Origin of the sequence: Iodobacter sp. (assembly GCF_025352645.1) — a bacterium.
Taxonomy (GTDB): domain Bacteria; phylum Pseudomonadota; class Gammaproteobacteria; order Burkholderiales; family Chitinibacteraceae; genus Iodobacter.
The window spans coordinates 1-57,671 of the sequence record NZ_JANXSO010000037.1 but is presented as its reverse complement, the minus strand read 5'-3'; the positions used below and the strand labels follow the sequence as shown (position 1 = coordinate 57,671).

General features: G+C 47.2%; 32 protein-coding genes and 1 pseudogene (1 of these 33 running past the window's edge). 9 read left to right on the top strand and 24 right to left on the bottom strand.

Features of this window, described 5'->3' with window-relative positions:
• The 6 genes from Q0R17_RS04870 to Q0R17_RS04845 form a co-directional block, all read right to left on the bottom strand.
• Window positions 1-1,166: the 5' portion of a M28 family metallopeptidase gene (locus Q0R17_RS04870; protein WP_293932654.1), read on the bottom strand. 373 nt of this gene lie to the left of the window's left edge; 1,166 of the gene's 1,539 nt are visible here — the first part of the coding sequence; it begins with the start codon at window positions 1,164-1,166; its stop codon lies beyond the left edge, outside the window.
• Between the two features lie 77 nt (window positions 1,167-1,243).
• Window positions 1,244-3,055, bottom strand: coding sequence for a M4 family metallopeptidase (locus tag Q0R17_RS04865; protein ID WP_293932652.1), 1,812 nt, complete (start codon window positions 3,053-3,055; stop codon window positions 1,244-1,246).
• A 534-nt stretch (window positions 3,056-3,589) separates the two neighbouring features.
• Entirely contained in the window at window positions 3,590-4,816 is a 1,227-nt protein-coding gene (locus Q0R17_RS04860; RefSeq protein ID WP_293932650.1) for a glycoside hydrolase family 18 protein, read from the bottom strand.
• Between the two features lie 81 nt (window positions 4,817-4,897).
• Window positions 4,898-5,377: a tRNA adenosine(34) deaminase TadA gene (tadA, locus tag Q0R17_RS04855; RefSeq protein WP_293932648.1), complete on the bottom strand. Its 480-nt coding sequence runs from the start codon at window positions 5,375-5,377 to the stop codon at window positions 4,898-4,900.
• A 180-nt stretch (window positions 5,378-5,557) separates the two neighbouring features.
• Window positions 5,558-7,219 (bottom strand): DNA repair protein RecN, encoded by a 1,662-nt coding sequence (gene recN, locus Q0R17_RS04850; protein WP_293932646.1) that lies wholly within the window; start codon window positions 7,217-7,219, stop codon window positions 5,558-5,560.
• Window positions 7,220-7,506: 287 nt separating this feature from the next.
• The gene (locus Q0R17_RS04845) at window positions 7,507-8,382 is read right to left on the bottom strand and encodes an NAD kinase (protein WP_293932644.1); all 876 of its coding nucleotides are present in this window, start codon (window positions 8,380-8,382) and stop codon (window positions 7,507-7,509) included.
• A 147-nt stretch (window positions 8,383-8,529) separates the two neighbouring features.
• Here Q0R17_RS04845 and hrcA point away from each other — a divergent pair, with 147 nt between their 5' ends.
• The 4 genes from hrcA (at window position 8,530) to Q0R17_RS04825 (ending at window position 16,513) form a co-directional block, all read left to right on the top strand.
• On the top strand, window positions 8,530-9,543 hold the full coding sequence (gene hrcA / locus Q0R17_RS04840) for a heat-inducible transcriptional repressor HrcA (protein WP_293932642.1): 1,014 nt from the start codon (window positions 8,530-8,532) through the stop codon (window positions 9,541-9,543).
• Window positions 9,544-9,589: 46 nt separating this feature from the next.
• The gene (mltB, locus tag Q0R17_RS04835) at window positions 9,590-10,633 is read left to right on the top strand and encodes a lytic murein transglycosylase B (RefSeq protein WP_293932640.1); all 1,044 of its coding nucleotides are present in this window, start codon (window positions 9,590-9,592) and stop codon (window positions 10,631-10,633) included.
• A 556-nt stretch (window positions 10,634-11,189) separates the two neighbouring features.
• Window positions 11,190-14,954: a DUF2339 domain-containing protein gene (locus Q0R17_RS04830; protein WP_293932637.1), complete on the top strand. Its 3,765-nt coding sequence runs from the start codon at window positions 11,190-11,192 to the stop codon at window positions 14,952-14,954.
• Between the two features lie 260 nt (window positions 14,955-15,214).
• Entirely contained in the window at window positions 15,215-16,513 is a 1,299-nt protein-coding gene (locus Q0R17_RS04825; RefSeq protein WP_293932635.1) for a DUF3999 domain-containing protein, read from the top strand.
• Window positions 16,514-16,737: 224 nt separating this feature from the next.
• Here Q0R17_RS04825 and Q0R17_RS04820 read toward each other — a convergent pair whose 3' ends face one another.
• The gene (locus tag Q0R17_RS04820) at window positions 16,738-16,980 is read right to left on the bottom strand and encodes a hypothetical protein (RefSeq protein WP_293932634.1); all 243 of its coding nucleotides are present in this window, start codon (window positions 16,978-16,980) and stop codon (window positions 16,738-16,740) included.
• Between the two features lie 198 nt (window positions 16,981-17,178).
• Between Q0R17_RS04820 and Q0R17_RS04815 the strand changes: the two genes are divergently transcribed.
• Window positions 17,179-17,910, top strand: coding sequence for a class I SAM-dependent methyltransferase (locus Q0R17_RS04815; RefSeq protein ID WP_293932632.1), 732 nt, complete (start codon window positions 17,179-17,181; stop codon window positions 17,908-17,910).
• Window positions 17,911-18,059: 149 nt separating this feature from the next.
• On the opposite strand, the gene rlmB is transcribed toward Q0R17_RS04815, so the two are convergent.
• Window positions 18,060-18,800, bottom strand: a complete 741-nt coding sequence (gene rlmB, locus Q0R17_RS04810) for a 23S rRNA (guanosine(2251)-2'-O)-methyltransferase RlmB (protein WP_293932631.1) — start codon at window positions 18,798-18,800, stop codon at window positions 18,060-18,062.
• A 64-nt stretch (window positions 18,801-18,864) separates the two neighbouring features.
• Window positions 18,865-21,381, bottom strand: a complete 2,517-nt coding sequence (locus tag Q0R17_RS04805; protein WP_293932629.1) for an EAL domain-containing protein — start codon at window positions 21,379-21,381, stop codon at window positions 18,865-18,867.
• A gap of 346 nt (window positions 21,382-21,727) precedes the next feature.
• Between Q0R17_RS04805 and mfd the strand changes: the two genes are divergently transcribed.
• The 4 genes from mfd (at window position 21,728) to serB (ending at window position 31,609) form a co-directional block, all read left to right on the top strand.
• Window positions 21,728-25,126: a transcription-repair coupling factor gene (mfd, locus tag Q0R17_RS04800; RefSeq protein ID WP_293932627.1), complete on the top strand. Its 3,399-nt coding sequence runs from the start codon at window positions 21,728-21,730 to the stop codon at window positions 25,124-25,126.
• A gap of 145 nt (window positions 25,127-25,271) precedes the next feature.
• Window positions 25,272-29,330 carry a DEAD/DEAH box helicase gene (locus tag Q0R17_RS04795; RefSeq protein ID WP_293932625.1) on the top strand — a complete coding sequence of 1,353 codons (4,059 nt, stop codon included), beginning with the start codon at window positions 25,272-25,274 and terminating at the stop codon, window positions 29,328-29,330.
• A gap of 243 nt (window positions 29,331-29,573) precedes the next feature.
• Window positions 29,574-30,269 carry a UPF0149 family protein gene (locus Q0R17_RS04790; RefSeq protein ID WP_293932624.1) on the top strand — a complete coding sequence of 232 codons (696 nt, stop codon included), beginning with the start codon at window positions 29,574-29,576 and terminating at the stop codon, window positions 30,267-30,269.
• 500 nt (window positions 30,270-30,769) lie between these two features.
• On the top strand, window positions 30,770-31,609 hold the full coding sequence (serB, locus tag Q0R17_RS04785; RefSeq protein WP_293932622.1) for a phosphoserine phosphatase SerB: 840 nt from the start codon (window positions 30,770-30,772) through the stop codon (window positions 31,607-31,609).
• 67 nt (window positions 31,610-31,676) lie between these two features.
• Here serB and Q0R17_RS04780 read toward each other — a convergent pair whose 3' ends face one another.
• From Q0R17_RS04780 to Q0R17_RS04710, 15 genes and pseudogenes are all read right to left on the bottom strand, one after another.
• Window positions 31,677-35,003, bottom strand: a complete 3,327-nt coding sequence (locus tag Q0R17_RS04780; RefSeq protein ID WP_293932621.1) for a pilus assembly protein — start codon at window positions 35,001-35,003, stop codon at window positions 31,677-31,679.
• A 194-nt stretch (window positions 35,004-35,197) separates the two neighbouring features.
• Window positions 35,198-35,809, bottom strand: a complete 612-nt coding sequence (locus tag Q0R17_RS04775) for a hypothetical protein (protein ID WP_293932619.1) — start codon at window positions 35,807-35,809, stop codon at window positions 35,198-35,200.
• Window positions 35,810-36,005: 196 nt separating this feature from the next.
• Window positions 36,006-37,208 carry a PilW family protein gene (locus tag Q0R17_RS04770; RefSeq protein ID WP_293932617.1) on the bottom strand — a complete coding sequence of 401 codons (1,203 nt, stop codon included), beginning with the start codon at window positions 37,206-37,208 and terminating at the stop codon, window positions 36,006-36,008.
• Window positions 37,177-37,686: a hypothetical protein gene (locus Q0R17_RS04765; protein ID WP_293932615.1), complete on the bottom strand. Its 510-nt coding sequence runs from the start codon at window positions 37,684-37,686 to the stop codon at window positions 37,177-37,179. Before Q0R17_RS04765 ends, Q0R17_RS04770 begins: the two co-directional genes overlap by 32 nt.
• 3 nt (window positions 37,687-37,689) lie before the next feature.
• Window positions 37,690-38,358, bottom strand: a complete 669-nt coding sequence (locus Q0R17_RS04760) for a GspH/FimT family pseudopilin (protein WP_293932613.1) — start codon at window positions 38,356-38,358, stop codon at window positions 37,690-37,692.
• Window positions 38,358-38,768 carry a type IV pilin protein gene (locus Q0R17_RS04755; protein WP_293932611.1) on the bottom strand — a complete coding sequence of 137 codons (411 nt, stop codon included), beginning with the start codon at window positions 38,766-38,768 and terminating at the stop codon, window positions 38,358-38,360. The genes Q0R17_RS04760 and Q0R17_RS04755 overlap by 1 nt, the downstream gene beginning before the upstream one ends.
• A 481-nt stretch (window positions 38,769-39,249) precedes the next feature.
• Complete coding sequence (locus Q0R17_RS04750) at window positions 39,250-39,723, bottom strand: hypothetical protein (RefSeq protein ID WP_293932609.1); 474 nt, start codon at window positions 39,721-39,723, stop codon at window positions 39,250-39,252.
• A gap of 73 nt (window positions 39,724-39,796) precedes the next feature.
• Entirely contained in the window at window positions 39,797-41,605 is a 1,809-nt protein-coding gene (locus Q0R17_RS04745) for a hypothetical protein (protein WP_293932608.1), read from the bottom strand.
• 196 nt (window positions 41,606-41,801) lie between these two features.
• Window positions 41,802-43,955 carry a type I secretion system permease/ATPase gene (locus tag Q0R17_RS04740; RefSeq protein WP_293932606.1) on the bottom strand — a complete coding sequence of 718 codons (2,154 nt, stop codon included), beginning with the start codon at window positions 43,953-43,955 and terminating at the stop codon, window positions 41,802-41,804.
• Window positions 43,956-44,028: 73 nt separating this feature from the next.
• The gene (locus Q0R17_RS04735; protein ID WP_293932604.1) at window positions 44,029-54,114 is read right to left on the bottom strand and encodes a calcium-binding protein; all 10,086 of its coding nucleotides are present in this window, start codon (window positions 54,112-54,114) and stop codon (window positions 44,029-44,031) included.
• A gap of 12 nt (window positions 54,115-54,126) precedes the next feature.
• Entirely contained in the window at window positions 54,127-54,912 is a 786-nt protein-coding gene (locus Q0R17_RS04730) for a hypothetical protein (RefSeq protein ID WP_293932602.1), read from the bottom strand.
• A 188-nt stretch (window positions 54,913-55,100) separates the two neighbouring features.
• A complete protein-coding gene (locus Q0R17_RS04725) occupies window positions 55,101-55,505 on the bottom strand; it encodes a hypothetical protein (RefSeq protein WP_293932601.1) in 405 nt (134 codons plus the stop codon).
• Window positions 55,506-55,543: 38 nt separating this feature from the next.
• Window positions 55,544-55,876: a hypothetical protein gene (locus Q0R17_RS04720; RefSeq protein WP_293932599.1), complete on the bottom strand. Its 333-nt coding sequence runs from the start codon at window positions 55,874-55,876 to the stop codon at window positions 55,544-55,546.
• A gap of 72 nt (window positions 55,877-55,948) precedes the next feature.
• Complete coding sequence (locus Q0R17_RS04715; RefSeq protein WP_293932597.1) at window positions 55,949-57,364, bottom strand: HlyD family type I secretion periplasmic adaptor subunit; 1,416 nt, start codon at window positions 57,362-57,364, stop codon at window positions 55,949-55,951.
• A gap of 173 nt (window positions 57,365-57,537) precedes the next feature.
• A pseudogene (locus Q0R17_RS04710) lies at window positions 57,538-57,671 on the bottom strand (IS1595 family transposase); the annotation flags it as partial.

Sequence of the window (57,671 nt, the reverse complement as noted above, 5' to 3'; positions counted from 1 at the left end):
GCGTGCTGCGCCTGATTGCCGCTATTGGCATAGGTATCGTTGGCGGTATGAATATAGGGATTATCTTGGGTAAATGAGGATTCAAAAGGCATTGACGCAAAATAACCTTGCCCACTCCATGAAGCATGATCTGAGCAAGCATAGCCGCATTTATCGTAGCCAATTTGCACGCTTGGCAGATAAGTAGTCAGCAAATTAGCCACAAACTGATTCTGGGCATTGTCGGTGTAATCGGTATACAGATAGATATCTTTATCTGAGCCTTTGTAATTGGTCATGTCCAGCTGCATCACCCCAACCACATTCACATTGGCGGCTTTAAAGCTTTTGGCAATCTCTTGCGAGCCACGTAAACCCACCTCTTCTGCCGCGTAGCCCATTATCTTAATGGTGCGACGGGGTTTATAGCCACTCGCCACAATCACCCGCAGCGCCTCGCTTAAGCTGGCAATGCCCGATGCATCATCATCCGCCCCAGGCGCACGGGTGTTTTCTGTGGTGCCTTGGCCATTGATAGAATCCAGATGGCCGCCCAGCACCACTACTTCACTGGCATTATCCGTGCCTTTAATCGTCAGAATCACCGACTTTTGCGGCCAGCCTGCATGACTAAATTGCTCCACGCTGATATCACTGCGCCCTGCACTCATTTGCTGCCAGCGCGTTTTGAGCCAGTTAGAGGCATTCACACCGTTATTGGTGGTGTAGTAGCGATTAGCAAAGGCCGACATATCAACAATGGTTTGCGCGATATTACTGTCTTGCATTTGGGGTAGCAGTGCATTTACCACCGACTGGTTATCCAGCACATAAGAAGGCCGAAGAGTCGCGAGCAAAGTAACTGGGGCCTGCAAAGCCTGCCGCCCTGCCGCCTCGCTACTGTGAAACATAAAACCACCGCAGCGATGCAGCTCATGGTGTACCGCCGCCGATAAACCCAGCAGCTGCTGCTCATCCACCTCCACCAGATGCACGCGCTCTGCAGCGATTAAGCCCTCATTAGCCAGCAGCGCCTTGCTTTCTTTGGCAATGGTGGCAGGGGCTAACTTTTGCAGCTGTAAGAAGGCCGCATCACCTAGCGTAATCCAGACTTTTTTTGGTGCCGCTTCAGCGGTAGAGGCGGCAAATAAGCCGCACAGCATTAATGCTAATAGCTTCCGGTTCATCACAGTTCCTTATTAAACGGGGATCAAATCCAAAAAAAAGCCCCACTCTGCAAAGAGCGGGGCTGTTATCGGCTTAATTACTGATAGTTTGCGACCAGCGATACACCCGTTACAGAGGAGTAGCCATTAAGCAGTAGGTAGTAAGTGCCTGCTTTTGGCGCTGCAACTGTGATGGTTTCTGTATTAGTGCCACCATCAGATTTAGCATCAAAAGTGGTGGTTGAAGCTGCTGCACCAAATTTGGCGTAAATATCTGCATCCCCTGTACCGCCAGATGTTTTGAAGGTCAGGTTTTTAGCACCTGCAGGGATCGCGATGGTGTAAGTGATACTGGCATTGGTTGCCAAATTAATGCCAGTTACAGGTACAGCTTTAACCAATACTTTAGTCACCGGTGGTGTGGTCAAGCAGCTCACCCCAACCCCACTAAAGGCAGAAGTCACATCAGCCACCACATAACCACGGCTAGCCGCAGCTTTTTCCACGCCGCAAGCGCCCTGATTAAAGGTGCTGTTGGCTGTCCAATACAGATGGTTTGCGTCGGCCATCACTTCAAAAGCCTTGCGAGTGTTCCAACCTGGCTTGGTCGATAGCAGATAAAACGCTTTGTTGTACACCCCACTACTTAAGTGCACATCGAGGCTATCGTTGTATTGGCTAGCATGGCCGATCGAGCGGCCGTCTTTGGTTGGATCATCCATATAGCGTAGTGCACCGTTGGCTTTAAAAATTTCTGCGCCAACTTGGAAGTCGTTTGTGCCTTTCATATACAGCTCAGCAGCTTCACCGGCCATATCCGAAAACGCTTCGTTCATACCCCCTGATTGCTTGGAATACACCAAGCCTGAGTTTTGCTCTGTAAAGCCATGGCTAATTTCATGCCCTGAAACATCGATCGAAACCAGAGGATAGAAAGTATTGGCACCATCACCATAATTCATGGCAGAGCCATCCCAGAAAGCATTTTCGTAGCTAGTACCGTAATGGACTTTCATCGTTAGGATTTGGCTAATGGGACGTAGATTGAGCCAGTCTTTATACATATTGAAAACCACATTACCAAAATAATGGGCATCATTCAGCGGTGAAAAAGCGCCATTCACAGCAATGCCAGGGTTATTTGGGCAAGTAAACTGATAAGGCGTAGAGCCTGTTGTTCCATGATTTAAATTAACCGTGATCACATTAGTGCTCACCATTTTGCAATCATCGCTGACCACTAAAGGGCCATAGTTTGTACCATAGAGATACTTGCCGGTTTTGGTATTACCGCCTGGGCCGGTGGCGTCTTTATGGGTAATTCCTTCCCAGCGATCCAGCACCACGCCAGTATTAGCATCAATAATAAAGTGTGGGCGGCTTGGCTTATTAGCGCTGCCATTGATAAATGACACCACATAAATCAGTTGTGCCACATTATTTGCACCCAACTTGACATACAGCTTGGCTTGTTCGTTTTCAGTTTTAATTGCCCGTGCCTGTGTTTTGGCAAGGCTTAGAATTTGCGCTTGCGAGTACAGTGGCTTAGCGCTTGGAATATCATTTTTTAGATTACGCAGCATGGCGCCAGACAAAGCGGGCTGAGCTAGGCCAGCAGCACGGTTTTCAACCACGCCCTCCCCCCAAACTGGCACGCCTTGGTGAAATTGTTGATAGCGAGTGACCACTTTACCATCAGGATAAGTTTGACTACGCGCGGCTTTTAATTCATCAGCTTGTAAGCCCAGTAAGCTGTGTACGCCATCATCAGCTAAGCCACGAGCTGTAATTCCAGCAGGGGCCACAAACCCCTCCAAATCGACGCGTTCAGCAGCCATGGCATTGAATGCTCCACCTAATAAAACAGACAGCAGTAGAGGACGAGCTACGCGATTTAATGCTTTCTTCATTATTAGCAACCCTTTAAAATTAAACGGGGATTTACCCCTAGGAGAATGACTAAATAAAAACAAACAAGCACAGGCAATCCTCAATATAAATATTGAGCACAAGCCATTTGGATTAAGTCAACGCTAGATAAATGCGCCCCATGGTATCGACATTACTTGCCACTTATATTTATGCGGCATTGTTTTACAATCATTAGCTAAAACTTGACCAACATCAAGGATTTATTTTAATTTGGTATGTTTTTTAAAAACCCGTATTTATTAGTGAATAACGGCGCAACAAAATGCCAACAATGATGATCAAGAAATTTTTAAGCAGACAAAATACTAGGGATTACTCCAATGGCATTGCCTGCATTTTTACAGCGATTAAGCAATTCAACTCATTTAAAACAAAGCGTAATGAGGTATATCACTTTTTTAATGTTTACTAATCGATTCATTAGCAACTTAGTTGCAAATTAATCGGCTATTTTTCTTAAAATAACAATAAAAAGAGGCTACTCGAAAGTAGCCTCTTTTTATTAGGATAGGTTACATCAATGATTCATTAATCACTTTGGGCAGCTCGCTATCCATATCATGGCCATACTCCCAAACCATGATTCCACCAAGGTGCTTGCTTTTAATATACTGCGCTTTGTACTTCAAGCTTTCTTGATCTTCGTAGGTAATCATTAAATTACCATCGTACAACCAAGGCGCTTTAGCCACAGGATCCCAATAGCGCGTTGCACCCTTTGCCTTCAACGCTTTGATGTCTTGCCAAGTGATGCCATCATCAAAGGCCCCTTTCTTGAAGGCGTTATATAGGCCATTATTATTAGCGGCAACACCTTGCCAAGCGCGGCCATAAAAGGCACTACCTAATAATAATTTGCTTGGCGAAACACCCGCGTCAATATACAAATTCATCGCTTGATCGGCACTCCAGCCGCCACCATCAGGATCTAATTTATTTTGATATAGATTAGTATGGTGACTGGTATTTTTACTCCAAGATCCGGCAAAGTCATAAGCCATCACTTTCATAAAATCAACAGATTTAGCCACACGCACCACATCAATATTTTTTAGAAACCATGCGGCAGCGGGTACAGCCACCGACAATTGATAGCTCTTGCCCATTTTAGCGCCATATTCATTTAAAGCGCTGCGGGTTTCTTCTAAAAGCTTAGGGTAGTTTTCTTTATCGCTTGGGTCTTTTGCAATAGGCAGCCAATCTGGGCCAACGGGGTATTCCCAATCGTAGTCAATCCCTGCTAATTTGTGTTCATCAATTAATTTAATCACATTAGCAATAAATTTAGCCCGCGACTCTGGTGTTCTAGATAATTGAGAAAAACCATCCGCTCCCCAGCCACCAATAGAGACGTTTACTTTTAAATGGGGATATTTAGTTTGTAGCTTTGCCACCTCATCCCACATATTGGCAAATGGGGCAATGGTAGCGGTTTTATCTGAATTAAGCTGTGGCTCTAGGTCTTTAATATATACATCAGTTTCATTACGAATCAAGCCAAAGCTTAAATTTAAAGTGGTGAGTTGATCACCTTGAATATCCTTAGCACTCCAGCGGCGGCCCTTATCCATATCAAGCGGTGTAGAGCCAATAGGCCAAGTGCGGATATAAGCCACCACTTGTTTATTATGTGATTTAACCGAAGGAATGGCGGTTGGCACTGCCGCCAGTGGTGCGGGCGGAGTCGCGCATCCACCAAGTAAAGCTGCCATTGCAACAGCGAGTAATAATTTTTTCATCCCCACATCCCCATTAAGAGTGAAGATGTAGTTTACGGCCACTACCAAGTCAAGTGTAAATATTAAACAATGTAGTGAAATTTATACGACAGTTTTCTTGCGATCTTTTTCAGCTTGCCGACGCTCACGAAAAAACGCCCTGAGTAAGTCAGCAGACTCCTGCGCCATCACCCCATCCACCACTTGCGTTTGATGATTTAATCGGCAATCGGCAAAAGGATTAATCACACTGCCCGCCGCCCCCGTTTTAGGATCGGTTGCCGCATATACAACACGGGCAATCCGTGAATGCAAGATCGCGCCAGCGCACATAATGCATGGCTCTAAAGTCACAAATAACTCGCACTCTGGCAGGCGATAATTGCCCAGATGGCGTGCTGCTTGGCGAATCGCCATCATCTCTGCGTGTGCGCTTGGATCATGGCGCAAGATAGGTTGGTTGCAGCCACGACCGATAATCTGGCCCTGATGCACCACAATCGCTCCTACCGGCACCTCGCCCAACTCTTTGGCGCGCTGCGCCTCTTGCAGGGCCTCATTCATAAAATCTAAATCATTCATAAAAACCCAAAATAACAAAAACATTAAACCCAAATCTTAAACCACGGAGTTAAAGAGAACACGGAGGGCCACGGAAAAAACCTTTAAAAAACCATTATCCAACCACGAGCCTTAAATGATGGTGTTCTCTGTGTACTCCGTGGTCCAGGACTTGGGTTTATATTTGAAATACAACTGCAACTAAACCGCGGCCACACCCAACATTTCTGCTGCGTGCTGGCGGGTGGTGCCGGTGATTTCTACTCCGCCTAGCATGCGGGCTATTTCTTCGATGCGCTCTTCAATGCTCAGCATGCGGATGGTGCTGAGTACGCCAGTTGCGGATTGGGTTTTGCTCACTTGTAGCTGCTGAAATCCACACGCTGCAACTTGAGGTAAATGGGTAATACACAGCACTTGTCGCGCCGCGCCTAAATCGGCCAACATGCGGCCAACAATCTCGGCCACGCGCCCGCCAATCCCCACATCCACCTCATCAAAAATCAAAGTAGGCACATTAGCAACTTGGCTGGTAATCACTTGCAAGGCCAAGCTAATCCGAGACAACTCACCACCGGAAGCCACTTTTGCCATCGCTCTGGCTGGGGTGGTTGGGTGATTGGCCACCATAAATTCAATAGTTTCTAAGCCAAAACTGGCTGGGGCTTCGTGAGCATGTAGGGCAATTTCAAAACGGCTGCCCACCAAGGCCAACAGTTGTAATTCTGCAGTAACCAATTTACCTAGCTTAGCTGCCGCTGCTTTGCGTTTATTTGACAGCGTTGCAGCTTGCTTGCGGTATTCGGCTTCTAATTTTTGTGCTCGGCGGCGTACGGCTTCTAGGCCTTGCGCTCCGCCTAATTCGGCCAAGCGCTCTTGCCAGCTGGCGAGTTTTTCTGGTAAATCCGCAGGTTCAACACGGTATTTACGCGCCATACGAAAGATAGCGTCTAGGCGGCCCTCGACATCGGCAAGGCGCGCCGGATCTAGCTCGAGATGATCGGCGTAACGGCGTAGCGCGTACACCGACTCGGTCATCTGCGCTTCAGTGCTGGCTAGTAATTCAAGCGTCTCAGAAATACCCGCATCAAAATCGGCCAAGGCACTGAGCTTAGTCGCCACGGCTCCTAGCCAAGATTGGCAATTTTCATCGCCATCAGCCAGCATCAATAGGCTGCTTTGCACCCCATCAATCAGGCTAGCTGCGTGGTGTAAGCGCTTATGCTCGGCTTGTAGCTCCGGCCATTCTGCCGCAGTAAATTGCAAGGCCGCTACTTCTTCGACCTGCCATTGCAGGCGTTCGCGTTCTGCTTCAAAAGCCTCGGCATTATTGCTAGCTGTAGCTAATTCATCGGTGGCGATTTTCCAATCTTTAAATAGCCCAGCCACATCTCGCGCCAGCGCAGTTGAGCCCGCATAGCCATCGACTAAATCACGCTGCACATCGGGGCGCAATAAGGATTGCGGCGCATGCTGGCCGTGGATATCCACCAACTGTTCACCCAGTGTTTTTAGCTGGGCCAAGGTGGCAGAAATCCCGTTGATCCAAGCACGAGATTTACCATGGCTATCTATATTGCGCCGGATCAGCAGCTCCCCACCTTCATCCCCTTGCAAGGCCTCGGCCTCTAGCCATGCCAAGGTTGTTTGGGGGACGACAAACCGCGCTTGCAACTCAGCCTTATCTGCCCCGTGGCGCACTACCGCGCTTTCTGCCCTTCCCCCTAAAAGCAAGCCCAAAGCATCAATCACAATGGATTTACCCGCGCCCGTTTCCCCCGTTAAGGTGGTTAAGCCAGAGGCAAAATCGAGGACAAGCTCGTCGACGATAACAAATGATTTAAGTGAGATAGAAAGCAGCATGCGCTTTGTTTACACCTTGGTTACAGTTACCACAAAAGAAAATAAACCCAAACCTTAAACCACGAAGTTAAGGAGAACACGGAGGATCACGGAGAAAACCATTTATTAAGCAATACATCAGCGATTTCTGTCTAAAACTGCACGTTTAATATTTTTAAGCACAGCGGCAAAAAACAGATGAGATGGATGACGCCATAAAGCGATATGTCCTCGTTTTTCTCTGTGTAACTCCGTGTCCTGCGTGCTCTCTGTGGTTCAAGATTTGGGTTTTGAATTAAATTCCCCCCTTACAAACGCTCGCCCCAGCGTAGTTTCTCTCTTAGGGTGTCATAATAGTGATAGCTATTAGGGTGCAGCACTCTTAAAGTGTTGCGGTAGCGGCTAATCAATACGCGGTCTTTTTCGTGCAGATCACAGTGCGATTGATTATCAAAATAAACCCGTGCATCTTGCGAGCGCGTCAGGAAGAACTCCACCGCACAGGTATCATTCACCACAATCGGGCGATTAGACAAAGATTGTGGGCAGATGGGCACAAGCGCAATAGCAGGTAAGCTTGGATGCAAAATCGGCCCACCCGAGGCCAGCGCATAGGCCGTGGAGCCGGTAGGCGTAGAAACAATCAGGCCATCCGAGCGCTGGCTATAGACAAAGCGCCCATCGATAAAGATTTCGAACTCGATCATGGCGCCGGTATTACCACGGCTAAACACCACGTCATTAAACGCCAGTGCGTTATCGATTTCATGGCCATCACGCACTACGGTGGTTTCAAGCAGGATGCGCTCTTCGGGGATAAACTCACCGTACAGCATTGCAATCACCAGCTCGTCCATCTCATCCACCGAAATATCAGTCATAAAGCCCAAACGGCCTTGATTGATACCTACAAGGGGGATGCGGTAAGGAGCCAATAAGCGAGCAACGCCTAGCATCGTGCCATCACCACCCAGCACAATCACCAGATCAGCCACTTTGCCGATATTATCGCGGCTAACCGTCTGATGTTCGGTGATACCATGCTCATCCGCAGTAGCTTGATCTAAGAAAACCTTGACGCCTGCGCGAGCCAGTAGTGCGGCAAGACGGCGAATCGGCTCGTCTAAGGTCGGTGTGCCCGTACGGCCAACCACGGCAATGGTTTTGAACAGTAGACTATGCATAAGCTTATTAGACCCGAAATTTAATAAAAAAACACCCGCGCGCTTTGCTTTAAACTCACTAAAACAACACAGCACATCTTGCTTGGATGCAAAAGTCCTTGTAAAACAAAGTAAGATTCGCCATAAACTCTAGCGCCATTAGCCAATATGCTGAACGATCGTTCTCAAATTCTACTTAAAACCCTCGTCGAGCGCTACATTGCCGACGGGCAACCTATTGGCTCTAAAGCGCTGCAGCACTTTTCTGGGCTAGATATTAGCTCGGCAACCATTCGCAATACTATGGTTGATTTAGAAGCGCTGGGCTTTGTTGCTAGCCCACATACCTCGGCAGGCCGAGTTCCTACCGCGCTAGCTTACCGTGTATTTGTTGATTCATTGCTTACAGTACAAGCTTTAGATCAACCCACTATTACCGAACTCACCGAGCAGCTCCCCATCGATAGCCCTCAGCGCAGCGTGGCGGCTGCATCGCAGATTTTATCGCAGCTGACCCAATTTGCCGGCATGGTGCAAAGCCCTAAGCGCCACGATATTTTGCTCAAGCAAATCGAATTTATGCAGCTATCAGAGCGTCGTGTGCTGCTGATTTTAGTCACCAGCGATGGCGATGTACAAAACCGTATTTTACAAACCGAGCGGCTGTTTAGCGCCAGCGAGCTGATTGAAGCTGCCAATGTTTTGAATGAATATTGCTCAGGCAAAACACTTTCGGCGCTCACTCATCTAGTACAAAACGAGTTAGTTCGGCTTAAAAGCGATATTGTCGGCCTGATGAATGCCGCCGTAGCTGTTGGCGCTTCTTTGGCACAACATAGTGATTCCATGGTGATTGCAGGCGAGCACCAGCTATTAGGCTTTGGTGATTTATCCTCAAATGTCATCAGAATGCGCCAGTTATTTGCGCTATTTGAGCAAAAAACGGCGCTACTGCAGTTGTTAGATCTAGGCAATCACGCTGATGGCGTTAAAATTTATATCGGTGATGAATCTGGCTTGGCTCCCTTAGATGAATGCTCGGTCATTACCGCGCCCTATCGCGTCAACGGCGAAATTGTTGGCACACTGGGTGTGATAGGCCCAAGCAGAATGGATTATCAGCGCGTGATTCCGATTGTAGATATCACCGCACAATTACTTTCTACGGCGCTCTCCCAATAGGGGCACAGCATAGCCCACCCTTCCACACATTATGTAAGTGAAAACAATGCGTAAATTTCTTCCCCTGTTATTAGTTAGCCTGATGGGTTTCGCCCACGCCGATGAAGCCCTCGTTGCCCGTGAAGATGTGCAGGCCTATATCAAAGCCACCGCAGCCGCTTACCAATTTAGCGAAGAAGAGCTAGTACAAACGCTGAACCGCGCCACGCCCAAAAGCAATGTTTTAGATATTTTAGATCGCCCTTCTACCGCTAGACCTTGGTATACCTTTCGGGTGAACTTTGTAAACCCAGCGCGCAGCTTGGCGGGGGCTAAATTCTGGCGTGAACACGCCATTGCCATCAAAGAAATCAGCGAGCGCTATGGGGTAGAGCCAGAAGTCATCGTGGCGATTTTGGGCGCTGAAACCAATTATGGTAAAAACACCGGCAGCTTTCATATTTTGGACGTGCTCACCACCATTGCCTTTGATTACCCACGCCGTGCCGAGTTCTTCCAAAAAGAGCTCACCGAATTCTTACTATTAGCACGTGAAGAAAACGAAGATCCGCTCAGCTTTAAAGGCTCTTACGCGGGAGCGATGGGCTGGCCGCAATTTATGCCCTCATCGTTTCGCCAATATGCCGTTGATTATGACCAAAACGGCCACCGCGATATCTGGAATCACCCTAATGATGCCATCGCCAGCGTTGCCAACTATTTAAAAGAACACGGTTGGCAGCAGGGTAAAAGCGCCTACACCGCCGTCAATATCAACGCTGATTTAAGTGATGTTTTTGCAGATAAATTTAATCTGCATTACAGCGTGGGCGAGCTGATGCAAAAAGGCGTCGTGCCGATCAGCGAGCTAGATACCGCTGAAAAAGCCGTGCTGTTCTCACTAGAAACCGAGCCAGGCTTTACTAGCCACTTTTTAGGCTTTAATAATTTTTATGTGATTACTCGCTACAACAAAAGCACACTTTACGCGACGGCCGTACTGCAGCTTTCTGAAAACATTTTAAAAAGCTACCAAGATGGCGATGATTTAAGGCCAGCTAAAACCACAAGCAAGCCAAGAAAAAATGGTAGGGGCAATACCATACCTTAACAACATTATTTAACTGATGTTGCGCAGCCAAAACCCAAATCTTGAACCACAGAGAACACAGAGTTTCACAGAGAAAAACGTCAGCTAAATTTTGCTATTTTTTTGGGTTTTTAGCCATTTCCAAACCCGGTTTATTAAGTTTTTATCCCCACTCGTGGCACGGGACTTAAATCCCAATCTTATTAACTTAAGGGCACTATTGATCGTTAAACCTTAAGCGATCAACTTAGATCTACCTATTGTAAAGAAACATCGTAGGACGGATAAAACCCGCGTTTTTTCAGCATGACTCGCGGGTTGCACCCGCCCTACGAATGGCATATTGCTTAAGTTGATAGGATTGGCTTACCCCACCTTGAAGCACGCATCCGATCCAGCGGGGAGAGCGCAGCAAAATCAACGTACCGACGGCACTAAAAAATTAATACTGCATAACATCAGTTATTTAAATCAAGCAGGTAAATTTCACCGTAATCCACGCTAAAAAACCATCCTCTCATTCAGATGCGTAAATGGGTGCGTCGTACCCATGAATGCATGCACAGCAAGGGCGCACATGAAAGCCAGTATCTTTATTTTGATCGCCATGATTTTGGGTGGATTTCAATTTGGTGTGGGAGGCGCATTTGGCTGCGGCCTATTGGGTTTTGTGATTTACATTTTTATAAGTAAGCAATCCACCAGCCCAGCTCAGGCAAGTAAGCAGGAGCAAACACCACCTGTAGCTAACGCCAGCGTGCTTAGCTTAAGGCAAAGGGTGGATCAACTAGAGCAATCACTGGCGTTTTTGCAGGCAGAAGTAGCGCAAATGAAAGCCACGGCCCGCGAAGCCAACAACATTGAGCCAGCCAAGCCAATCATCCCTAAGCCTGAAGCGTTAACACCTGAGCCAAGCATTACCCTCGCAACTGAAGAGCTAACTCCAGAGCCAGGCATTACCCTCGCCACTGAAGTGCTAGCACCAGAGCCAAGCCTTACCCTCGCCACTGACGCACTCACTCCAGAACAAAATATTACCTCGGCACCTGAAGCACTTACGCCAGAGCCTAGCCTGGCTGCTATGCCCGAAGCCGTCACGCCTATTTTGCCAAGCATTGCAATTAACCCATCTAGGCCAGATACCACGCCGCTCCCCCAAGCCGCCGAGCCGCCCCAAGCCCTTAGCCCTCGCCCACAGGCCGCGCCTAGCTGGCTAGACACCCAATTTAATCATGCTTACCAAATGGCTAAAAATTGGCTATTGGGCGGCAATACCGTGGTGCGGGTTGGGATCTTAATCCTCTTTTTTGGCGTGGCGTTTTTACTGAAATTTGCCGCCGACAACAGCATGCTGCCGGTAGAGCTGCGCTTTGCTGGCACGGCGCTCGGTGCCGTTGCCCTCTTGGTGATTGGCTGGCGATTACGGGATAAGCGCCGCGAATACGCGCTGATTATGCAAGGCGGTGGTGTGGGCGTGCTTTATCTTACCGCCTTTACCGCACTCAAGTTTGCCGTGATTCCTGCCGGCTTTGCACTGGCGTTTTTAGTGCTGGTCGCCGTGTTCTCGGCTATTTTGGCGATTAAACAAGACGCCAGATCACTGGCGGTCATGGGGATTACGGGCGGCTTTTTAGCCCCGATTTTGACCTCCACCGGTAGCGGCAGCCATATCGCGCTGTTTGGCTATTTTGCGCTGCTGAATGCCGGTATTTTCGCCATGGCTTGGTATAAAACGTGGCGACCACTGAATTTACTCGGCTTTGTCTTTACCTTTGGGATTGCCACAAGCTGGGGAGCGCTTAAATACCGGCCTGAACTCTTAGCCAGTACCGAGCCATTTTTAATTTTATTTTTCTTGTTTTATGTCAGTATTGCCCTGCTCTATGCCCTGCGGCAGCAAATCGCGCTTAAAAGCTATGTAGACGGCACGCTGATTTTTGGCACACCGCTGGCGGCCTTTGGCCTGCAGGCTGCGCTGGTGCATGAGATTCAATTTGCACTGGCGGGCAGCGCCGTTGCCCTATCCGCTTTTTATACCGGCATTGCCCAATATCTGTGGCAACGCAAACGAAACGAGCTGTGCCTATTATTTGAGGCTCTATTAGCGCTGGGTGTGTTGTTTGCCACGCTAGCCATTCCACTGGCCTTTGATGCCCGCACCACCGCCGCCAGCTGGGCAGTTGAAGCGGCGGCGATTATTTGGGTGAGCTTACGTCAGCAAAGACTACGCTCCCTGCTTTGTGCACTGGTCTTGCAAGCCATTGCTGGCATCGCCTTCTTTAATCAGGCTGACCCGCTCAATGAAAACGCTATTGCCATCCTCAATAGCGGCTATATCGGCGGCCTGATGCTGGCTTTATCTGGCTTATTTAGCGGCTATTTATTGCAAAAAAAAGCGGCGCTGGAATGGTTTAAACCTGGGATTACCCTCTCGCCCTTACTGGCAGCATGGGGATTAACCTGGTGGCTGGGTGCTGGCCTCTATGAGATTGAAGCCTTTGTCCTCGGCTCCGAGCAATACTCGGCCGAGGTGATCTTTATCGGCTTTAGCGCGCTACTGGCCAGCTTAGCTTGCAAAAAATGGGCGTGGCCGCTACTGCGCCTGCCTGCACTCGCCCTCTTTCCAGTGCTTGGCTTGATGTTATTGCAAGTACTGATTCATCATAGCCATGCGATGACGGGGCTGGGCATGCTGGCATGGCCGCTGGCCTTAGCATTGGCGCTGTGGCTGCTTCATAGGCATGAAGAAGATCATCCCGCCATCGAAATATTGCATGCGCTAGGCATATGGCTCATTAGTATTTTGCTAGCCACCGAGCTAGCTTGGCTGATTCGCCAAGCCGTGCCAGAAGGAGTATGGCGCAATGTGGCTTGGCCTATCATCAGCGCAGCCGTGCTTTGGCTGCTGGCCGAATATGGCAGAAAAATCAGCTGGCCCATTGCACGCTTCCCCCGCGCTTATTTTGTGGCAGGTGCCGCGCCGATTGCGGCAGGATTAGTGATCTGGGCGCTATTGGCACTTGGCAGTGATGGCAATGCCGCGCCACTGCCTTATGTACCGCTACTCAATCCGCTGGATATCGCCTTTGGCCTTGGGCTCGTAGGGCTGCTGGCTTGGATCAGGCGCTTACGCAAGCTGGATTTGCTTGATCTCACACCATGGCTGGCCCCTAGTTTACTTGGGCTGGGGTTTCTGTGGCTGAACGCCATCCTACTGCGCGTGTTTGCCCATTGGGGAGGCGAGGATTACAGCCTCACTACCCTGATTAACTCGCTGAAAGTGCAGGCGGTATTTACACTATTTTGGAGCGCGACATCGATCTTGGCCGTGCTGGCGGCTAAACGCCTAGGTGGGCTGCTGGCAACCCGCATCAGCGTGTGTGCTTTACTTACCGTGCTATGGGCTTGGCTGCTGATCGCCAACTTTAACGATGGCAGCCTCTTGGCCATCCGCTATTTGCCGCTCTTTAATCTACTAGAGCTGGCACAGCTGGCGGTATTTGGCGCGCTGTATATGGCGTGGCGCGATCAGAAAGCTAGCCTATTTAACGCTGCCGTTTTACCCAATTGGCTAGCCTATACCCTACTTGCCACCTTATTTATTTGGTTTAACGGCGCTTTATTGCGCGGCCTGCACCACGGCCTTGCCTTACCTTTCTCGGTATTAGAAGCCATCCGCTCCAGCAATATGCAACAAATCTTTATGCTGGCTTGGGGATTATTTGCGCTGGCCGCCATGCAGCTTACCCGCCGTGGCAGCATGCTGCGCCTATGCGCTATTGCCTCGGCCCCCGTGATGCTTATCATGTGGCTGTGGACGTTTTACGCCAACCTTAGCCAAAGTGGCAGCCGCTGGCCGCTACTTAATCCGCTCGATCTGATCCAAATCGGCATCTTTGCCTTAATCGGCTTATGGCTGTATCGCGTGGATAAGCTGCGCGGCGGTTTACCACAGCAGTGGCTAAAGATCGGGGTTGGGTTCACGGCCTTTGTCTGGCTCAATGGCGTCTTACTGCGCACCCTGCACCATTGGGGCGATGTGCCGTATGTGGCCAGTGCGCTACAGCATTCCACCCTAGTGCAAGCCTCACTATCCATTTTCTGGACGCTACTGGCCTTTGGCATCATGCTGTTTTCTGCCCGTAAACTGGATAGATCGCTATGGTTTAGTGGTGCGGCCCTCTTAGTGGTGGTGGTGGCCAAACTCTTTATTATCGATTTATCCAGAATCAGCGGCATAGAGCGCATCGTTAGCTTTATTGGCGTGGGGATTTTACTGCTCATCATCGGCTATTTATCACCCCTGCCACCCAAGCAGGAATCAAGCGGGGCGGAGGGATAAGCCATTATTTTCCCTGCTGAGCGGGATAGCTCAGCAAAAACCACCCTGATGATGTCTCTTGCTCATTTTTTGTCGTTTATCTGAGAAGATCAACGCCAATAGTGCTAACTCGTAGAGGCGCAGCAAGCAGCGCCCCTACAACATATTGCCCAATATGTAATACATGGCTTTGTTTGAGCAAGAGACATAACCAAGTAACACGAAATGCTACCCGTGATTTTTGTGGAGGCAAGTAAAATTCGTTCATCAAAGGAAAACCCATGCGCCGCTTGCTGATTTTATTGTTTTGCATCAGCCCCCTTACCCTGGCCAAAAAACCCACGCCTACGCCGCTGCCCGCCACGCTAACCAGCAATCTATTTAGCCATCAGCAAGCCTTAATCATCAAAGAAAGCGCGCCTTTTTACCGGCTGGATTTGCCCATTAGCGTGTATCAATTTACCCAAGACGCAAATTTAGGCGATCTGCGGGTGTTTAATGCCGCAGGCGAAGTAGTGCCTTATGCTTTTATCACCCCAACCACCACCACCCAATCCACACAAACCGCGCTGCGCTTTTTCCCTTACGCCACGGCCGAGCATGAGCGGCAAATATCGGTACACATCCATAGCGATGGCCAGCTCAGCGCCCAAAGCAGCAGCAGCTCCAGCCAAAGTAGCTATATCGTAGATGCATCACAAATCCAAGGACGCTTTGAAACCCTCGCTTTAAATTGGCAAGAAAGTAATTACCAAAGCCAGCTCAAGCTAGCGGCCAGCGATGATTTAAAATCTTGGCAAGCACTCGGCAATACGGCGCTAGTGCAGCTTGATTATCAAGGCCAAACACTGAAACAAGCCAAAATTGATTTAGCAGGGGTTAAAGCAAAGTATCTGCGCCTGAGTCCTGAAACACCGCTTACCCTCACACAAGCCCTACTGCAATCCTCTACACAAGATACCCCAATCACCAACAGAATATGGCTAACGCCCGTCGTGGCCACCCACCCTCAGCAAGGCGAGTATCTGTTTGATCTGGGCCTACACGCCCCCATCGATCGATTGCAACTTGCGCTGCCGCAGCTAAATACCGTCGCCGAAGTCAGCCTAGCCAGCCGCGCCAGCCCTCAAGACTCATGGCAAAACATACAAAACATGATTGTGTATCGCCTTGCAAGCAACGAAAGCCCAAGTATCGAAACCCGCCCCAATAATCATCGCTACTGGCGGCTAGAAGTCAAACAAAATGGGGGAGGATTGGGGCAAGGTATGCCCAAATTAACCGCAGGCTGGCTGCCACAGCAAATCGCCTTTGCCGCCCGTGGTGAAGCGCCATTTACTCTTACCTTTGGCAATATTCAAATCCAAAACGCCGCGATGCAGGCTACTGATTTAATTATTGGCAAACAGATTGCATCCGCTACAGCAGGTGCCTTACTCAATAAAGCCGCAGCCATCCGCCCAATAGCCAGCACACCTTCTGCCGCTAAAACTTACGCCTTATGGGCGGCACTGGTGTTGGCGGTAACCGTATTAGGCACAATGGCATGGAAATTATTGCGGCAAACCCAAAAATTGTAAGTAGATGGCAAAGCTGTAATAAAAAACAACTAAAGTAACAGACCTATTTAATTAATAAACAGCAGGATATCTGCTAAATATAGCTAAGCCACAAATACAATAGCATAAGCGTATGGAGTAAAACCCGCGAGCAATACTCAATAAATACGCGGGGTTAACCCATCCTACGATACTTATGATGAATTTGAGCAAGAGATATAATCAGAAACAGAGATGTAGAGTAATTACGGCCTTAAGTAATTACTTAGCATTTTTCTTAATTCGCCAGACTTCTGCAAACGCATTAATTCTTTATTTACCAGTAATCTTAACTCTTGGCCTAGCGGGTTTCTCTTGGTAAAAATCATATAGAATTTATTATCTTCTGTATCTGGCAATACCGCCATGCCTAACTGAGGGTCATTCATAAAATTATAAACACCTATTTCACTCATTCCTGCTATGGCTTCAAAATCTTCTGCAAACACTTCAATATGGCCAGCATATATTAACAACGATCTCTGCAGAGGCTAAAGCAGAGCAGAAAATAGCAATTAGATATACAAGGTAATAAGGCATTTTCTACCCCTAATAAAAAAATCCAACCCAATTAGTGTAGACCACCCCATCGTTTTTTTAACTCTGTTAAATTCTAAGTATGTATCATGCGATAAAAGGAGAAAAATATGGCCGATCATTTTTCTAAGCTTGCCGCTCACTATGCAGCCAGCAGACCCCACTATCCTGCTGAGTTATTTTCATGGCTAGCCAGCCAGTGCCCAGAGCAAGCGCAGGCTTGGGATTGCGGCACAGGTAATGGGCAGGCGGCGACGGCTTTGGCTGAGCACTTTACTAGCGTGCTTGCCAGTGATATCAGCCAAGCCCAATTAAATTTGGCTCCAACTCACGCTAAGATTCGCTATTTGTGCGCCGATGCAGCCCACAGCCAGCTCGCTCAAAACAGCGTGGATTTAATTGTGGTGGCACAGGCTCTACACTGGTTTGATTTAGATTCTTTTTATGCTGAGGCAAAACGGGTACTCAAACCCAGCGGGCTAATTGCCGTTGGCTGCTATGGCACGCCACAAATTAGCCATCCGCAAATTGAGCTTATTTTCCAAGATTTTTACCACAATATCGTTGGTGCTTATTGGCCAGCCGAACGAAACCACGTTGAAAATGGCTATGCCAGCCTGCCTTTTCCGTTTAATCCCATCCCAACGCCTGATTTTGTACTGGAAGTGAACTGGTCATTGGCTGAATTGCTAGGCTATGTACAAAGCTGGTCGGCAACAGGGCATTTTATTGAAGACAAGGGCTATAACCCTGTGGCCGCGCTAGGTGAAGCATTAGCCGCACTATGGCCACAGCAGCAAAAGGTGGTGTGGGCGATTTCTTTAAGGGTGGGGAGGATGTGAAGCGAAGAGGATATGCATAGTGGCTTACGCACGCTGTGCATGGTGGGTTATGCCACTGGCTGAGCATGGCGGGTTATGCCACTGGCTGAGCATGGCGGGTTACGCCAAAAAAAAGCATTTTGGCTAACCCACCCTACCCCACCCTAATATTACTTACTCATTTCACGCTGGCGGCGGCTTTCGGCGAGGATAATCCCGCTGGCTACCGATACATTCAAGCTTTCTACCGAACCAAACATCGGGATAGAAACCAAGGTATCGCAGGATTCGCGTGTTAGGCGGCGCATGCCTTCGCCCTCATTACCCAATACCCAAGCCAATGGGCCTGTTTGGTTAAAGTGATGCAAATCTGTTTTAGCATCGGCGTCCGTTCCCACAATCCAAACGCTCTGGTCTTTTAGGTCGCGTAAAGTACGCGCTAAATTAGTCACCATAATGTAAGGAATGACTTCGGCAGCGCCGCAAGCCACTTTAGATACGGTGGCATTAATGCTCACCGATTTATCTTTTGGTGCAATCACGGCGTGTACGCCCATCGCATCGGCCACGCGCAAGCAAGCGCCTAGATTATGCGGATCGGTAATGCCATCCAAAATCAGTAAGAACGGTGGCTCAGTCAAGTCTTCCAGAATATCTTCCAGCACCACATAGGATTTACCCGCATCGATCATCGCCGCTACGCCTTGGTGGCGAGCATGGCCCGTCATTCCATCCAAACGCGCGGCATCCACCATAATCACGTGCACGCCCTGCTGCTCTGCTAATTTTAGCAGCTCTTTTGCGCGTGGGTCGGCGCGGCTGCCATTAAAGAACAACTCTAAGACGCTATCAGGAAAGCGCTTAACACGGGACGCAACGGCATGAAAACCGTGGATTAATTTTTTTTGCATATCAGACTCTGTTTACGTTTTTCGCAATAGCCTTAAAAAGGCTACGTATGCGACAAAAATCACCTTAAAAAACCGGTTCTTTATTAGATGGATTTAGCTTTACCAGCCCTTCACGGGCTAGATACGCCACAAGATCATCGGCAGATAAAGCGCGCGAGTATAAATAACCTTGCACGCTATGGCAGCCGCTTTTGCGCAAGAATAACATTTGTTGGGCCGTTTCTACGCCTTCACCGACTACCGTGAGGCGTAATTTACGCGCCATGGCAATAATTGCCTCGGTAATAGCCGCATTATCTGAATCCTCGGGCAGGCCATCAACAAAAGAGCGATCAATTTTTAAGCTATCAATCGGGAAGTGTTTAAGATTAGAGAGCGATGAATAGCCCGTGCCAAAATCATCAATCGCCAGCATCACCCCCATCAACTTTAACTCATTAAGTGTCTGCACGGCCCGCTTTGGGTCTTGCATAATCATGCTCTCGGTAACTTCCAGCTCTAAGCGCGATGCAGGCAAGCCGCTTTGCACTAGGGCCTCTTTGACCTTCTGAACTAGATTTTCTTTTTGAAATTGCCTTGGGGATAAATTGACCGCCACATGCGGAATGTCCAAGCCTGCTTGCAGCCAAGCATGCATTTGTCGGCACGCTTCAAATAACACCCACTCGCCAATCGCCACAATCAGGCCACTTTCTTCGGCCAAAGGAATAAAGCTCACTGGCGGCACCAAGCCTAGGCTAGGGTGATTCCAGCGAATCAAGCTTTCCAAACCACTTAAACAGCCGGATTCCAAATCAATTTTAGGTTGGTAGTGCAGGCAAAACTGTTGACGATCTAAGGCGTGACGAAGACCGTTTTCCATCATTAAATGCTCAAACGCCATTTCATTCATATTGGCGGCAAAAAACTGCACATTGTTTTTGCCGGTTTCTTTGGCACGGTACATCGCCACATCAGCGTTTTTAAGTAGGGCCGCAGGCGTTTTGCCATCACAAGGATAAACACTCACACCAATTGAGCAGCTAACAAACAACTCTTGACCATTAATCAAGCAAGGCTGGATTAATGCTTGGCGTAAGCCCTCGGCCACCAGCCCTACTCGCTCAAGGCACACGGCATTTTCAAGTAAAATAGTAAATTCATCTCCACCAATGCGGGCTAAAATGTCACGCTCGTTCACTACCGCTTGTAAGCGTTGTGCCACAATCACCAATAAAGCATCGCCCACTTCATGGCCTAGCGTGTCATTAATGGTTTTAAAGCGGTCTAGATCAATAAACAATACTGCAAACGGCTTGTCATGAGCGCTTAGCACCGCATGATTAAGCTTTTCTTGCAAAGCCATACGATTATACAAACCCGTTAACGGATCATGATTGGCCAGATGAAAAAGCCGCTGCTCAGCTTCTTTTCTATGGGTGTAATCAGAAAAAACCCCCACATAATTGGTCATACTGCCCTGCTCATCCCTTACTGCACTAATGGAGAGCCACGCAGGGTAAACTTCTCCACACTTACGCTTATCCTCCACCTCCCCCTGCCATTGGCCGTAAGTATTTAGCTCATCCACCATATTACAGTTAATATCTAGCTGCCCTTGCTGCTTAAACATCCGCGAAATACGACCAATCGCATCCCTAGGATCAAAGCCCGTAATACGGCAAAAAGCGGGGTTTACGGCCACAATACGGGCATTGGCATCGGTAATTAAGATCCCCTCACTGGCATTGCCAAAAACTTGCGCGGCCAAGCGCGTGCTTTGGGCCGCGACAAATTCTTCTTGATTAGAGGCTGCCAGCACCACGCCGGTCACCACCACAGATAAAAGCAGCAGCAAACTCGATAAAACGCCCCCCACCCAAATACTGCCTAACGACGAACACAGCGCTAATAATGCGACAGTTATTCCCAGCACCCCATTCCCAACATGGCCAAAGCGTAATGCAGACCAAATAATTAAAGGGAACAATAAAAACAATAATTCTTTATAGCCATTAAATTGGTTGAGCAATAGCGCACCAAAGCCAGTAATGGCAACCGCTAGCAACAATTCAGCCAGCCTACTTGGCCAAATCATGGCACGTTGATGCAGCAAGCCAAAACAAAATGGCACCACAATTAAAATAAAGAGAGCATCCCCCAACCACCAAGAGATCCAATCAAAAAACAGCGTCGTGCTTGGGGTAGGCAAAAATACACTTTGAATAACAATACCGCAGCTGGCGGCAAAAAATCCGCCGACCAAGGGGCCAGCAAAAAGCAGCCGCATGCTGTCTTTAACGCGCAGCTCCCCATCTACAGCAAATTTGGGCAATAAGGCCTGTACCAATAAGGGCTGCAAAATATTCAGTAGTGAAAGCGCCAACACACCTTGAAGTGAATAGCCTTGTAGAGCTGGCAATACCCAAGAAACAAGAGCCAAAGTAAGGATTGAGCGAGGACCTCCCAGCAATAAAGCTGCAACCCCAATCCCAGCATGTAAGTTAAATAAATGCTGCCCTGAAGACAACTTCCAGCTGATAAGACTTGAAATAGCATACGCCGAAGCAATAAGTAGCTGCTGTAGCCAAAGCCTACGCATTAATATTGCTCTCCCTGAGCGAATTTTATTCTTTTAATTATGCGAATAATGTAAATCTAATTTTAGTAAGCATCATTCTGTAGATGCGAAAAAAAATCAAGCACTACCTTTCTAAACACTTTTGGAAAATCCCATAAATTTCCTACAAACCCTAGGCATAAAGCATCAGCCTACCGAAATTTTACCTTTGCATATTGAAAGCCGGCCTAAAACATTTGCAAGCATTAAAGCCTAGCCAGCTAAATTCAACAGGCGGAAAGATGCGATTTAGTGCAATTTTAAGCGCTGGCAAGATCATGAGGACGGGTATAATCCGCCACTACGCTTTCTATGAATGCCACCCGCCATGACTCTACCTGCACTTCCTTTAAACGGCCAACGCGCCCAAATTAATGCCCTGCACGGATCGGGAGATGCTTGGGCCTTAAGCCACTATGCAAATATCGCCCATCCACTGGTGGTGTTTACATCAAGTGCACAGGTGGCTAGCCGCTTAAAAGAAGAGATTGCTTTTTTAGCACCGCAAAAAAACATCGTATTATTCCCCGACTGGGAAACTCTAGCTTACGATCACTTCAGCCCCCACCACGATTTAATTTCGGAGCGCTTAGCTGCGCTGTGGCAGATCCGTCAGAACCAAGCCGATGTGGTCATTGTGCCCGTGCAAACTGCCATGGGTGTTTTGCCCCCTGTAGAGTACCTTGCGGCTTACACCTTCTTCTTAAAAAAGGGTGAAAAGCTAGATACAGATCAACTACGCGCCGACATGGCCTTTGCGGGCTATAGCCACGTTACCCAAGTCTATGGGCCAGGTGAGTTTTCTATCCGTGGCGGGCTGATTGATTTGTTCCCAATGGGCTCAACTCTGCCTTACCGGCTGGATTTATTTGGCGACATCATCGAAACCATTCGCACCTTCGATGTAGACACCCAGCGCAGCCTTTACCCCGTACCGGAAATTCGCCTACTGCCCGCGCGGGAGTTTCCGCTGGATGAAAAAGGCCGCACGCAATTTAGGCAGCGTTTTAGGGAAGTGTTTGAAGGCGATCCGACTAAAGCACGTATTTATAAAGAAATAGGCAACGGAAGCACCCCAGCGGGGATTGAATACTATCTACCGCTTTTTTTTGAGCAGACGGCCACACTATTTGATTACTTACCTAAAGATGCGGTGCTGGCGCAGCACGGCGAGCTATTACAAGCTGCCGAACAATTCTGGGCAGAAACCAGTGATCGTTACCGAAATTTATCAGGCGATAAAGAGCGGCCAATTCTTGCGCCTAAAGATCTTTACCTCACGCCCGACGCGCTATTTAGCGGCTTAAAAAAACATCGCCGCATCGAATTTATTGCAGGTGATTCTGCCTTTACCACCGCCCTGCCCGCCCTGAATGTTGACCGGCGTAGCGACAACCCTATCAGCAAATTGACAGATTTCATTGCCAGCTTTGAAGGACGCATCCTGCTCTGCGCCGAAAGCCTAGGCCGCCGTGAAACCATGGCGCAGTTTTTTGCTGAGTACGGCTTAAAACCTAAGCTAATCGAAAGCTGGGCCGAGATTAAGGCCAGCCGCGATAAAGTGCTACTCACCGCAGCGCCGTTTTACCACGGTTTTATCTTAAACGACGGCGCGCTGGCCATTATCACCGAAGCCAATCTTTACGAGATGGTGGCGCAAAGCCGTGGCAAACGCCAACAAAAACGTAGCAATACCGATGCCATGCTGCGGGATTTATCCGAGCTAAAAATTGGCGACGCCGTGGTGCACGAAGGCCACGGCATTGGCCGCTATTCCGGCCTCACCAGCATGGATTTGGGCGAGGGTGAAACCGAGCTAGTGGTGATCGAATATGCCGGCAACGATAAGCTTTACGTACCCGTTAGCCAGCTGCACGTCATCAGCCGTTATTCTGGTGGCAGCGCAGATGCCGCCCCCCTGCATAAACTAGGCAGTGGTAGCTGGGATAAATCCAAACGCAAAGCCGCCGAACAAGTCAGAGACACCGCCGCCGAGCTACTTAATCTTTACGCCCGCCGCGCCCTGCGTAAGGGCCACGCCTTTGAATGGGATTTCCACGATTACGCCGCCTTTAGCGCTGGCTTTGGTTTTGAAGAAACCGCCGATCAAGCCGCCGCCATTGAAGCGGTGCTGGTGGATATGCGTATCGATAAACCCATGGATAGGCTGGTGTGCGGCGATGTGGGCTTTGGTAAAACCGAAGTGGCACTGCGCGCCGCCTTTGCAGCGGTAACCGGTGGCAAACAAGTCGCCGTGCTGGTTCCCACCACCCTCTTGGCCGAGCAGCACTTCCAAACCTTTAGCGATCGCTTTTCGGATTGGCCGATTAAAGTGGCAGAAATCTCCCGCTTTAGAAGCGCCAAAGAAGCCGCCGCCACCATGAAAGGCATGGCGGAAGGCACGGTGGATATTGTGATTGGCACGCATAAGCTGGTGCAGCCAGATGTGGAATTCAGCAAGCTGGGCCTCGTGATTATCGACGAAGAGCACCGCTTTGGGGTGCGGCAAAAAGAGCAGCTTAAAGCGTTGCGCGCCGATGTGGATGTACTTACCCTGACCGCCACACCGATTCCGCGCACGTTGGCGATGAGTCTAGAAGGCTTGCGTGACTTTTCTGTGATTGCCACCGCCCCCAATAAACGCTTGGCAGTTAAAACCTTTCTGGCCAAATTTAGCGATGGCATTATCCGCGAAGCGGTGCTGCGTGAGCTAAAGCGCGGCGGCCAAGTGTTCTTTTTGCATAATGAAGTCGACACCATCGACAATATGCGCGAAAAACTCAGCGCCCTCTTGCCCGAAGCCCGCGTTGGCGTGGCACACGGCCAAATGAGGGAACGTGATCTTGAGCATGTGATGCGCGATTTTGCCCAGCAGCGTTTTAATATTTTGCTCTGCACCACCATTATCGAAACCGGGATCGACATCCCCAATGCCAATACCATTTTGATGAACCGCGCGGATAAATTTGGCTTGGCGCAATTGCACCAAATGCGTGGCCGCGTGGGCCGTAGCCATCACCAAGCTTACGCCTATCTACTGGTACCAGAGCCTGAAGCGCTGTCTGGCGATGCTAAAAAACGCCTCGAAGCCATTCAGATGATGGATGAACTGGGTGCTGGGTTTTATCTGGCCATGCACGACTTAGAAATCCGCGGCGCGGGTGAAGTGCTGGGCGATTCGCAATCGGGTGAGATGCAGGAAATTGGCTTCTCGCTCTATAGCCAGATGCTTAAAGAAGCGGTTAAATCGCTCAAAAAAGGCATTGAGCCAGATCTATCCCAGCCGCTTGGGGTCACCACCGAAATTAATCTGCGCGCCCCAGCACTGCTGCCCGCCGAATACTGCCCAGATGTAAACGAGCGGCTTAGCCTGTATAAACGCCTAGCCCATTGTGAAAGCAACGACGATCTGGATGACATCATGCAAGAGCTGATCGATCGCTTTGGCCTCTTGCCAGCGCCTGCCAAGGTGCTACTCGATTGCCACCGCCTGCGCATGGTTGCTGGCAGCTTGGGCATCGCCAAAATCGACGCCAGCGATGTAGCTATTGTGCTGAGCTTTACCACCAATACTGTGATCGAGCCGATGAAAATCATCAAACTCATCCAAAACAAAAAGAATTACAAAATGAGCGGCCAAGATAAATTACGTGTAGAAGGCAATTGGCCAGAAAGCACCTTGCGCGTGGTAAGGGTAAAAGAGCTGCTACATGAGCTAAGCCATTGATCGATCTTAGGGTGGCCCGCCTATGTGCCCACGCAATATGATTGTGTTGCATGACACGTGGGCACGATAAACCCCAAAGGTCAGCGTTGCCCAAGCCGTGCTCTAGCCATTACTTTAATACTCACATTACCCACAACAAGCCACTATGCCGAACTCTCTTCCAGCAATTCATTCTGACGATCTGCCGCTGCTTTATGCCATGGCATTGTTACAAGAGCCCGTCACTCAGGCGCGGATGGTCTTGCTACTGACGCTGCGTAAAGAAAAAATGGCCGATGGCACGGCTTATGATCCGCCGAAGATCAAAGCATGCCTTGCCCGTCTGATGCTGCAAAAAGCCATCGCCCTGCAAGTGGGCATGGGCTATGCACTGGAAGACGAACACACTTTTCCGGTGCTATTAAAGTTAAAGCAAACCGGCTGGCTACCCAGCTGGGTAGGCAGTATGCGTGAGCTATTTACCCAGCAGCACGAGTATTCGCCATGGAAAACCTATGATGCTGAATTTTGCCAGCGTGAAGTTATGTTTGCGGCTTTTTGTGGGCAGCTAGAGCTACTTGGTGAATGGCGGCAGCGCCTTGGTTTGGCGCATCAGCTCACGCAGCATTTTTTTGAAAGCAGTAGCGGCCAGCTATTATTTTCCCTACTAGATGATGAAATTCAAAGCCAGCTTGTGCACGATGCCTTACTAGATAGCGCATGGAGCTTAAGCGATTGCAGTAGCATCTATCAATACGCACTGAGCATGTTTGAACACAGCTTTTGCGATTGGCCCCTGCTCTCTGCCCAATTGGCCACCCATGCACTGCTGCGGGGCGATCTGGCCCAGCTCAAGCAAATTCAAGCCAAAACACCCGCGCAGTTTTTAGCCGAAAACCTTGCCGCCTTAGCCACATTACGCGGCGAGTACGCCATTGCAGTTGAGATTTACGAAGCACTGATTAAAGCCCACAAACAAGACAGCGGCAAGCGTAAGTTTTTTTTAGAAAACACCAATGGCCTGCTTTATATTGTGGCGCTCTTAGGCCACAACACGCCTGCCAGCCTCAAACTAGCCAAGGCACAAATTGATGATGGCCATAAGCAAAAACACGCTTATGCCTACCTCGCACTCAAGCCCTTAAGCGATCATCTGGTGCTAGGCGTACCGCTGATTAGCAGCTCGCCCAGCTATGTGCACCAACCTAGCGATTGCGATGGCCTGTTTGAAGCACTCGCACTCTTTTGGCAAGACAGTCAGGTAGACGATAGCTGGTGCAAAAAGCTGATTACCGCCCGCAACAAAGCCGAAAAAAATGGCTACCAATGGATTGCCGCCGAGCTAGATGTACTGATCCACCGCCAGTTTGCCAAGCCGCTGGCCTACCCAGGCTGGCATGCTCAGCTGCAACTCACCCCTTTAGTCTCCGCCATCGTGCGCGAAGAAGGCTGGCAACGGGCCTTAGTCGCACTAAGCCAACTTAAAGCGGGCAGCGCAGCCAGCACCAGCGATACACGGATCGCATGGCTAGTCGAAGAAAGCCACGGCGATATCCGCATTGAGCCGCGCGAGCAAAAGAAAAGCGCCAAAGGCGTTTGGAGCAAGGGCCGTGCTGTGGCGCTGCGCCGGCTTTTGCAAGAGCAAGACACGCTAGCAGGAATGACAGATCAAGATAAACGCGTGGCCAGCTGCATCAGAAAATCGTACAACAACTACTACGGCGGCAGCGATTACGAGCTGGATGGCGAAACGGCACTGGGCCATTTAATCGGCCACCCCGCGCTATTTTGGCTGGATGCGCCTGATGTGCGCATCGATATTGCCAAAGGCGATGTGGCGCTGCTACTTAAAGAAAAAAATGGCCAGATCACGCTAGAGCTCGATCCTGATATGGAGAGCAACGCGCCATTTATTTGGAAAAAAGAAACCCCAACCCGCTTAGTGATTTACAGCAGCAGCCCAGAAATAAAGCAAATTGCGGGTATTTTGGGCACGGGCTTAGCCGTACCGGTAGCCGCAAAAGCGCAGCTAGTAGATGTGATTACCGCAATTGCCCCACATATTGCCATTCACTCTGATCTACCCGAGCTGGCAGCGCATGTGGAATCGGTGCCCGCCGATGCCACGCTTTACGCCCATCTTTTACCGCTGCAAGAAGGCCTGCGTTTGCAGCTCTTAGTGCGCCCGCTGGCTGGTGGCAGCTGGATGACACCCGCCAAAGGCAGTACCAATGTGCTTGGCGAAATCGACGGCAAAGCAGTACAAGCCGCCCGCGATTTGGCCGCAGAAAAGAAACGCCTGAAACGGGTAGTCGATGGCTCGCCCACCCTGAGCCAAGCCGAACAAAATGGCGTAGAGTGGGAGCTATTCCACCCCGAGCTTTGCCTAGAATTACTGGCCGAGCTGAAAACCTTTGGCGACGATACGCTGCAACTGGTGTGGCCTGAAGGCGAGCGTTTCCGCCTAAACAGCACGCGTGGCCTGGCGCAAATGTCGCTCACAGTTAAAAAACAAGGCGAATGGTTTGTTGCTGGGGGTGAGCTCACGCTAGACGATGGCCGCGTGCTGGCGCTGCGTGAACTCTTGCAAATGATGGATAAAGCCGAAGGCCGCTTCTTGCCGTTGGGCGATGGCGATTATCTGGCCCTGACCGAAGCCTTTAAAAAACGCCTAGATGAATTACGCGTACTGGCCGAAATGGGCAAAGATGGGCTAAAAATCAGCGCACTCACTGCGCCGCTATTGGCCGAGCTGGCCGGTGAAGTGGGTGATCTGCAAAGCGATGCCGAGTGGCAGGCGCAGGTAGCCAAGCTAGATTCACTGGCAGATTTCCAACCTAAAGTGCCTAGCACCTTACAAGCCGAGCTGCGCGATTATCAGTTAGAAGGCTTTCAATGGTTATCCCGCCTCGCCCAATGGGGGGTCGGAGCTTGCCTTGCCGACGATATGGGTCTGGGCAAAACCGTGCAATGCCTCGCGCTGCTGCTCACCCGTGCACCGCAAGGCCCAGCGCTGGTGATTGCCCCGCTCTCGGTGGCGCTGAACTGGCAGGCCGAAGCCATCCGCTTTGCGCCAACCTTAAAGGTGCAGACTTATCACAACAACCGTGAGCTAAAAGATTTAGGCCCCTTTGATTTAGTGGTCGCCAGCTACGGCATGTTGCAGCAAGATAGCGACGCCTTTGCCGCCCAACACTGGCATAGCGTGGTACTGGACGAAGCGCAGGCGATTAAGAATTCCGCCACCAAACGCAGCCAAGCCGCGATGGCACTGAATGCCGATTTCAAAATCATTGCCAGCGGCACGCCGGTAGAAAACCACCTTGGCGAGCTGTGGAATTTATTCCGCTTTATCAACCCTGGCCTGCTTGGATCAAAAGAGCGTTTCGCCAGTAAATTTAGCGGCCCGATAGAGCGCGGCGACAAAACCGCCCGCGGGCATTTGAAAAAACTGATCCAACCGTTTATCCTGCGCCGCACCAAAACACAAGTGCTCAGCGAACTACCGCCGCGCACCGAGATCACACTACACGTTGAGCTATCCAAAGACGAGCGCCATTTATACGAGGCACTACGCCAAGAAGCGGTAGAAAAACTCGACTCAGCGGGTGCGGACGAAAACAAAGCCATGCGGGTACTGGCCGAAATCACCCGTCTACGCCGCTTTTGCTGCAATCCTAAGCTGGTACTGCCCACATCCACGCTCACTGCGAGTAAACTCGCCGCCTTTGCTGAAATTACCGAAGAGCTGCTTGAAAACAAACATAAAGCGCTGGTTTTCAGCCAGTTTGTCGATCATCTGGCGATTGTGCGTGAATGGCTGGAAGAAAAAGGCATCAGCTACCAGTATCTGGATGGCAGCACACCAATTATGGAGCGCAAAAAACGCGTCGATGCTTTTCAGGCAGGGATAGGCGATGTGTTTTTGATCAGCTTAAAAGCGGGTGGCACCGGTTTAAATCTCACCGCCGCCGATTATGTGATCCACCTAGACCCATGGTGGAACCCGGCGGTTGAAGACCAAGCCTCGGATCGAGCCCATCGTATGGGCCAACTTAGGCCCGTTACCATTTACCGCTTGGTGGCCAAAGACACCATCGAAGCGCAAATTATTAATCTGCACGCCGAAAAACGCGACCTCGCCGACAGCCTACTCGAAGGTGGGGACGCCACAGGAAAAATGGACACCGCAGCGTTATTGGGATTGCTACGAGGTGGGAATTAATTTTTAAAAAAACAAACCCAAATCTTGAATAACAGAGGACACAGAGTTCCACAGAGAAAACCATGACCACAAATGACTTAAGAGAAAATCGATTCAATCAGTCATGGTTATTAGAGTGGGGCACATCCGCATTAGCCCTATAAATTTGGCTTTCTCCGTGAGACTCCGTGCTCTCTGTGCCCTCCGTGTTTTAAGATTTGAGTTTTAAGCAAGCAACTTTTTTAATTGAATTGGAAATACAGCATGTCCGCACTAAAGCAAGCCGAACTTGAACGCCTAGATGCGTTTTTAATGTCTGAAGCCACTGGCGCAGAGACGATGGATCTGGAAATGCTCGATGGCTTCTTTGTTGCCCTCGCCATCAGCCCAGAACAAGCGCCTGAAGATGAATGGCTGCCGCATATTTTTGAAGGCCAAGCGCCAGAATTTAAAGACGCTGCAGAAAAAGACGAGATCATCGGTCTTATCCAACGTCACCACGCCGCCATTCAAGCCGCGTTTTCACTGAAAGCTAGGAATAAAGAAACCGAAGAGCCGATGTATGTGCCTATCGTGCTGCAAGATGAAGGCATCGATGAAAAATGGCGTGAAACCCTTGGCGCTTACTGGGCATCGGGCTTTAGAGCCGGTATTTTGCTGCGTGAAGACCTCTGGCAAGACACGCTGGATGAAAACGAAGACCTTTACGAAGTTGTCGCCAAGATTCTGACCTTAGAGCTAGGCCATCATCCCGATGATGAAGAACAAGTATTAAGCATTAAAGCCCGTGACACGCTGATTGACGAGCTGCCATGGCTGATTGAAGACGTGCTGCACTGGTGGCTGAATAAACAATTTGGCAAGGTAGAAACCGTGGTGCATACCCAGCCTAAAATTGGCCGCAATGATCCTTGCAGCTGTGGCAGCGGCAAAAAGTTTAAAAAGTGCTGTGGCGCATAAGCGGCTAAATAAGCGCAAAATCTAGCCAAGAAGAAGAGGCGCACTATGCTAAGGAAAGCTAGTTAGTGAGCCTGCACCATAAAACGCCTCTTTCTTCTGAGCTGTTTCACCTCTCCCTCTGCAGCTTGCCCTCTGCAGCCAAAGAAAGCCTCAAGCTTTGCTTTGATAAGGGAGACGCCTATTCCAGCACCTTAAAAAATGGTACGGGTTTAAGTTTCTGCCAAGCGCCAAAGTATCCTTAGCCTAAAAGCACAGCCAGAATATGCAAAAACCATATAAGAATTAACCCCGCCCTTTTTAGTCCGCAATTTATTCCTCACTTTTTCTTCTGCCTACCAAACACGCAAACCCAAACTTAGCCAAGGTATTTGGCAAGACATCGTGCGTCTCCGTTAATCTAGCCGCTTTAAAAATATTACAAGAATAAAGCCTCTTTTTGCTGCATTGCCCAAGCAAGGTTACAATCAAGCCCCTCGCTAAATGCCTGCAGAGAATCTCCTATGTTTCGTCTTGTTATCCAAGCGCCAGAAATCGCCACCCAAAATCTGAAACAACTCACTCGCCTATCTGGTGCGCATAGCATCGAGGCCATTCACCAGCAAGCGTTTCGTTTACAGGGTGCAGATATCAGCAATGAAGAAGCTGTAGCGGATTTTTGCGAATCCAATCAGCTTGATTTTGCTTTTATCCCCGAAGACACCAGCGTGCGGGATATTGGCCTTGTGGTGATGGATATGGATTCCACGCTGATCACTATCGAGTGTATCGATGAGATTGCCGATATGCAGGGCATAAAGAGCCAAGTTTCTGAAATTACCGCCAGCGCCATGCGCGGTGAAATCGAATTTAAAGAAAGCCTCAGCCTCCGTGTGGCGCTGCTGGCAGGCTTAGATGAAAGCGCTTTAGAGCGGGTTTATACCGAAAGATTAAAGCTTATGCCCGGCGCAGAGGCCATGCTCAAAGGCTTTCATGCGGCGGGCGCTAAAACGCTACTTATTTCCGGCGGCTTTAGCTTTTTCACCGAAAAACTACAAACTAGGCTGGGCCTATCCCGCACTATTGCCAATGTTTTAGAAATAGAAAACGGCAAGCTCACAGGCAAAGTGCTCGGCGATATTGTGGACGCAGAGCGCAAACAAGCTGAGCTAATCAAATACCGAGAAGAGTTAGGATTGCGCAGCGATCAAGTGGTTGCCATGGGCGATGGAGCCAATGATTTACCCATGCTCAAAGCCGCCGGTTTTGGCGTAGCCTGCCACGCTAAACCACTGGTACAACGTGAAGCGCCGTATTGCATTAATCAGGTGGGATTAGACGGGGTGTTGAATTATTTTATTTAACACTTTAAAAAGCGCCTGCGCATAAAAAAACCCCCACTGCAATGGCCATTGCAGTGGGGGTTTTAATTTAGCGTACGAGTTCAGTCCAAGAGCTACGGCGGCCTTTAAGCTGGGGGTTGAGTAAAGCTGGCCCAGTGTTTAAAGAGCCATCAGGATTAACGAGCATGCTATCGTCGGTTGGCGTAACAATCGTAGGCACTTGTTTTGGATCTTCAAGCATTTGGCCATTTTGGTTTTTGCCAACGGTAAGATACTGATCGGTTGATGGGTTAGAGCACAGCCAATCTTTGCTGATATTTAAAGGCAAGGTATATTGCCGCCCCACACCGCCTGCGGTACACACGTCACCGCCTGGAATACTCGTAGAAAAACGGGCTGTTTCTGCCAGAACAACGGGATCATTGCTAAGCCGCTCTTTGGTAAACATCATATCCGCCCGCCAGCCTTTGAGCTGTTGCTTGCATGATAGTAAATCGCCTGCTGGCACTTGATTCGCTGCCCGTTTTAAAGTGATGGTGTCGTAATCGGAAGTTGAGCTGCATTTATCCGATAAATTGCCAGTATCCACCGTGTCTATCATCCCTACGCTGCCACCCAGATTATCTTTAATGGTTTTATCGCAGGTTTTTTCTAAGACCAGCGGGCTTAAAGCCGATGAAGTCCGCAGGGCCGCAAAGCTATTATCCATAATGGTGCTTGCAGCATTCACAATCAGCCCATAAAACGTTTGGGTATCACTGCTAACCATATCGGCCTGATTTAAATAACGCCCCGTACCAAACGTCAGGTAATGCATGGGCGTAGCGCTATTTACATCATGAGGAACAATCACGGGTGCAGTCGTGATTGGCTGGCGTACTGCATCCGTGCCCGTTTGGGCCACTTTGATCGCTTGGCTGCTGCCATCGCCCAGCTTAAAGCGCCAAAGATTACCTGCCAAATCACCTGCATAAGCCATCAAAATACTATCGTCCACATTTTGACGCTGCATCAATACGCCAATTTTAGCGATGCCACAGCGCCCACCTGCCGTAGCGCCACTATTGACGCAAGAAGTTGATAGCGTTTGCTCCAGTACCCCAGTGCCCGCATTCAGCACAAACACATAACCCTTACCGTCGCTATTATCGTAACCGCTGCTAAGCAGCACTTTCCATTGGCCGTTTACTTTACCCACCACTGGAAACCCATAAGTTTGCCCTAGGCGAGTATCACGAAAGCTCCACAAAGGCTGGGGGACCTTAGGGTTAGTAATATCGAGCGCATAAAACTCACCGCCACCGCCTCTTAAGCCCCCGATGAGAACGGTTTTCCAATTGCTGCCCACTTTAATATCCGCAATGGTGGGAGCCCCATCCACTGAGTATTTAAAATCACGGGTATAGCTACGGTCGGCCTGCTGCCATAAATTAGGCACAACACTAGGCGGAATAAACGCCCATTCTTCTGCACCCGTATCTGCCCTAAAAGCATGCAGCATGCCATCATTGGCAGGGGCATACACCATACCAAGCCGGTTGGTATTGCTGCGCACGTAGTTCACATAACCAGCATCGGCATATGATTTATTCGGCTTTTTAACAAAACTCACCCCACCATGCACAATTGCGCCCAAACGCCCGCTTCGGATGCGATACAAGGAATTAGGGTTCAGTGCTACGGGTTTAAATTCATTACTTTGATCACCCCTTAGGTAATTAATTAATGCCCCAGTGGTGTTATTTTTTTGCTGATCACTACTTAAGGCATTATTAGTATTCAGCCTTGCAACACCATTGTTTAAAGCACTATTAAGTGCGCTATTACTGGTTTTGAAATCAGTCAAGCTATTGCATGCTGTAGCACTGCAGGTGTAAATCTTTCTGTTACTTGGATTCATTGCACCCAGTACATCTTGTGCAGACCACAGTGGGATTGGGTCTGGCTGCCCCGTTTGTAGATTTAAAGTGTTGGCCACTACATTGCCCGACCAAACCACGGTTTTAAAGGAGCTGTAATAAATAGAGCGATCAGCAGCGCTCATAAAAGAGCTAGATACATCAGCAGACCCTACGGAGGCGGTCTTTGCTTCGATATCACTCAGCGCACTGGATAGCCCTGCGGCAACCGCACTTGGGTCTTTGGCGCTAAAGAATTGCCCGCCGCCATTAACCGCCGCATGCCACAGATCATCAATCGTGCTGTCTGTATCCCCCACCACCACCGGCCAAGGTACATAGCCAGACAAAGGATCAGGGTAATCCTTGCGATTTAATTTACCATCCACGCCCAGCCCCAGCGTATAGGTGCGCATCACTTGTCGGCCCTTAGCCCCGCCAGCAAAAGCCTCTACACCTGGCGTGTTGTTCTCCATACTTGGGCGAATATCATTTTTAAAATAATACATTGCCACATCGGCTAGGGTATTAGCCTGCCGATTAGGATCCCTCATCGGTAGTGGGATATCTGCTCCTGCATCCGTATCCCCAACATTGACCTCATCCCCTAATCTATTCCAATAACCATCAGTGGTCAGAATCGTAAAATTCTGCTGGCAAGTGTATTGCATAGGATCCGTCACACTTGAGGAAGGCATTTTTCCTGAATAAATCTGGCCTATGGTATTGAGTGCTTTTTTTAATGGCGTGCCACCTACAGGTGGAGTGGCATAAAGTAAGCTGTACCAATTATTTTTTTGGGTATTGTCATAGGTATTGATATTTAAAAAACTATTGCGGTCATAACTTGACTTTAAAAGCTTATTAATAGATGAATACCCCACACGGTAGCGATCGCCAACTGGGGCAAATGCAATACCTACGCTGGACTTCATCATCAGCATACGGGTGCGGTAATAACTAAACCAGTTAGCAAAATTCTGCTGTTCAGCGGGGCTAATTAATTTTTTTTCCCAAAATTGATTGTAAGAGGCTCTATCACAATCATTCTTTGTAGCGGCACCACTTTTAAAATGATAATAGTAAGCGGCTTGCAATGAATCATTGCCGCTATTTCCACCACCCACACTATCATAAGCAAAAAATTGATTAGCTAAATTATATGTATTTTTATTGGATGGCCCACCTCTGCCCCCCGTATCAAAACCATCGTACCAAGCATTATTAAACGTTGCATTGGGCATGCTACTACCATCAGCATTTACGGGCGCAGCATAAACCGTACTAGGGTTGTAATAAACGGTATTACATTGCGCATTTCTATAACTGGGTTTATTTTTATTTGAACTGGTCGAATCAGGCATAAAACTCCACGCCATTGAGCCTGAATCATCAATTACAAACATAACATTAGGCTTAACATCCCCGATACTTAATGTGGACAAAGGTTGATCTGCTGTCTGGGCGGCAAGTGCATTTACACTCAAGCCCAAAATACAAAAGGCAATTTTTTTCATCACTTTCTCCGTAGAAACTAAGCGGGGTATAAAATAAACTCAATAAGGCGCAATAATCGCCAGCGATAAAAATCACAGATGATTTTTTTTAGTTTGCTGCAAGGGAAGCCAACCCCAGCATTTATTACTTAATAATTAGAGTGTATTCACTCTGCCCCCAACCATGACCATTGATATTTCTTTACGCGCCAGCATTAATACAAGGTGCTCTGATAAAAACTCACAGTATCTTTAGGGCCTTGCACCCTTACCGTAATCTGATAAGTCATCTGATAAATAGACTTACTTTCTTGCGCACTAGGTGACATTTTTTGCAAATCACAAGCACTATCATTTGGGGTTTTACGGCCTGCTGTTTTGCAATTTCTTTGAATAAAATAGGCTACGCTATAGCCATTAGCATTACTGGTTTTAGCTATTTCAGTATTCTGAGTCAGCGCTGTATTTCCAGCATTTGGATTTGCCCACACCCATGCCACTCCAGCCGCCCAATTATTACCCTCAACAGGGGTATCAATATTTATTGGGCTATAACCATTGGCTCTAGATTCCTGATCTAAAGTACGCGGCTGGCGTATTGACGTTGCCACTAGCCAATATCTTGCTTTTTCCAGCGCCACATCGGCCGCTGCCGTGGTTCCTTGGCGTAGGGCTAAATTATTGGCTAATTGATTGCTAGCTATCATTGAGCGCACCAAGGCAATCGATCCTAGAGTCATAACAACCAGTACAATTAAAGCAATAAGCAAAACCAAACCCGTTTGTTTTAAAACAGGCTCTTGTTTAATGTTTGATGAAATTGGCATATCTACTCGCTATTTATATTAAATTGTGGCGCATAAATAATATTGAATACGCATGTCATTATTAGCTTGCTGCTGAGTATGCCAAGCGATATCTATTCATATTTTTATGCGAAACAGCTTAAGCACCATAAAAAATGTATTTCAGCCTGCCGTGCCCTATCTAGCAGCAGGGCTAAAAGCCGCTTTTATTTGCTGCTTATTTAATTAAATCAGGCTGATTTAATATCAATTGATTACGCAGCGGCACAACGGTTTCATGCACGCTGTAGCGATAACATTTCCAATCTGTATTACTGCCTAGGGCATTCTCTGGCTCGGCAAAATCTCCTCCTGACCATTTAAATTTTTGCCCATCTTTCGAGGCATTACACTGTCCAGTGCGATCAGGTTTTTCTGCATAAGCGGAGCGCACTAACACGGCGTAACGGATTGCAATAAGCTGCTTCCATGTTTTATTGTCCGTTGGCGTTGTATTGGTCCACTTTTGCACCGTATTCGCTATATGATCGGCACCGGGGCCTGTATCTAAGCCATATTGTGCTTTCAGTTGAATAATGTTTTCCGTGGTGGTTTTCCATTTCCCATCTAGGGCAGTTTTCCCATCTAAGGCATCTTGGCTAATTAGGCTGCCATCACTCAGATCAGTTGCCCCATTGCATGCATTGGGATTGCCAGATTGATATACGCAATAGCTTCTGCGCACCATAGAGCCAAAATTCATTAAGCGCGTGGTACTTAAAGGTAGGGATTCCGGAAATGGCGCATTTTGATTGCGGCTATTCCATGCATTATCACTATGCCCTAAGGCAAAATCCTTGGTAGAAATGGGCTGATTACCAGCAGGGCAATTGCCGTTGGTGCAAGTCACTTGAAACAAGGGGCAATTTGCCGCAGCGCCAGAGCCTGAATCCGGCCAAATCACCACTAAATCATTGGTTTTATACTGCCCAGCCAGTAATATATTGGCAAACTGATCATCACCATAACTATGATTGGTTGCCTCACCAAATAAAGCAGGCATTCCTCCCGCATTAGAATTGCTATATAGAATCGTCAAGCGATCTGAACGCGCACCGCTCTCAATCAACACCGGCACAAGTGGAAAATTGCTGAATTGAGCATTATTTGAAACTACATTGCAATTAAGTGCCGTATTTACGCTAATGCCATAGCCTGCACGCTCTAAATTTTTTTGGATTTGAATTACAGCAATCCCACCACTACTTTGGGCATTGCCATTGCCTAATGTGGAGCGGCGAAATCCCTCGCTGCTATTAAATGTTTGATAAATAGCCACCGAGGCAAGTAAAGCGATGACCATAGAAACCATCATCTCAATCAGGCCAAAACCAGATTCGCGCTGCATCTTAGCTACCACACAATAAGTGGGTTGTTTCATAAGGATTATTGTTTTCACTAATGGTTTTAATGTCGGCAATACTGATTGCTTGGTTTGATCCGGCAAGCTCGCCTTCCTTAACCCCAGTATTGGCCCCGCGCGCCACAGGCCATGCAATTGAGATGGTTGCCCGTCTTGAGCAAGGGGTACTGCCCGCAGTATTGGCCTGAATTTCTACCTTACACTGAGCGCCGCTAAGGCTGACCCGTACGGCCTCTGCCCATGATGCTGCTGGCCCTGCTTTGGCCCCGCTGCAGCTGGTCATTTGAAAATCATCCAGATTATCCATATTGACCCGCATCTCCCCATCCAAACGCTGAATCAACTGTGTGGCGGTAGTGCGGGTGCTACTGCTACTGGCATGGCGCATTGCATTGCCTTGTAAGGCCATTAAGGCCAATACACCAAATGAAAAAATACTGATGCCAATTAGACACTCAAGCAGCATGGAGCCGCGTTGCTGATAACGACTAATCATCGCTTAACTCCTTACACAAGTAGCAGGATTGCTTTTAGGCGCATCTGGCATGCACAGGCGAGCATTGCCGCCCTCATCAACACGCAAACAAATACGGGCAGGATTTTTTACCGTGCTATTGTCAGCAGGCGTGCTATTGCAATCAGCCAGCGCCGCTCTTTGGGCGGTATCCGCCACAATCAGGGTGAGCGGTGAATGCGCCCGCCCTAAGGCATCAAAGCGCAGCAGCGTTTGATCCGCTTGCAAATTAAAGCGAGCCGAATTGCCTTCAGCCACGTTTTTCCCTTCAATATAAGGATAGCGGGGGTCTTTATTGGTAGGCTCTGTATTGATATTGACGCAATCTGGGCAGGCCCGAATCAACCACGCGCTACCGTTACTACTTTGTGTCACCGCATTGGCTTGGCGATTATTGGCCCCTACCGGATCATTGGTGAGCAGCAGCTCAACATAGCCATTACGTTTAATCGCTTCGGATCGGGCTTGCTGTACAGCACTTTGAAATGACTCTGCATAGGTGCGCAGCTCAGTGCCTTTTATCCAGCCTTGGAATGAGACTCCCGCCAGCGCAATGAGGATGCCAAAAATCAGGAGCGTAATCATCAGCTCAATCAGCGTGAAGCCTTGCTCTTGGTAGAGCTTATTTTGGTGTGATTTATTGATCAGCATCATCAGCAACCTGATTTCTTGCTGATCCAGCAGCTACTGCTAGTCGCCCAGCCGCTGGGTGCGGCAGGTGTGGCCTTGATGCCCTGGTCATCATAGCTCAGAGTAAAACCGTTCATTCTCCCTATACCCTTAGCAGTAAGGGTGTATTGATTGGCTTGTAAATTACTGCAATCAAGATTAAAGCTTTCTGAGCCCACCGCATCTTGTTTACATTGAAAACCAAGATAAGTACGGTTATTCATAAAGAATTGCTCAAGCTGCACACGGCGCTCGCTCAGCTTACTTTGTGGCTCAATCAGCCTGCTGCGCGTGACATAATCTTGATAGCTGGGCACGGCAATACTTGCCAAAATCCCAATAATTGCTACGGTAATCATGACTTCAATCAGGGTAAAACCACGGGTATGCTGCATAAATGCCCCTTTTAAAAAACCAAGGCAATCATGCCGTCATACCTTACAAGGTTCTACTGTCGGTATTTAGGTATTGATTTATATAAGCGGCATTAATATTCTGACGAACGGCAAGACAGCCCAATTAAAATGACAAGCAATTTAATTTAATACTTATTTACGCATCGTTTTAGCAGGTATATGCAATTGGCTTATGCGTAATGAATTGGTAATTATTACAAAATAGGTTAATTATTATATTTGTTGCATGATTAACACAGCATTAATACACGCAATTAAATTGAATATTATTTTGTCATATATATTTAGAATAAAAGGCTATTACTGATTATACCAATTAATCAATAATAGCCTTGTAGGGAGTAATTATATTGCATAAAACCAGCTGCACATTTTATGCAATTATTCTAAAGCGCGCTCAAAGGTTGGGCATTGGCCCCTTTATATCGCAAAGCAAAAGCAATACCTACTAAACACACATTTAACAGCGCCCCTTGCGCGGTAAATAGCGTAGCCAGTCTGCTTTGATTTGCGCTTCTTGAGCCATACCAGACGCCACCTTTGGCGCTTCATGCGTTGCAAGCAGACGCAAACACCAGCCTGCCCCAGCCTGATCTTTCATCCGCATTTTGCTTAAAAATGGCTGGTTTTCATTGCCTTGCACTAACAACGCCTTGCCATCTTTAAAACCCAATCGCCAGCCATCTTGCACGGTGGTCCCTGCGTAGCCGCCCGCAATCAACTCCAGCCAAGGCTGATCACCATTTAGTAATCGCAAGCGGCTCACCGGCCCAGCGGGGTGTGGCGCGCGCTCTGCAAGCAGCAGCGTACCTTTAGGTAAGACACGCCAAGCCAGTGGCCAAGGCGCAACCACCGCCTCGCCTTCCGCCAGCGTAAAGTAAGCCGCCCCTGCTTCTAGCCTTGCCGATTGCACCTCACCCGAAAGGGGTTTCATCGTACTCGCGCCACTAATCTGCAACGCCGCACCCTGAGCAAGCCCACTCGAAAAAAGGGCAAGAAACAGCCACTTAGTGCACACGACGCACCGCCGACATGAAGCTTACTGATGGTGCTTTTTCTACTGACCAACACTGTTTATCGTTCAATATCGGATTTACTGCAGCCACGTTAATACTCCCTTTCATCGATGCCCCGCTATTACCACTGGCAACACGCGCAAAAGCTAAAGTCAGATTAGCCCAATCATTGTAATCATATAAAACCGTTTTGCTACCATCGTCATTTAAATCTAAAGCATAGCTACTTCGATTTAATTGCTGATCTACATTCCAATCGGCAAAAGCCCCGTATGAGCCTCGGCCGATCATGGCTGATTCGCTCAAATTATTTTCATCCAACTTTGCTCCAGAACCATCAGAATAATCCATCCTAAAATCTCTGCTGCACGGGCCAGCCTCTAATTTACATACAGAATTCCAATCGAAGCCATTGGTATTTTTCGCCAAGAAATATCGCTCAACTGCAGACGTGGTTTTTGGATCACTTCCCAAACCCATTAATTGATAAAGGTAATTCATCACACTATAATAATTAGGCTTATAATTCAATGAATCATTCCCGCCATGATCCAACCCTAAATTATGGCCTAGCTCATGCATTATTGTTGCTGCTTGGAAATTAATTAATTTATTCTTTTCATTATCGCTATGAGTCGTCAATCCCCAACCACCTAAGGTAACAATAAAATCATTGCCTATCTTTTCCGCATTTCCAGACGAGCTTACTGTCCCATTTATATTTTGTGAATTAGCCATCAAAAGATAATGAAAAACAGACTTACGTCGAATATCCATATTTTGATCTTTATACGTATAAACTGAAGCACAACTAATTCCATCACTTATCTGGCTAACACCCAAGCATGCATGATAAGCCACTTCATTATTTCTACTTGTCCGCCCACCACCCAAATTAAAGTTAGCGAGGCTAAATTCATTACTATATAAACTGCCCGAATCGAAATGTACCGAAATATTACGGGCTTTAAACACATCGACTACTTTTTGTAGCGCATCTTTAACAGGCAGTACTCCTGGATCATTAGATTTCATATGATCAATTTGAATAAAAATATCCGGCTGCGCTACTCTTGCACCCATTCCATAATAATCAATTCCTGCAAATGTTCCACCCGGCACCTCCGCGCTATCTGGGATTCCATCATTATCTGCGTCTGTCGCCGTTGCAAGCACATCATTAACCCCACCCGGCGTAGCAAAAGAAACCAGCACCCACTGCCCCGCCTGCTTGGCTAAAGACTGCCCGTAAGAAGGCTTAACAATAATATTATCTCCATGCCCAAGCCCAGCGCTTTGAGGAATCACCTTGCTGCTTCCGAAGCGAACAAAATCCTGCGTCACGCCTTCCTTGAGCAACTCAAGAACACCATTGCTACCTAATAAAGCCAAATTAGAGAAATGATCAAGATATGCAATCTGATCGGTATTAGGCTGCGCATCATTACCTTTTTCCGCAAGCAATAAATACCCACCTGCTTTAATCTGCAAATCTCGAGGTAAATTATATTGAATAAGCGAATCGTCTAAACCGGAAACGCGTACACTAAAACCATTCAAAGAAACATTAACATTGCTGCTATTATAAAGTTCAATCCATACACCTGAACCGTCAGCATCACTGGATGAAATCTCAGAAATATATACAGCGCTAGGCTGAGGCAAGCCAGCGGCAACAGAAGTAGGAGGGGAGGCCGGCATGCTGGATGAAGGCGAATCACCACCACCCCCGCATGCAGACAAAATCAAACATAGATATACAAAAATATAAGAACAATACCGCAAATAAAGATTTCTCATTTTTGATCCTAAAATCACGAAACCCGCAATACAACAAACTCATTCAACGCAGCGGCAGATCGGATCTTACAATAAAAACCTTTCAATCTTTGAACAGCAAAACAATTATCAATGTATCCCAACCCACTCCTATTTATCATCGATCACCATTTCAATTAAGAAATCATAAATATCACAACTTTCAAACCAACAACACTCACCCTGCCTGCATCGCATGCAAACGAGCGTAATAACCATCCGGCTTTTGCATCAACTCCTGATGTGGCCCTTCCTCCACAATCTGTCCTCTGTCCATCGCCACAATCCGATGTGCATCCCTGACTGACGATAAACGATGGGCAATAATCAGTACCGTGCGCCCCTGGCAGATGGCTTTCATATTGTTCTGAATAATCCGCTCTGATTCATAATCCAGCGCACTGGTTGCTTCATCAAAAATCAAGATCCGAGGATTGCTGACCAAAGCTCGGGCAATGGCGACGCGTTGTTTTTGCCCGCCAGATAAGCCACTGCCATGCTCTCCAACCACGGTGTCGTAGCCCTCTGGCAACTCAACGATAAAATCGTGCGCACCAGCAAGCTTGGCGGCATGGATCACTCTATCCATGCCCATACCCGGATCAACCAAGGCGATATTGTCGCGAATGCTGCGGTTAAACAGCAGATTTTCTTGTAAGACCACGCCAATCTGGCGGCGTAGCCATGCCGGATCGGTCAGGCCTAAATCAATACCATCAATCAGCACCCGACCACGTTCTGGCACATACAGCCTTTGCAAAAGTTTGGTCAGCGTACTTTTGCCAGAGCCAGAACGCCCAACAATGCCAATTACTTCACCGGCTTTAATACTTAAATTAATGCCACGCAAGATTTCCGGGCCATCTGCACGGTAACGAAAGTGCACTTGATCGAATTCAATCTGACCAATAATGGCGGGCAATTGCGCCCGACTTTGATTAATTTCACTGCGGGTATTTAAGATATCCCCCAAGCGCTGCATCGAGATGCCCACCTGCTGAAAATCCTGCCACAGCTGCGCCAAACGCATCACTGGGCTCGCCACCCGGCCTGCCAGCATATTGAAAGCAATGAGCTGCCCAACCGTCAACTTCCCTTCAATCACCAGCTTCGCCCCCATCCACATGGTGGCCACCGTAACAATTTTTTGAATGAGGTTGACACCTTGACTGCCGATATTGGCGAGGTTGGCGACTTTAAAACCTGCAGCCACATAAGCCGCCAACTGCTGATCCCAGCGGCGAGTGACTTGCGGCTCGACGGCCATTGATTTGACTGTTTCAATCCCGCTAACCATTTCTACAAGGAAGGATTGATTTTCCGCACCACGGGCAAATTTCTCATCTAAGCGGGCTTTTAATACCGGGGTAATCAATACCGATAGGCCGATATAGCAGGGCAAAGACACCAGCACAATTAAGGTGAGCCACCAGCTGTAGTAAGCCATCACCGCCAGAAACACCACAGAGAAGAACAGATCCAGCACCGAAGTCAGCGCTTGGCCAGTCAAAAAGTTGCGGATGTTTTCCAGCTCGCGTACCCGCGCTACCGAATCTCCTACCCGCCGCGCCTGAAAGTAAGCCAAAGGCAAGGCCAGCAGATGGCGAAACAGCTTAGCGCCCAGCTCCACATCAATCCGATTGGTGGTGTGGCTAAAGACATAGGTACGCAGCCCGGTCATTCCCACTTCAAACAAAGAAATCACCAATAGGCCGATGGCAATCACATCCAAGGTTGTCACACCATGGTGCACCAGCACCTTATCCATCACCACCTGAAAAAACAGCGGCGTAGCCAAAGCCAATAGCTGTAGAAAAAACGATACCAACAACACTTCGCCGAGCAATTTTCGGTACTTCACCACGGCAGGGATAAACCATGAGAAATCAAAACGGGCCAAGTCCCCTGCTAAGCTGGCGCGGGAAGTAAACAAAATCAGCCGACCTGACCATAAAGCCTGCCACTCTTCTTTAGAGCAAGACTCGGGCCGCCCGCTTTGTGGATCATGGAATAACACGGCAGGATCGCTCTTGGCATCGACCTTGGCCAAAATCACCCAGCGGCCATCCAAGCGCTGCGCCATCGCAGGCAAAGGGGTGCGATCCAAGCGATCGAAGCGCGTATCAACCGCCTTGGCTTTTAATCCGGATTGTTTCGCCGCTCGCAATACATCGGATTCACTTAACAGGCCCGATTCACCCGCAAACTGATGCTTAATTTGTTCAGGCTCAATCGCCACCTGATGAAAACGCGCCAGCATAATCAGGCACGCCAAAGCAGAATCAAAAGCAGGTGCATCTGCAGGAGATTCAGGTGATTCTAAGAGTTTCATTGCTTTTCTACTTCAGAAAAAAAGAAGAAACCCAACCTCTTTCGAGGCTGGGCCTTTTGATTACATCAAGACATTAATGCCAGTTGGCCGCCAGCACAGGCTGCAGGGCATCCTGTTGCTGCTGATTTAATGTCATCTGGCCTGCGGCAGGCGGATTAAAGGCCGCCATGGCTGAAACCAAGGCATTGACCTGTGTATCCAGCAGCACCTTGCCATCCGACGTTTTAAATTGCTCCACGTGGTAAGCATTGCCTTTATACCAATCCTGCATCGTCAGCTTATCACCAGTACCAATGACGCTGACTTCCAGATTATTACTAACCTTACGGAACCAGAGCTGATTGCTGGCAATACCCGCCTGAAACTGTGCAACGTCGGTGTTTTTAGCCGTAGCATCATTCTCAATAATGGTATCGCCACCATCTCCACGCCCTAAAATATACGTGTCGTTGCCTGCACCACCGCTCAAGATATCCACACCTGCACCACCACTTAAGGTGTCGTTACCTTCTGCACCATTCAGTGTATTTGCACCTGCATTACCCATTAAGACGTTATTCAGTGCATTACCTGTGCCGTTGATTGCAGCAGAGCCTGTCAGCGTGAGGTTTTCCAGATTAGTACCCAGCGTCCATGCCAGCGTTGCCTGCACAGTATCAATACCTTCATTGGCATTTTCTGTAATAACATCACCACTCACATCCACTACATAGCGATCGTCACCCAGACCACCCTGCAACTTATCAGCCCCCGCACCACCATCCAGCGTGTCGTTGCCTGCCGCGCCAGTGAGCGTATTGGCGGCTGCATTACCCATCAATACATTCGCCAACTCATTCCCTGTGCCGTTAATTGCGGTAGTGCCAACTAGGGTGAGATTTTCCAGATTGCTGCCAAGAACCCAGTTCAGGCTGCTTTGTACCGTGTCTGTTCCCTCGCCTGCCAGCTCCGTGACTACATCGCCCGCGTTATCAACGATGTAAGTATCGTTGCCTAATCCCCCCACAAGGGTATCTGCAGCAGCCCCCCCATTCAGCACATCATCACCGGCCAGCCCTGTTAAGGTGTCCTTGCCAGCATCGCCCACTAAAGTATCGTTACCTTCAGTCCCAACTAATTTCAGGCCAGCAGCGGCAACCGCAGCATTAATAGCTGCAGTGGTTAAATACGGCACGCCACCACCTGGCTGCACATAATCAATAGCCCAATCACCACCAAGGAAATGATTCAGCACACGCACACTCTGCTGAGCATTGCCACCTACGGTAATCAATAAATCATCGCCCGAGCGTGAGAAACCCAGCTGATCTTTAGTGACCGTGCCGCTAAAGAACACCCCATCGAACCCGCCACCGGTGTTATCAATCACATCCTGTGATTTGCCATCAAAGACGTATTTATCATCGCCAACGCCGCCTTCAAGCCGGTCGTTACCATCCTCGCCCGAAAGCTGATCATTGCCCGCGCCACCGATCAGCACATCATCGCCCGTATTGGCCACATTGCCGTAGCCACCGGCCAGGTAATCATCGCCATCGCCGCCTTCTAAACGATCATTTCCTAAACCACCGAACAACTGATCATTGCCAGCAAAACCACGCAACAGATCCTTAGCAGCAGTGCCGGACAACTTATTATTGCCCGCATCCCCATCCACCAGCGCTTCATACCCGCCAGGAATGGATTGCGCTCCAATCATCTGAGCAATTTTCTGTGCAGAAATCATATTGCCGCCACTTGGCTGCACATAGCTAATTGCCAAATCTCCGCCAAGGAAATGCTTAAGAACGCGCACAGAAGTCGCTGCGCTTTTATCCACCATCAGCAATAAATCATCACCATCGCGGCTAAAGCTAATTCGGTCTGCACCAATACCATCGGCAAGGAAAATGCCATCGCGGCCCCCGCCAGTGTTATCAATTACATCTTGTGAAGTGCCATCGAAAACATAACTATCGTTGCCTGCACCGCCCTCCAGGCGATCATTACCATCTTCGCCATTCAAAGTATCGTTGCCAGCACCGCCCATCAACAGATCATCGCCACTATTGCCGCTGCCAAAACCACCAGAGAGGTAATCATCTCCATCGCCCCCTTCCAAGCGATCATTCCCCTCGCCGCCAAATAGCTGATCATTACCTGCCATTCCCCGGATTAAATCTTTGCCGGAATCACCCTGAAGCTGATTATTAGCGGCATCGCCATCAATAACCTGATCAAAATCAGCCGTATTTGCATTGCCACTTCCACCGTTATTACCACCGGTATTTGGTAAGAGCTTAGCAATATCTGCCGCCGACAAAGCATTCCCAGATTTAGGCTGCAGATACGCAATCGCAGCATCACCCCCATTAAAGTGATTCAGCACTCGCACACTACGGCCAGCATCGCCCACTACGCCAATCAATAAATCTTTACCATCTTGCTTAAAGCTCAGCTGATTGCGCTCTAATTCAGAAAAGAACAACCAATCAGAACCGCCACCGATGTTATCAATCACATCGTTACCCCAATTACCGGTAAAGACGTATTTATCATCGCCAGCACCAGCAATTAAGCGATCATCGCCTTCACCACCAGCCAGCTGATCCTTGCCTATGCCGCCTTCAAGCCGGTCATTGCCAAGGCCACCATCCAGATAATCATCGCCTTCATCACCGCGCAGCGTGTCATTACCCGCTAGGCCAAACAAAGAATCATTACCCGCAGCACCCGTGATTAAATCGACTTGAGCTGTGCCAGATAAATTGTCATTGCCACCCGTGCCATTCAGAGTATTAGTACTACCGCCACCGCCGCCCCAGAGCTTGGCAATATCCACCGCAGACAAAGCGTAACCAGACTTAGGCTGTACATAAGCAATGGCCGCATCACCACCATTAAAGTGATTCAATACCCGCACACTGCGGCTGGCATCCCCTATTACGCCAATCAACAGATCTTTACCATCTTGCTTAAAGCTCAGCTGGTTGCGCTCTAATTCAGAAAAGAACAACCAATCAGAGCCGCCACCGGCGTTATCAAGAACGTCATTTCCCCAGTTGCCGGTAAAGACGTATTTATCATCGCCAGCACCAGCCAGCAATAAATCATCGCCTTCACCGCCACTGAGCTGATCTTTACCAATGCCCCCTTCTAATTTATCGTTACCTGCGCCACCATCCAGATAATCATCGCCTTCGCCACCTTGCAGTAGGTCATTTCCTGCAAAAGCAAATAATTGATCATTACCAGCAAAACCACGCATCAATTCATTGGCCTCGCTGCCAATTAATTTATTAGTTTCTTCATCGCCTTCAATTAGATCATCGAACCCAAGCAGTGCGTTAACTTTGTTATTAATTACAGGGACATCCCATATTGAACCATCTGCGAACTTTATTTGCTCAATAGGAAATGAAGCCGTATTTTCAAAATAATTCATTACCTTCAAAGAGGCAGCAAAGCCTTTAATAGATAAAATAAGTGTATTACCATCCCGCTTCAAAGTAATATCACTGGTAAGAACTCCTTCGCCCAACCGTATAATATCAACCCCTTCGGTAAGGTCTAAAACATTAATTGTGTCATTACCAGAATACTGATCAAATAGGTATGTATCATCACCACGACCACCATTCAAAACATCATTACCGCTACCGCCATCGAGAACATCATCACCATCGCCCCCAACCAGCAGATCATTGTCCTCATTTCCATATAAACTATCGTTACCATTATCCCCATATAAAAGATCATCACCCCCGCCTCCAAAAAGAATATCAAGCCCATCCCCACCATAAAGCGTATCTGTCCCCTCGCCCCCGCTCAGCCGATCATTGCCTTCCCCCCCCAAAAGAAGGTCCTGACCATTATCACCCTCAAGGGTATCTTGCCCCACACCCCCATCTAAGACGTCATTTCCTTCATAGCCACCCAGCATGTCATCGCCATCCAAACCCAATAATTTGTCAGCCAAAGCAGTGCCGTACAGCACATCATTGCCATTACTTCCAAGCATTACCTTGGATTGAATCACCGATGTATCCCACACTAAACCATCAGCAAATATAATTTGCGTCGACTTATTGTAAAAATAGTCTTTTATAAGCAAGCTATCTGTCGTATCAATCACCGAGAGTAATAATGAATAGCCAACACGCTTTAATACTATATCGCTGTTTAATAAATCTTCTGCTAGTTTAATAGCAGCAGTAGATCCAATATGACTTCCCTTAACATTAATCGTATCGTTGCCAGCCCCTCTTCCAAAAAGATACGTATCAAAACCCACACCTCCATCAAGGGCATCATTTCCCGCCCCCCCATCTAAAACATCATTACCAGCGCCCCCTTCTAAATCATCGTTCCCTATACCTCCGCTTAAAACATCATTACCATAACCTCCGATAAGAATATCATTGCCAATCCCGCCATTAATAATATTATCAACATACGAAGATGATTTATCTATTTTAACATCAGGAGAGGGGATAGGAATTCTTCCATCAACCTCAACAAAACCCCATATTGTTCCATTATAAAATTCAATATTAGCAATGCCAACGTTCATGCCATTCTTTACTTTAAAATAATCATTAACAATTAATGAATCGTCACTACCATCAAATGAAATATATAAATTCCCATATTCTTTTTTAAAAACAACATCCTCAGGAACAATGCCAATACCAAAAACAATTCGATCAGCTTTGCTGCCTATTGCATCATTATCTTCATTCTGTATGACGTCACGCCCAAATCCTTTCGCAAACAGATAGGTATCAGCGCCGTCCCCCCCATCCATAAGATCCACACTGTATGCATTATTATTTCCACCATCCAATACATCATCACCACCATCACCATAAAGTCGATCATGCCCGTCACCACCCTCTAGATAATCATCTCCCATTCCACCATGAAGCAAGTCATCATCTTCACCACCATAAAGACGATCACTCCCCTCACCCCCCTCTAGCTGATCATCCCCCGTCCCACCATCAAGTAGGTCATCACCATCCTCCCCATACAAACGATCTAAGCCATTCCCCCCCAAAAGTACATCATTTCCACCAGCCCCATATATATCATCACGTCCATCACCACCATTAATCAAATCATTAGCTGCATCAAGAAGTAAAAAGTCATCCTCACTAGAAGGTAAACGCACTTTGGCAGCAACAATACTAAGATCTAATACATCACCATCAGCAAACTGTATAAAGCATGGAGTCACATCCGAGGTGCCATCTGTATAAAAATATTTTTCGATAACTAGTACATCATCGGAAGCATTTATTTTCAACTGAAGGTCATTCCAGTTGCGACGGAATGTGACATCTTCTTTCTTAATTCCCTCCCCAAATAAAACAACATCCCCATTACGTTCATGAACTTCATTCCTAATATCAGAAGCACCGATACGATCCTGCCCCGCTCCTCTACCAAATAAATAGATATCCTTACCAGCCCCCCCAAATAGCCGATCATTGCCTGCACCACCATCTAAAGTATCATTACCCTCTCCACCAACTAAATAATCATTTCCTTCCCCTCCATTTAGTGTGTCATCTCCTGCATCAGCAGATATATCATCATCTCCTTCGCCACCAGAGAGGTAATCATCTCCCTCATTCCCCCTTAAAGAATCCTTCCCATCACCACCATTTAAAATATCATTCCCATCACCACCATTTAAAATATCATCCCCATCACCACCATCTAAAATATCATCGCCTCCCACCCCAGCAATAAGATCATCCCCTCCCTGACCATTTATAGTGTCGTTTGAATCATATCCAATTAGGACATCACGCTCGGCAGTCCCCAATAAAGCTTGGGCTTTAATGTACTCACCATCCAACTCTATTCCATCAGCAAGCTTAAAAACCATTTTGCTATAATCATATCGGAACAAGTCAAAATAGCCGTTGATACATAACTGATCGTTAGTCCCTTTTAAGTTCAGAATAAGATCTGAATTTATTCGACTTATAATCAAATCCGAAGTAATAATTCCGGCGCCAAATTGAATAGTATTATCGTTACCTGAACTATCTGAACCATCATATGAATCTAAAACAGAGTCGACCCCATAGCCCCTACCAAAAAAATAAACATCATTTCCAGCACCCCCAGCTAATTTATCATTGCCAGCACCACCATCCAGAATATCATTACCACCATTTCCACTTAAAGAATCATTTCCATCACCGCCATAAATTAAATCATCACTGGAATAACCAATTAAAATATCGCCTTCAATTGTAGGCTCGATTGCCTTCTCATTAATAGCGGACATATTCCAATATGTACCATTCGAAAATTTAATTGACCTCATTGCATGATCTGTAGTGTGATTATTGCTAAACGCCCAATCTATCACCAACTGATCATCAGTGCCTTTAATATAAATTATCAATGATTGATTAAATTCACCATAGCGTCTCAAAATTAAGTCAGAGCCAACAATGCCCTCGCCTAGTTGTATACTATCAACTGCCCCCATATCCATACTATTGGACGACATAGTAATGATGTCTTTCCCACTTCCTCTACCAAAAAAATAGATATCTGCACCAGAACCACCATTCAGTGAATCATTTCCACTACCACCACTTAAAACATCATCCCCATCACCCCCATATAACTCATCGTTCCCTGCGCCACCCACTATAAAATCATCCCCCTCTTTACCAAATAACTGATCACTATCATTACCGCCAAAAACAAAATCCGACCTACTACTACCTTGCCAAACCCCATCAACTTTATGCATTCCTGATAATGAAATTACTTCCGTTACTACAGAGCTATACTCAGGGCTGTTTAGATAAGAATCTAATAAATGTAAACCATCAAACCCTGTAAACATGAGTGTTTTTGATGCATATTTATTTATCTCGATCAAATTTATTAAGGCTTGTTTTGGGCTTTCCTTCATTTGTTTCTCAAATAAACTATATATTCCTGAGCAATCAAAGTTAATAGTGCCTAGCTCGCTGTTAGTTTTCACAGCAATGAGATCAAGATAAGGCTTTAAATTTGTTTGAAGGGCCAGCACTGAATAAACGGAATCTTTGAGATCAGAATAAGACTGATTCAAAAGATTTATTTGCTCTTGGCTATAATTAACAATCAAGGTAGGGATTTGTGGAGCGCTAGCCGCACTACTTCCGCCGCCACCGCCACCGCCACCGCCAGATAATGCAGCTCCACTTGGTATAATAGGATCAGTAGTTTTTCTTTCATTAGGAAAAGTCATAAAATAGCGGCCATTAAATGCCTCTAAAATATGCATCTTCTGATTCCAATACTGAATTGTTTCAGAAAAACGTAATGAATCTTGAGCGCTAGTAGAGCCCACAGGTTTTTTAATATCACCAAATGCTTGATAATCAAAATAATAGCTACTCTTCGGTAATGCAAATGCTTGAGAATCAGAACTATAGCTAATCTTCGCTCTTTCCTCTAATGATTTAGCCATTCCAGAGGTATCAGCCCAAGCTGCAAGCATTTTATCGATCAGAGTGAAGCGATCTTCACCTGTATTTGTACTGCTATATTGTGAAAGCAATGATTTTAATAAATCAGACTGACTAGCCGCCTCCCTCAAATCACGGACCTTTCCTGATCCAGCCATTTCTGGCAGTGCTTTAATTTCATCAGAAATAGTAAGATGATCAGTAAATTCACGATGAAACGTGTCTTCTGCTAAATCAATATCTGCCATATCGCCAACCTCACCCAATACCGCAGTTTGGCCATCCGTGCGTGTATAGCTACCTAGATCTGCAAGGCGATTCCCATTTTCTAATATCAAACTATGGCTTTTTTCCTTGGTATTAAAGCTAGCAATACCCACTTGCTCCAGCGTAAGCAGCTCACCACTATCCGTGAGGCCATTGCCATTGATATCGCGCCACACTCTGAGCGATGCAAATGCGGCATCATTGATATCCACCTTGCCATCTTTATTACTATCCAAATCTGCCAGCGCATCAAAGCCATTTTTTGCCAAACTACCATCTTGCTTGTGCGTCGCATCCCCGAATAATTCGCTGCCATTATCAATGACATTATTGCCATTTAAATCACGCACCAAAAAGCCATCATCGGGTTTCACCCAGCCCGATTGCGTTTTTAAGCCGTCACCATCATGGTCAAACAGTACTCCGTCCTTTGTTCCTACCGTTTCCAAACCATCTCGATCTAGATCAAGCGTCAGCGGATCACGGCGCGGCTGCCAGCGCATTGCACCCGTAAATCCTCCAGAAACAGATGGATCAACACCACCACCGAAGGGGCCACCAGAACCAGGCGGCGGCGGGGAAGACGAAGGGCCATCCTCCTCAGCAATTAACGTAAGCCCTAAAACATTCAAGCTTCCATCCTTACCAATTTGCGAGCTATCTTTAATGGTTATGGTGCCTGCGGCCCCACGTACTAAAAAAGTATCTGGGGCAGTGCGCACCCATGTAAATGCGCCATCAGCGCTACGCCACACATCTTTTACCCCAGGAACCGGCAGCCCACCAACCAAGCGTGTTTTTTGGGCACCAAGATAGATCTCACTGTCTTTGCCGGTTTCAATAATCGTATCGCCAGCCCCTGCGTAATAAATATCTTTGCCACTACCGCCAATTAAAGTGTCTTTTCCATAGCCACCATCTAGCATATCACTGCCATCATTCCCTTCTATGTAATCATCGCCTTTTCCTCCAATAAGATTATCGTTGCCACCTAGACCATATAGATGGTCATTATTTGATCCACCCGTTATTTTGTCGCCCTGCTGATCATCATGGCCAAAAATGGCTAATGGATTAATTACCCCAGGTGCTAATAATTGCTGCCCAGTTGCTAGATCAGTAAAGGAGAATGTTTTAGAAATAGGTGCATTTTGTTTGTGCAATGCATTAAAAATAATGCCTTCCAACATTACTGAACGATCTGCAATATACTGTTCAGTATATTTACCTTCATTCGTATTGGATTGATACAGCGATAAATCACGACCATCATAATTAGGCAAATCCAAACTAAATGCACTCAGGTTAACCAAAGCATTCAAATATTTTTTATCACTACTCGCTAAAGCAGCTAATTGATTAGCTTTTTTATCACCCAACCACTCAATTCCAAGACTACGTTGTTTTTCTCCCGTGATATTAGCGTAGCTAAAAAATTGCTTTAAATTACTTTGATAGTTTTTTTCATCAATAGGCGTTTTTAATGTTTCACCACTATAAGTTTGCTTTAGCATAGTCAAAGCCACTGGCAACCCTAGATCCATTAAAACACGAACAATCGGCCCCAATGGAGTGGCATTCATTATATTTTGGATAAAGGGCAAATAAACACCACTACTAGATGCAATTTGATACTGTGAACGTAGATCTGCCGGTACTTTCACAAATGGAGCAAACAGTGGATTAGACAATTTTGCTAAAAACTCAACAAAAGAACCTGCTCCCGTCATTGTTGATGATTTAAGTGCTTTGTCATATGAATCAATAGCAAATAATATATTTTTAAAATCATCAAGTGTATTAAAACTTTCTTGATCCTTTGAATCACCCGCACCAACCAAGCGCCATGTTTCATAAGGAGAGCTGCCCCCCAATAAGGTAAAGCCAATCGTACCGGACCACGCACTATTGTGAGATACCGCAGTATCTTTTTTTCCTAAGCTTGAGAATAGATTTTCACCAATTGATGAGGCATCTGCTGATGCAATCGAATCAATACTCGGGCAGTACCAAGGAAATGTTGGTTCATTTTTAAGATTGTGAATCAAATTAAATGCCACACCATTGGATGCCAATTGCATTTTGCTATCATCAATTGGCACGCCTCGTAACTCGCCCTGCCGCTTGGTATAATCTCGAATAAATGTCGATTGCGCCCCATTTCCGCCATTGGCCAAAATAGCAACATTAGTCCACAATGCCGCACTGGCTAAATCTTTACTTTCTTCAGTGGTTAAAGAACGCCCATCTTCCGTCGCTCCCGTTTTTAATCGTCCTTCAAGTGTATCTGCCAATGCCGTATAAAATGGCACATAATTCCCAGCACTCGAAGCTTTTTTAGGGGAAGCTTGATCGGCAGAAGAGGCCGCAATCGCCGCCAGCAACCGTGATTGCTCTGCAGTTGAAAAGCGATAATGATAAGACATAATTAATTTCCTTTAATTTTGATACGCGTTTCGCAAAAGTATTGCTAATTGCTTAAACATTTCAACATCCACATCAATATGCGGCTTCCCTTCGTTACGTATGGAAAGAAAGTTAATAGAGATATCAGGGTAAAACAATCCTCTTCCATAGCAACGATCACCTGGACCTACTAAATTAAACTTCTCAAGTTGTGCAATCGTAGTTAAATCACCACCTTCTTCTTTTGATGGAACATTGCAATAATAATTTACGAAGTATTTTTTCTCACTTACATCTGTAATATAAAACTGAAGCACTTCGTACTCAAAGCTCAGCTTGCAATCATCATCACTAAAATAAGCCACTCCTTTTTCTGGAATTAACAAACGCGGCTTACATTTTATTTCTTTTTTTTCAAAATCAATTAACTTTGGCACGTTTTGCATAAAACGTACCAACATTACTGCACTCGGAGAAGAATTAACTAAACCTCCTCCAATCTCTTTTATAGGGTCATCAATTTTATACCATGGCGATAACTCCCCATTAATCAAAGAAATATTCATTTCCACTTCTTCCACCTTACAATCCGCCGTAAAACGCAGCTTATGGATATACGCAGTCGGTAACGCCATTTTTCTTTCGTTATCTGTAGTAAATTTACTTAAATTATTTCTATCATTCATTACCTCGCTATAACAATTCCTAGTTGCTTTATTTTCGTTTATATTCGTCTCCCTTTTCTGACAAGCGACACTTAACAATAAAACACTAATAGAAAAAATAACTATCATTATTTTTAATAAAGAATTGACCATAGAAAATACACCATTATGCTTTTAATTATTTAACAACCCACTAATAGGCTATGTTAATGGGCCCCCATTAAATTTACCTCTCCCGTGCACTTTCTGAAACATGTGCGATAAGCGGCGATAAGAAATACTCAATTACCCTACGTTGCCATTTTTTAAACACGACAATGATAAGACATAATTAATTTCCTTTAATTTTGATACGCGTTTCGCAAAAGTATTGCTAATTGTTTAAACATTTCAACATCCACATCAATATGTGGCTTTCCTTTATTTCTAATTATAAGAAAATTAATAGATATATCAGGGTAAAACAATCCTCTTCCATAACAACCATTATCTGCACCTACTAAATTAAATTTCTCAAGTTGTGCAATAGTCGTTAACTCTCCCCCCTCTTTATCAGATGGGGTATCACAGTAAAAACTTACATAGTAATTATTGCCATCTAAAACGGAAATCTGTGGAAGTGCATTACTATAATTTTTACAATCATTTCGGCTAAAATACGCTATTCCTTTTTCTGGGATTAATATACGTGGCTCACATTTTATTGATACTTTTTCAAGCGCAACTGACCAAGGTAAATCCTCCATAAAACGTACCAACATCGTTGCATTTGGAGAGGATTCAACTACCCCCCTCCAATCTCTTTTATAGGGTCATCAATTTTATACCATGGCGATAACTCCCCATTAATCAAAGCAATATTCATTTCTATCTCTTCCACTGTACAGTCTGCTGTAAAATACATCCTCTGAATATACGCAGTAGGCAGTGCAATTTTTCTTCCATTAACAGTGACAAATTTACTTAAATTATTTCTATCATTCATTACCTCGCTATAACAATCCCTAATTGGTTTTTTTTCGTTTATATTCGTCTCTCTTTTCTGACAAGCGACACTTAACAATAAAATATTAATAGAAAGAATAACTATCATTATTTTCAATAAAAAATTGTTCATAGAAAATACACCTTATGATTTTAATTATTAAACAACCCACTAATAGGCTATGTTAATGGGCCCCCATTAAATTTACCTCTCCCGTGTACTTTCCGAAACATGCGCCATTAGTGGCGATAAGAAATACTCAATAATTCTGCGCTGCCCCGTTTTAATTTCTACCGTTACCGCCATCCCCGGTGCTAGCTTTAGCCATTTACCGTCGATATTCATTTTATTTTTGTGTAATTTAATTCTGGCCTGATAAATCAATCCTAATTTTTCATCAGGCACGGCATCAAAAGAGACGTTTCTCACTAATCCTTCAATTAGGCCGTATTTGGTGTAATTAAAGGTTTCAATTTTAATAGCGGCGGCCTGCCCGGCATTGACAAAGCCAATGTCTTTGTTTTCCAGTACCACTTCGGCCTCTACGGCTTCATCTTTTGGCACGATCACCAACAGGGCTTGCGCGGGGGTGACTACGCCGCCTACGGTGTGTACGGCCAGTTGCTGCACGATTCCGGCGACGGGCGCGGTTAGGCGGGTTTGTTTTTGTAATTGCCCAGTTTTAACCACGTCTTGGGTAAACGAGCGGGCTTGCTCGCTGGCTTGGGTGAGCAGATCGTGTTGGGTGCGGCGAAACTCTGCCTGAATGGCGATTCTTTGCTGGGCATTGCCGCGAATAGCCGCGTCTAGCTCTGATTTTTTATGCTGCTGGTTGGCTAAATCTTGCTCGGCCTCTATTCTGGCCTGCTGTTTCTCTAGCACGCCGTGTTTGGAAACAAAATTTTGCAGGGCTAAATCCTGAAAATCTTTTTCGCGCTGCTTAATAATCGGTAAGGTTTGCTCAAACTTAGCGATCTGATCTTGCACCCCAGCCCGCTCGGCCTGCTTGCGTGAAGTATCACTATCTAGGGTAGATAGCTTGGCTTGCAATTCCTGCCACTGACTAAGGGCTAAACGGCTGGCTTGCAAAGATTGCAGCTCCTTACCCGCCGCCACATGATTAACAACAGGCAATTGCCCGCTATCTAAAGCGGCGAGCAAGGCTTTGGCGCGCAGCGCGTTTAATTCTGCATCGTGCAGATTGGTTTGCTGCTTGGTGTTTTCTGCGCCAGAAACGGTGGCATCCAGCTCGATCAACAGCTGCCCCGCCTGCACGGTTTGCCCGTCTTGCACATGAATCGATTTCACCACCCCAGCCTCTAAGGGCTGAATGGTCTTGCTGCGATCAGACACAATCAATCTGCCAGGTGCCACGGCCACAATATCAATCTTGCCAAGGCAGGCCCATGCAAGCGCAATCAGAATGAAAGCGAGCAAAGCCCAAAGGGTGATGCGGGCGGCGGGGTGAGGGGGATTTTCTTGCAGCTCTAGTGCGGCGGGTAAAAAGGCAAGCTCGTCAGCGCTTTTAGGGGGTAGATCTTGCTGCTTGCGGATTTGCCACGCTGCAGCAAAAATTTGTCGGTACTTCGTAAGTAATTCGCCGACAACTTGATATTTCATCTTTACTTCACTACATGCATTTCAAAAGCATATAGTAAGTATTTAAAATAAAATGGTCAATTTAAAACAAACAAAAACAAAGACTAAAATCAATAAATTTGAAAACAAAACAAGTAATTTGAAAGTAATAGGTAATTATAAGTAATGCAATACCCAAACAAAACAATACCTGATTATGTCTCTTGCTCAGTTAATCTCCCACGCGGGCAAGGCTTAGCTATGAGTAATGCATGTAGCATTCGTGGAATTAGGGCGCACAAATCAAAACGCCGATTAAATCGATACTGCATTTCTGCCAAATAGCGAC

Bases quoted from the DNA above. Each gene is read 5' to 3' on its own strand.
- Q0R17_RS04865 (WP_293932652.1), bottom strand. From the start codon at position 3,055: ATGAAGAAAGCATTAAATCGCGTAGCTCGTCCTCTACTGCTGTCTGTT.
- Q0R17_RS04860 (WP_293932650.1), bottom strand. From the start codon at position 4,816: ATGAAAAAATTATTACTCGCTGTTGCAATGGCAGCTTTACTTGGTGGA.
- tadA (WP_293932648.1), bottom strand. From the start codon at position 5,377: ATGAATGATTTAGATTTTATGAATGAGGCCCTGCAAGAGGCGCAGCGC.
- recN (WP_293932646.1), bottom strand. From the start codon at position 7,219: ATGCTGCTTTCTATCTCACTTAAATCATTTGTTATCGTCGACGAGCTT.
- Q0R17_RS04845 (WP_293932644.1), bottom strand. From the start codon at position 8,382: ATGCATAGTCTACTGTTCAAAACCATTGCCGTGGTTGGCCGTACGGGC.
- hrcA (WP_293932642.1), top strand. From the start codon at position 8,530: ATGCTGAACGATCGTTCTCAAATTCTACTTAAAACCCTCGTCGAGCGC.
- mltB (WP_293932640.1), top strand. From the start codon at position 9,590: ATGCGTAAATTTCTTCCCCTGTTATTAGTTAGCCTGATGGGTTTCGCC.
- Q0R17_RS04830 (WP_293932637.1), top strand. From the start codon at position 11,190: ATGAAAGCCAGTATCTTTATTTTGATCGCCATGATTTTGGGTGGATTT.
- Q0R17_RS04825 (WP_293932635.1), top strand. From the start codon at position 15,215: ATGCGCCGCTTGCTGATTTTATTGTTTTGCATCAGCCCCCTTACCCTG.
- Q0R17_RS04815 (WP_293932632.1), top strand. From the start codon at position 17,179: ATGGCCGATCATTTTTCTAAGCTTGCCGCTCACTATGCAGCCAGCAGA.
- rlmB (WP_293932631.1), bottom strand. From the start codon at position 18,800: ATGCAAAAAAAATTAATCCACGGTTTTCATGCCGTTGCGTCCCGTGTT.
- Q0R17_RS04805 (WP_293932629.1), bottom strand. From the start codon at position 21,381: ATGCGTAGGCTTTGGCTACAGCAGCTACTTATTGCTTCGGCGTATGCT.
- mfd (WP_293932627.1), top strand. From the start codon at position 21,728: ATGACTCTACCTGCACTTCCTTTAAACGGCCAACGCGCCCAAATTAAT.
- Q0R17_RS04795 (WP_293932625.1), top strand. From the start codon at position 25,272: ATGCCGAACTCTCTTCCAGCAATTCATTCTGACGATCTGCCGCTGCTT.
- Q0R17_RS04790 (WP_293932624.1), top strand. From the start codon at position 29,574: ATGTCCGCACTAAAGCAAGCCGAACTTGAACGCCTAGATGCGTTTTTA.
- serB (WP_293932622.1), top strand. From the start codon at position 30,770: ATGTTTCGTCTTGTTATCCAAGCGCCAGAAATCGCCACCCAAAATCTG.
- Q0R17_RS04780 (WP_293932621.1), bottom strand. From the start codon at position 35,003: ATGAAAAAAATTGCCTTTTGTATTTTGGGCTTGAGTGTAAATGCACTT.
- Q0R17_RS04775 (WP_293932619.1), bottom strand. From the start codon at position 35,809: ATGCCAATTTCATCAAACATTAAACAAGAGCCTGTTTTAAAACAAACG.
- Q0R17_RS04770 (WP_293932617.1), bottom strand. From the start codon at position 37,208: ATGAAACAACCCACTTATTGTGTGGTAGCTAAGATGCAGCGCGAATCT.
- Q0R17_RS04765 (WP_293932615.1), bottom strand. From the start codon at position 37,686: ATGATTAGTCGTTATCAGCAACGCGGCTCCATGCTGCTTGAGTGTCTA.
- Q0R17_RS04760 (WP_293932613.1), bottom strand. From the start codon at position 38,358: ATGATGCTGATCAATAAATCACACCAAAATAAGCTCTACCAAGAGCAA.
- Q0R17_RS04755 (WP_293932611.1), bottom strand. From the start codon at position 38,768: ATGCAGCATACCCGTGGTTTTACCCTGATTGAAGTCATGATTACCGTA.
- Q0R17_RS04750 (WP_293932609.1), bottom strand. From the start codon at position 39,723: ATGAAACCCCTTTCGGGTGAGGTGCAATCGGCAAGGCTAGAAGCAGGG.
- Q0R17_RS04745 (WP_293932608.1), bottom strand. From the start codon at position 41,605: ATGAGAAATCTTTATTTGCGGTATTGTTCTTATATTTTTGTATATCTA.
- Q0R17_RS04740 (WP_293932606.1), bottom strand. From the start codon at position 43,955: ATGAAACTCTTAGAATCACCTGAATCTCCTGCAGATGCACCTGCTTTT.
- Q0R17_RS04735 (WP_293932604.1), bottom strand. From the start codon at position 54,114: ATGTCTTATCATTATCGCTTTTCAACTGCAGAGCAATCACGGTTGCTG.
- Q0R17_RS04730 (WP_293932602.1), bottom strand. From the start codon at position 54,912: ATGGTCAATTCTTTATTAAAAATAATGATAGTTATTTTTTCTATTAGT.
- Q0R17_RS04725 (WP_293932601.1), bottom strand. From the start codon at position 55,505: ATGGAGGATTTACCTTGGTCAGTTGCGCTTGAAAAAGTATCAATAAAA.
- Q0R17_RS04720 (WP_293932599.1), bottom strand. From the start codon at position 55,876: ATGAACAATTTTTTATTGAAAATAATGATAGTTATTCTTTCTATTAAT.
- Q0R17_RS04715 (WP_293932597.1), bottom strand. From the start codon at position 57,364: ATGAAATATCAAGTTGTCGGCGAATTACTTACGAAGTACCGACAAATT.